Origin of the sequence: Sphingobium sp. BS19 (genome assembly GCF_027925545.1) — a bacterium.
Lineage (GTDB): Bacteria > Pseudomonadota > Alphaproteobacteria > Sphingomonadales > Sphingomonadaceae > Sphingobium.
The window spans coordinates 1-57,061 of the sequence record NZ_BSEF01000004.1; the positions used below are offsets into that span (position 1 = coordinate 1).

At 62.3% G+C, this 57,061-nt stretch carries 54 protein-coding genes and 2 tRNA genes; 26 read left to right on the forward strand and 30 right to left on the reverse strand.

Annotated features, from left to right (window positions below):
* The 3 genes from QMG56_RS04815 to QMG56_RS04825 form a co-directional block, all read left to right on the forward strand.
* Positions 1 to 201 (forward strand): hypothetical protein (locus tag QMG56_RS04815; RefSeq protein ID WP_281821471.1); only part of this gene is annotated, 201 nt, incomplete at its 5' end.
* The gene (locus tag QMG56_RS04820; RefSeq protein WP_281821472.1) at positions 198 to 956 is read left to right on the forward strand and encodes a DNA-binding domain-containing protein; all 759 of its coding nucleotides are present in this window, start codon (positions 198 to 200) and stop codon (positions 954 to 956) included. The genes QMG56_RS04815 and QMG56_RS04820, both read left to right, overlap by 4 nt.
* 2 nt (positions 957 to 958) lie before the next feature.
* Complete coding sequence (locus QMG56_RS04825) at positions 959 to 1,645, forward strand: thioredoxin family protein (protein ID WP_281821473.1); 687 nt, start codon at positions 959 to 961, stop codon at positions 1,643 to 1,645.
* 230 nt (positions 1,646 to 1,875) lie between these two features.
* On the opposite strand, the gene QMG56_RS04830 is transcribed toward QMG56_RS04825, so the two are convergent.
* From QMG56_RS04830 to QMG56_RS04840, 3 genes are all read right to left on the reverse strand, one after another.
* Positions 1,876 to 2,340, reverse strand: coding sequence for a nuclear transport factor 2 family protein (locus QMG56_RS04830; RefSeq protein WP_281821474.1), 465 nt, complete (start codon positions 2,338 to 2,340; stop codon positions 1,876 to 1,878).
* Between the two features lie 87 nt (positions 2,341 to 2,427).
* Entirely contained in the window at positions 2,428 to 2,976 is a 549-nt protein-coding gene (locus QMG56_RS04835; RefSeq protein WP_281821475.1) for a carboxymuconolactone decarboxylase family protein, read from the reverse strand.
* 204 nt (positions 2,977 to 3,180) lie between these two features.
* Complete coding sequence (locus tag QMG56_RS04840) at positions 3,181 to 3,678, reverse strand: pyridoxamine 5'-phosphate oxidase family protein (protein ID WP_281821476.1); 498 nt, start codon at positions 3,676 to 3,678, stop codon at positions 3,181 to 3,183.
* 261 nt (positions 3,679 to 3,939) lie between these two features.
* Between QMG56_RS04840 and QMG56_RS04845 the strand changes: the two genes are divergently transcribed.
* From QMG56_RS04845 to QMG56_RS04855, 3 genes are all read left to right on the forward strand, one after another.
* Entirely contained in the window at positions 3,940 to 4,818 is an 879-nt protein-coding gene (locus QMG56_RS04845; protein WP_281821477.1) for a LysR family transcriptional regulator, read from the forward strand.
* 3 nt (positions 4,819 to 4,821) lie between these two features.
* The gene (locus QMG56_RS04850) at positions 4,822 to 5,133 is read left to right on the forward strand and encodes a hypothetical protein (RefSeq protein ID WP_281821478.1); all 312 of its coding nucleotides are present in this window, start codon (positions 4,822 to 4,824) and stop codon (positions 5,131 to 5,133) included.
* 155 nt (positions 5,134 to 5,288) lie between these two features.
* Positions 5,289 to 5,975 (forward strand): alternative oxidase, encoded by a 687-nt coding sequence (locus QMG56_RS04855; protein WP_281821479.1) that lies wholly within the window; start codon positions 5,289 to 5,291, stop codon positions 5,973 to 5,975.
* 343 nt (positions 5,976 to 6,318) lie between these two features.
* Here the strand turns inward: QMG56_RS04855 and QMG56_RS04860 are convergent, their stop codons facing one another.
* The 9 genes from QMG56_RS04860 to QMG56_RS04900 form a co-directional block, all read right to left on the reverse strand.
* Positions 6,319 to 7,059: an acetoacetate decarboxylase gene (locus tag QMG56_RS04860; RefSeq protein ID WP_281821480.1), complete on the reverse strand. Its 741-nt coding sequence runs from the start codon at positions 7,057 to 7,059 to the stop codon at positions 6,319 to 6,321.
* Complete coding sequence (locus tag QMG56_RS04865) at positions 7,056 to 8,012, reverse strand: DUF3734 domain-containing protein (RefSeq protein ID WP_281821481.1); 957 nt, start codon at positions 8,010 to 8,012, stop codon at positions 7,056 to 7,058. The genes QMG56_RS04860 and QMG56_RS04865 overlap by 4 nt, the downstream gene beginning before the upstream one ends.
* The gene (locus QMG56_RS04870; protein WP_281821482.1) at positions 8,013 to 8,237 is read right to left on the reverse strand and encodes a patatin-like phospholipase family protein; all 225 of its coding nucleotides are present in this window, start codon (positions 8,235 to 8,237) and stop codon (positions 8,013 to 8,015) included. It lies immediately after the preceding gene.
* A 15-nt stretch (positions 8,238 to 8,252) separates the two neighbouring features.
* A complete protein-coding gene (locus QMG56_RS04875) occupies positions 8,253 to 9,035 on the reverse strand; it encodes a 3-hydroxybutyrate dehydrogenase (protein ID WP_230187983.1) in 783 nt (260 codons plus the stop codon).
* A gap of 249 nt (positions 9,036 to 9,284) precedes the next feature.
* Positions 9,285 to 9,848, reverse strand: coding sequence for an OmpA family protein (locus QMG56_RS04880; protein WP_281821483.1), 564 nt, complete (start codon positions 9,846 to 9,848; stop codon positions 9,285 to 9,287).
* Between the two features lie 21 nt (positions 9,849 to 9,869).
* Positions 9,870 to 11,240, reverse strand: coding sequence for an efflux transporter outer membrane subunit (locus QMG56_RS04885; RefSeq protein WP_281821484.1), 1,371 nt, complete (start codon positions 11,238 to 11,240; stop codon positions 9,870 to 9,872).
* Positions 11,237 to 12,331 carry an HlyD family secretion protein gene (locus QMG56_RS04890; protein WP_281821485.1) on the reverse strand — a complete coding sequence of 365 codons (1,095 nt, stop codon included), beginning with the start codon at positions 12,329 to 12,331 and terminating at the stop codon, positions 11,237 to 11,239. Before QMG56_RS04890 ends, QMG56_RS04885 begins: the two co-directional genes overlap by 4 nt.
* Entirely contained in the window at positions 12,318 to 13,829 is a 1,512-nt protein-coding gene (locus QMG56_RS04895) for an MFS transporter (protein WP_281821486.1), read from the reverse strand. The genes QMG56_RS04890 and QMG56_RS04895 overlap by 14 nt, the downstream gene beginning before the upstream one ends.
* Before the next feature lie 376 nt (positions 13,830 to 14,205).
* The gene (locus tag QMG56_RS04900; RefSeq protein WP_281821487.1) at positions 14,206 to 15,015 is read right to left on the reverse strand and encodes a hypothetical protein; all 810 of its coding nucleotides are present in this window, start codon (positions 15,013 to 15,015) and stop codon (positions 14,206 to 14,208) included.
* Between the two features lie 183 nt (positions 15,016 to 15,198).
* Between QMG56_RS04900 and QMG56_RS04905 the strand changes: the two genes are divergently transcribed.
* Positions 15,199 to 17,961, forward strand: a complete 2,763-nt coding sequence (locus tag QMG56_RS04905; RefSeq protein ID WP_281821488.1) for a winged helix-turn-helix domain-containing protein — start codon at positions 15,199 to 15,201, stop codon at positions 17,959 to 17,961.
* A 191-nt stretch (positions 17,962 to 18,152) separates the two neighbouring features.
* Here QMG56_RS04905 and QMG56_RS04910 read toward each other — a convergent pair.
* Positions 18,153 to 18,239, reverse strand: a tRNA-Leu gene (locus QMG56_RS04910).
* Between the two features lie 137 nt (positions 18,240 to 18,376).
* A complete protein-coding gene (locus tag QMG56_RS04915; RefSeq protein ID WP_281821490.1) occupies positions 18,377 to 19,195 on the reverse strand; it encodes an MJ0042-type zinc finger domain-containing protein in 819 nt (272 codons plus the stop codon).
* 172 nt (positions 19,196 to 19,367) lie between these two features.
* Between QMG56_RS04915 and ftsE the strand changes: the two genes are divergently transcribed.
* From ftsE to QMG56_RS04935, 4 genes are read left to right on the forward strand one after another with little or no spacing between them, the layout of a single operon-like run.
* Complete coding sequence (gene ftsE, locus QMG56_RS04920; protein WP_281821672.1) at positions 19,368 to 20,078, forward strand: cell division ATP-binding protein FtsE; 711 nt, start codon at positions 19,368 to 19,370, stop codon at positions 20,076 to 20,078.
* Positions 20,075 to 21,010, forward strand: a complete 936-nt coding sequence (locus tag QMG56_RS04925; RefSeq protein ID WP_281821491.1) for an ABC transporter permease — start codon at positions 20,075 to 20,077, stop codon at positions 21,008 to 21,010. The genes ftsE and QMG56_RS04925 overlap by 4 nt, the downstream gene beginning before the upstream one ends.
* Entirely contained in the window at positions 21,007 to 21,537 is a 531-nt protein-coding gene (locus QMG56_RS04930; RefSeq protein WP_230187974.1) for a YdcF family protein, read from the forward strand. The genes QMG56_RS04925 and QMG56_RS04930 overlap by 4 nt, the downstream gene beginning before the upstream one ends.
* Positions 21,538 to 21,552: 15 nt before the next feature.
* Positions 21,553 to 22,239, forward strand: a complete 687-nt coding sequence (locus QMG56_RS04935) for a 1-acyl-sn-glycerol-3-phosphate acyltransferase (RefSeq protein ID WP_230187973.1) — start codon at positions 21,553 to 21,555, stop codon at positions 22,237 to 22,239.
* Between the two features lie 3 nt (positions 22,240 to 22,242).
* On the opposite strand, the gene QMG56_RS04940 is transcribed toward QMG56_RS04935, so the two are convergent.
* Positions 22,243 to 22,881 carry an ankyrin repeat domain-containing protein gene (locus tag QMG56_RS04940; protein WP_375713643.1) on the reverse strand — a complete coding sequence of 213 codons (639 nt, stop codon included), beginning with the start codon at positions 22,879 to 22,881 and terminating at the stop codon, positions 22,243 to 22,245.
* Positions 22,882 to 22,924: 43 nt separating this feature from the next.
* Between QMG56_RS04940 and QMG56_RS04945 the strand changes: the two genes are divergently transcribed.
* Genes QMG56_RS04945 through QMG56_RS04955 form a run of 3 tightly spaced genes read left to right on the forward strand, consistent with a single transcriptional unit; the run spans position 22,925 to position 24,652 of the window.
* Positions 22,925 to 23,539 (forward strand): SCO family protein, encoded by a 615-nt coding sequence (locus QMG56_RS04945; RefSeq protein ID WP_281821493.1) that lies wholly within the window; start codon positions 22,925 to 22,927, stop codon positions 23,537 to 23,539.
* Positions 23,536 to 23,961, forward strand: a complete 426-nt coding sequence (locus QMG56_RS04950) for a YcgN family cysteine cluster protein (RefSeq protein ID WP_230188026.1) — start codon at positions 23,536 to 23,538, stop codon at positions 23,959 to 23,961. The genes QMG56_RS04945 and QMG56_RS04950 overlap by 4 nt, the downstream gene beginning before the upstream one ends.
* The gene (locus QMG56_RS04955) at positions 23,942 to 24,652 is read left to right on the forward strand and encodes a M48 family metallopeptidase (RefSeq protein ID WP_281821494.1); all 711 of its coding nucleotides are present in this window, start codon (positions 23,942 to 23,944) and stop codon (positions 24,650 to 24,652) included. The genes QMG56_RS04950 and QMG56_RS04955 overlap by 20 nt, the downstream gene beginning before the upstream one ends.
* Before the next feature lie 33 nt (positions 24,653 to 24,685).
* On the opposite strand, the gene QMG56_RS04960 is transcribed toward QMG56_RS04955, so the two are convergent.
* From QMG56_RS04960 to QMG56_RS05005, 10 genes are all read right to left on the reverse strand, one after another.
* On the reverse strand, positions 24,686 to 25,846 hold the full coding sequence (locus QMG56_RS04960; RefSeq protein ID WP_281821495.1) for a hypothetical protein: 1,161 nt from the start codon (positions 25,844 to 25,846) through the stop codon (positions 24,686 to 24,688).
* Positions 25,847 to 26,074: 228 nt separating this feature from the next.
* A complete protein-coding gene (locus tag QMG56_RS04965) occupies positions 26,075 to 28,159 on the reverse strand; it encodes a transglycosylase domain-containing protein (RefSeq protein ID WP_281821496.1) in 2,085 nt (694 codons plus the stop codon).
* A gap of 70 nt (positions 28,160 to 28,229) precedes the next feature.
* A complete protein-coding gene (gene msrB / locus QMG56_RS04970) occupies positions 28,230 to 28,637 on the reverse strand; it encodes a peptide-methionine (R)-S-oxide reductase MsrB (protein ID WP_281821497.1) in 408 nt (135 codons plus the stop codon).
* A 36-nt stretch (positions 28,638 to 28,673) separates the two neighbouring features.
* Positions 28,674 to 29,750, reverse strand: a complete 1,077-nt coding sequence (locus tag QMG56_RS04975) for an NAD(P)/FAD-dependent oxidoreductase (RefSeq protein ID WP_281821498.1) — start codon at positions 29,748 to 29,750, stop codon at positions 28,674 to 28,676.
* Positions 29,747 to 30,397 carry a methyltransferase domain-containing protein gene (locus tag QMG56_RS04980; RefSeq protein ID WP_281821674.1) on the reverse strand — a complete coding sequence of 217 codons (651 nt, stop codon included), beginning with the start codon at positions 30,395 to 30,397 and terminating at the stop codon, positions 29,747 to 29,749. Before QMG56_RS04980 ends, QMG56_RS04975 begins: the two co-directional genes overlap by 4 nt.
* Before the next feature lie 38 nt (positions 30,398 to 30,435).
* A complete protein-coding gene (locus QMG56_RS04985) occupies positions 30,436 to 31,488 on the reverse strand; it encodes a type III polyketide synthase (RefSeq protein ID WP_281821675.1) in 1,053 nt (350 codons plus the stop codon).
* A gap of 85 nt (positions 31,489 to 31,573) precedes the next feature.
* The gene (gene holA, locus QMG56_RS04990; protein WP_281821499.1) at positions 31,574 to 32,605 is read right to left on the reverse strand and encodes a DNA polymerase III subunit delta; all 1,032 of its coding nucleotides are present in this window, start codon (positions 32,603 to 32,605) and stop codon (positions 31,574 to 31,576) included.
* Entirely contained in the window at positions 32,592 to 33,116 is a 525-nt protein-coding gene (gene lptE / locus QMG56_RS04995; protein WP_230187966.1) for an LPS assembly lipoprotein LptE, read from the reverse strand. Before lptE ends, holA begins: the two co-directional genes overlap by 14 nt.
* A gap of 96 nt (positions 33,117 to 33,212) precedes the next feature.
* Complete coding sequence (leuS, locus tag QMG56_RS05000; RefSeq protein WP_281821500.1) at positions 33,213 to 35,792, reverse strand: leucine--tRNA ligase; 2,580 nt, start codon at positions 35,790 to 35,792, stop codon at positions 33,213 to 33,215.
* 48 nt (positions 35,793 to 35,840) lie between these two features.
* Positions 35,841 to 36,293 (reverse strand): DUF3576 domain-containing protein, encoded by a 453-nt coding sequence (locus tag QMG56_RS05005; protein ID WP_230187964.1) that lies wholly within the window; start codon positions 36,291 to 36,293, stop codon positions 35,841 to 35,843.
* A 256-nt stretch (positions 36,294 to 36,549) separates the two neighbouring features.
* On the opposite strand from QMG56_RS05005, the gene QMG56_RS05010 reads away from it, so the two are divergent.
* The 6 genes from QMG56_RS05010 (at position 36,550) to QMG56_RS05035 (ending at position 43,625) form a co-directional block, all read left to right on the forward strand.
* On the forward strand, positions 36,550 to 37,278 hold the full coding sequence (locus tag QMG56_RS05010; RefSeq protein ID WP_230187963.1) for a hypothetical protein: 729 nt from the start codon (positions 36,550 to 36,552) through the stop codon (positions 37,276 to 37,278).
* A gap of 113 nt (positions 37,279 to 37,391) precedes the next feature.
* Positions 37,392 to 37,553 (forward strand): hypothetical protein, encoded by a 162-nt coding sequence (locus QMG56_RS05015; RefSeq protein WP_230187962.1) that lies wholly within the window; start codon positions 37,392 to 37,394, stop codon positions 37,551 to 37,553.
* A gap of 160 nt (positions 37,554 to 37,713) precedes the next feature.
* Positions 37,714 to 40,008: a glycosyltransferase family 4 protein gene (locus tag QMG56_RS05020; protein WP_281821501.1), complete on the forward strand. Its 2,295-nt coding sequence runs from the start codon at positions 37,714 to 37,716 to the stop codon at positions 40,006 to 40,008.
* A 16-nt stretch (positions 40,009 to 40,024) separates the two neighbouring features.
* The gene (locus QMG56_RS05025) at positions 40,025 to 41,308 is read left to right on the forward strand and encodes a glycoside hydrolase family 130 protein (RefSeq protein ID WP_375713644.1); all 1,284 of its coding nucleotides are present in this window, start codon (positions 40,025 to 40,027) and stop codon (positions 41,306 to 41,308) included.
* A 35-nt stretch (positions 41,309 to 41,343) separates the two neighbouring features.
* Positions 41,344 to 42,111 carry an ATP-binding cassette domain-containing protein gene (locus QMG56_RS05030; RefSeq protein ID WP_281821504.1) on the forward strand — a complete coding sequence of 256 codons (768 nt, stop codon included), beginning with the start codon at positions 41,344 to 41,346 and terminating at the stop codon, positions 42,109 to 42,111.
* Positions 42,108 to 43,625, forward strand: a complete 1,518-nt coding sequence (locus QMG56_RS05035) for an ABC transporter permease/substrate-binding protein (protein WP_281821506.1) — start codon at positions 42,108 to 42,110, stop codon at positions 43,623 to 43,625. The genes QMG56_RS05030 and QMG56_RS05035 overlap by 4 nt, the downstream gene beginning before the upstream one ends.
* Before the next feature lie 4 nt (positions 43,626 to 43,629).
* Here QMG56_RS05035 and QMG56_RS05040 read toward each other — a convergent pair whose 3' ends face one another.
* Positions 43,630 to 44,385, reverse strand: coding sequence for a hypothetical protein (locus QMG56_RS05040; RefSeq protein ID WP_281821507.1), 756 nt, complete (start codon positions 44,383 to 44,385; stop codon positions 43,630 to 43,632).
* Positions 44,386 to 44,544: 159 nt separating this feature from the next.
* On the opposite strand from QMG56_RS05040, the gene QMG56_RS05045 reads away from it, so the two are divergent.
* Positions 44,545 to 46,161 (forward strand): alpha-amylase family glycosyl hydrolase, encoded by a 1,617-nt coding sequence (locus QMG56_RS05045; RefSeq protein WP_281821509.1) that lies wholly within the window; start codon positions 44,545 to 44,547, stop codon positions 46,159 to 46,161.
* A gap of 1 nt (position 46,162) precedes the next feature.
* Complete coding sequence (locus QMG56_RS05050; protein ID WP_281821510.1) at positions 46,163 to 47,173, forward strand: glycosyltransferase family 4 protein; 1,011 nt, start codon at positions 46,163 to 46,165, stop codon at positions 47,171 to 47,173.
* A 62-nt stretch (positions 47,174 to 47,235) separates the two neighbouring features.
* Here QMG56_RS05050 and QMG56_RS05055 read toward each other — a convergent pair.
* A tRNA-Val gene (locus QMG56_RS05055) sits at positions 47,236 to 47,311 on the reverse strand.
* Positions 47,312 to 47,457: 146 nt separating this feature from the next.
* Positions 47,458 to 48,363 (reverse strand): winged helix DNA-binding protein, encoded by a 906-nt coding sequence (locus QMG56_RS05060; RefSeq protein ID WP_281821511.1) that lies wholly within the window; start codon positions 48,361 to 48,363, stop codon positions 47,458 to 47,460.
* A gap of 500 nt (positions 48,364 to 48,863) precedes the next feature.
* Between QMG56_RS05060 and QMG56_RS05065 the strand changes: the two genes are divergently transcribed.
* On the forward strand, positions 48,864 to 50,645 hold the full coding sequence (locus QMG56_RS05065; protein ID WP_375713645.1) for a DUF885 family protein: 1,782 nt from the start codon (positions 48,864 to 48,866) through the stop codon (positions 50,643 to 50,645).
* Positions 50,646 to 50,744: 99 nt separating this feature from the next.
* Positions 50,745 to 51,686: a retroviral-like aspartic protease family protein gene (locus tag QMG56_RS05070; protein ID WP_281821512.1), complete on the forward strand. Its 942-nt coding sequence runs from the start codon at positions 50,745 to 50,747 to the stop codon at positions 51,684 to 51,686.
* Here the strand turns inward: QMG56_RS05070 and QMG56_RS05075 are convergent.
* On the reverse strand, positions 51,654 to 52,505 hold the full coding sequence (locus QMG56_RS05075) for a rhodanese-related sulfurtransferase (RefSeq protein WP_281821513.1): 852 nt from the start codon (positions 52,503 to 52,505) through the stop codon (positions 51,654 to 51,656). The genes QMG56_RS05070 and QMG56_RS05075 overlap by 33 nt on opposite strands.
* Positions 52,506 to 52,568: 63 nt before the next feature.
* Between QMG56_RS05075 and pdeM the strand changes: the two genes are divergently transcribed.
* Both pdeM and QMG56_RS05085 read left to right on the forward strand, forming a co-directional pair.
* Positions 52,569 to 53,270 (forward strand): ligase-associated DNA damage response endonuclease PdeM, encoded by a 702-nt coding sequence (gene pdeM, locus QMG56_RS05080; protein WP_281821514.1) that lies wholly within the window; start codon positions 52,569 to 52,571, stop codon positions 53,268 to 53,270.
* A 180-nt stretch (positions 53,271 to 53,450) separates the two neighbouring features.
* Positions 53,451 to 56,297 carry a TonB-dependent receptor gene (locus QMG56_RS05085; RefSeq protein ID WP_281821515.1) on the forward strand — a complete coding sequence of 949 codons (2,847 nt, stop codon included), beginning with the start codon at positions 53,451 to 53,453 and terminating at the stop codon, positions 56,295 to 56,297.
* A 57-nt stretch (positions 56,298 to 56,354) separates the two neighbouring features.
* Here QMG56_RS05085 and QMG56_RS05090 read toward each other — a convergent pair whose 3' ends face one another.
* Positions 56,355 to 57,041, reverse strand: coding sequence for a YggS family pyridoxal phosphate-dependent enzyme (locus QMG56_RS05090; protein WP_230187949.1), 687 nt, complete (start codon positions 57,039 to 57,041; stop codon positions 56,355 to 56,357).
* Positions 57,042 to 57,061 lie beyond the last annotated feature (20 nt).

The window sequence follows — 57,061 nt, forward strand, 5'->3', positions numbered from 1 at the left end:
TCACCACCTGCTCCGCAGGAGCCTTCACCGATTTTTTCAAGGAGGATTTGGGCTTCATCTTCGTTCCTTCGTCACTACGACGAAGCCCAAATCCTCCTTAATTCACAACCTCAAATCTGTGCCATTGGCGCTGACGCCGGACAAGCGGAGCTGGATATCGCGCGCGAAATCGCTGGCAGCGATGAAAGGCAGGCAGCATGAGCCTCGCTGCCTTGCAACGGGATTTCCGTGACTGGCTTACCGACGTTCCGGTTGCGATGGATGATTGGGTCGATGGTCATGCGCGCGCTGGCCTCGACATCTATCACAACGCCTACCGCGTCCAGCTCGTCGAGTGCTTGAAGGATACGTTCGCAAAGACGTTTCTCTGGCTCGGGGAAGATGCCTTCATCGACGCCGCGCGCGTCCATATCGAGCGGACGCCGCCATCGGGCTGGACGCTGGGCGCTTATGGCGTGAGGTTCGACGAGACACTTGCAGAGCTTTATCCCGACGATGCCGAAGTTGCCGAACTCGCTTGGCTCGACTGGGCGCTAAGCCGGGCCTTCGAAGGCCCGGATGCAGCGACAATCGCGGCCGACACATTGGCCCAGATCGACTGGGATCGCGCAATCCTGCATTTGATTCCGTCGGTTCGCATCGGGCGGGCGTGTACCAATGCGGGAGCGATCTGGTCGGCCTTGGAGGCGCAGGATGCGCCGCCTGCTGCCGTCTTGCTGCCAAATGCTGGCGCCATGCTCGTCTGGCGCCAGGATTTCACACCCTGTTTTCGCACGATCGAAGCGATCGAACAGCGCGCCCTCAAAATAGTCGGTTCGGGAAGTTCCTTCACCGCTCTGTGCACGATCCTGATCGAACAATTGGGTGAGGAAGCTGGAATTGCACACGCGGGGTCGATGCTCGCCGAATGGATCGACCACGGCCTCATCCTTGCCATCAACGAATCGAAGGAATGACGATGCGCCATCTTCTGCCAGCAGTTTTGCTCGCCAGCTCCGCTGCTGCTCCCGCCGCCCCCGCGCCGGACAGCCCAGCCTTCGTCGTCGAGCTCTTTCAGAGTCAGGGCTGTTCGTCCTGTCCCCCTGCAGACATGGTGTTGAACGAACTGGCCGGGCGACCCGACGTCATTGCCCTGAATTTTGCAGTGACCTATTGGGATTATCTCGGCTGGAAGGACAGTTTTGCACAGCCCGCTTTCACGCAGCGCCAGTGGGATTATGCCAAAGCCGGCGGTCGAAACAATGTCGCCACTCCCCAGATGATCGTGAACGGGCGCGTTGCTCTCCTCGGCAGCCGTCGCGGCGAAGTGGATCTGGCGATCAATCGCTCGCGAAGTCTGAAACCAGAACCCGTTATCCGCGTCTCGGGCAGCAGGATCGACATCGGCGCCGGCAAGCCTGATACGGTGGCGACCTTGTGGCTCGTCCGCTACGATCCTCGGGCGATTGCCGTCCCTATCAAGGCTGGCGAGAATGGCGGGCGGACAATCGTGCACAAGAATGTAGTGCGGGAGCTGACAGCGCTGGGGTCCTGGAACGGCAGTGGTGCCCACTATATCGTGCCCAAGGGTAACGCGGGGCTGGAGAGAGCCTTGATCCTTCAGGCTGGACGGGGCGGACCGGTGATCGCCGCCCGCCGGATATGACCGCCTCGGGGGCATTCTATGGATAAGGCGTGCTTAAAGCGCATCGCCACACCACTTATGCAATAGCGCAGGCCAGTGGCGGACAATGACCGTAGCGCCCATCGTAACAGCGTGGGTTATCTGAGGGGATTGCCCGCAGTGATGATCTCGTCATATTGAGTGCACAATAGCTTAGGCTTCGCAACCGCACGCTCGTTCGATCAAGTCCCGATGCCAGCAGGGCCTCATCGTCAAAACGCGAAATCGCTCAAACCCGGATGGTCATCGGGCCGACGACCTAGTGGCCAGTGAAACTTGCGATCCGTGACCGCAATCGGGTGTTCATTGATGCTCGCGATCCGCCGCCGCATAAGCCCATCGGCGCCGAAGTCCCAGTTCTCATTACCGTAGGCCCGAAACCACTGGCCGCTGTCATCATGGAATTCATAAGCGAAGCGAACCGCGATGCGATTTCCGGTATGCGCCCAGATTTCCTTGATAAGTCTGTAGTCGAGTTCTCTGGCCCATTTCCGGGTCAGTAGCGCTTCGATCTCGGAACGACCGCTAACAAACTCGCAACGATTGCGCCACGTACAATCGACCGTATAGGCCAGTGCCACCTTTGCTGGATCGCGGCTGTTCCATGCATCCTCGGCAACGCGCACTTTTTGCATGGCAGTTTCGTCGGTAAATGGCGGGAAGGGTGGTCGGCTCATGTGGAATTCCCAGTCTGTTTCGGGTTGGTTGTGCACTGGTCAGCCGCCATCGGTCGAACCGACGGCGGCTACCCTCGCAACGCGGCGTCAGGCCGCGATTGCGTCCACGACAGGGAAATCGATTTCCGTACCCAGCACCTCGTTGATGTAGTTCGTCAGCGTGTTGAGCGCGACATGCGCGATGATCTCAACGATTTCGGCGTCGCTGTAGCCCGCTTCCCGCACCGCGGCGACCTCTGCCTCGCCAACGGCGCCGCGGGCCATGGCGATATTTGCTGCGAAGTGTACCGCGACGCCCGCTTTTGCATCGGTCGACGTTCCATTGCGGTTGGCAGTGATCTCAACCTCGTCGAGCTTCGCGAGATTCTTGCCCAGATAGCTGTGCGCGGCAAGGCAATACCCACAGCCATTGACCTGGGCTATCGCAAGCGCGATCCTTTCGCGCGTTGCAGCAGGCAGCTTGCCTTGGGCCAGCGCGCTATTCAGGCCGAGATAGCCTTCGAGTGCCGCTGGGCTCGTGCCGACGATGCGAAACAGATTGGGAACTACGCCGAACTGCTTCTTGACGGCTTCAAGCAGCGGACGCGACTCCTCTGGTGAGGTTTCGATCGAGGTGGGGGTGGGGATGCGTGACATGAAGAGTCTCCTGATTATCGCAGGCTATCGGCACCAAGCCCGCCCGCACATTGCTTATCATCGCATCTTTGGATCATAGGAATATTGAAATTTGAGAACAGATTATTCCAAAAAATGGAATAACGGTGCCTCGATTTTGGTCCGCCTTCCTTTTATCTCCGGCGCGTCGATTGCGAGCCTTTGTGGACGGCGTCACAACATGCGCTAGCTTTGATAACGCGCTAATTCCGCTTCCAGTTCGGCAATACGCGCATCTCGGTCCGCCAGGGCGGCGCGCACATCTTCAGCGGCCAGCATTTGCGGGATGTGCTGTGGACAATTCGCGTCCCAGGCGGTCAGGGTGAAAAGTATCACTTGTTCGGCGCGGGCGCGGTAGCCTTTGGGCAGGACCGTCGCAGTCAGAGCCGGATCGTCGTCAATGACCTGCACGGTGCCCCAGATCTTGATCCGACGGCGGTGCGCATAGTCCATCAGAAAGATGAATGCCTTGGAATTTTCACTGAAATTCCCGGTCGAAATATACTGCCTGTTGCCGTGAAAATCGGCAAAGCCCAAGGTGCGTTCGTCCAAAACCTGCAAAAATCCAGGCGGCCCTCCGCGATGCTGGATGTAAGGCTGCCCGTCGGCGCTGGCACTGGCCAGATAGAAGCTGGTCCGCATAGCGATGAAGGCTGCAAGCCTTTCATCGACGATGTTGCCCATCTCAAGCCTTTCGCACGCATCGCGGGAGCCTTTTTTCTCCTGAACGCGCTGTACGGCCGGGGTAAACGCGACATCGATCGGACGGGTGGGATCAGGCATGGCGCAAGCCTTCTATAGGGTCTCGCAATCGCCCACGGTGCCTCTCGAACCCTGAGCGAGCGTTGCCTTAATGTGTTGCCTGCTTTCATGCCCGGAACAATCGTTATAATGAGCAATAGATTATTCCGAAATTGGGAATGCGCGATGGCACGATTGCAGGCAATGCAGGTTTTTGCGAAAGTTGCTGAAACGGGGAGCTTTGCCGAAGCTGCGCGCCAGCTTCACATGAGTCCGCCGGCCGTTACCCGGGCCGTTGCGTCTCTGGAGGACCTCATCGGCACGCGGCTGTTGATCCGTACGACACGTTCGGTCAAACTCACGGAAGCCGGCGGTCGCTATTTTGAGGATTGCCGTAGAATTCTTGCCGAAATCAGCGAAGCGGAGGCCGCCGCTGCCGGCAGCTACGCCACCCCGACGGGTATGCTGAGTATCACGGCCTCTGTTGTGTTCGGCGAGATCTACATCCTTCCGATTCTCATGGAGTTTCTTGATCTTTACCCCGCCGTCACCGCGCGCGCTTTGTTTCTCGACCGGGTCACCAACATCGTGGACGAAGGCATAGATATCGCAATCCGTATCGGCCACCTCCCCGATTCCAGCTTCGCAGCCGTTCGTGTCGGCACGGTACGGCGTGTTGTCTGTGGCTCTCCCGCCTATTTCGAAGCGCATGGAATGCCGAGAAGCCCGGCAGATCTGGCGAACCATCGGATCATTGCGGCGACGAGCGCCTTCTCTGCGCTCGATTGGCGGTTCGACAAGGACGAAAAGACTGCCGTTACGGTCAGCCCTCGACTGTATTGCAGCACCTATGAAGGCGTTGTCGCCGCAGCGATGCAGGGCTGGGGTTTGGCCCGACCGCTATCTTACCAGATCGGCCCGGCGTTGCTCGCCGGCGACCTGTTGACGGTTCTGTCCGACCATGAACCTGAACCGCTGCCGATTCATATCATCCACCCTGAAGGTCGGCGTGCATCGGCGAAGGTTCGGGCTTTCGTGGACTTCGCTGCCGATCGACTTCGCGCGAACACATTGATCAACTGAGCGGTGGCCGCTCGCGGCTACTTCTCCCGCGACGAGATACTGGCCAGCGCACATGTCGGCATGGCCCGCGACGGTCAAGAACGGCCTGCGCCTATGGGCCAAAACCGCGATAGAGAAGCGGTCGTTCACCGGCGTGCGGCCATGTCAGGCATCGGCATCCCCGCTTTGCCCAACATCTCGCATGCCATCCTATGGAGCCGGTTTAGCGTACGTTCGGCGATGCTCGCGGCTTACGGTAAGCCTCGCGCGCGCATCACCTGCGCTCACACCGCCGAAGCGTTCGACGCAGGTACATCCGCCGCGTTCAGCGATTAGATTGGAGGTGCCGGGGGCGGCCAATGCGACATCAAGATTGTCGCGCGACCCGACACCCCGCGCTCACCCCGCCAGTGGAACCTATCCCGGCGGTTTCCGGTCACTCGCTTGTCCGCGTGCCGCCCCAGACTTTAAAGGCCATCAGGAGTGAAATCATGAGCCATGCCCCCGAAATTGATCTTTCCATCCATCACCCGCCCCATGGCGCTTCCGATCGCTTCGCGCTGGGCGTGACGAGGCTGCTGCGGTTCTTCGCCGACACTTTCTTTGCCAAACGCTATGGCCATCGCGCCATCGTGCTGGAAACGGTGGCGGCGGTGCCTGGCATGGTCGGTGCCACACTCACCCATCTACGCTGCCTGCGGCAGATGAAGTCCGATCGGGGATGGATTCGCATCCTCATGGAAGAGGCCGAGAACGAGCGCATGCACCTCATGACTTTCCTGGAGGTGTGCAAGCCGACGCTGTTCGAGCGGCTCATCGTGCTGATCGTGCAGTGGTTCTTCTATCTTGGCTTCTTTGCCCTCTACCTGATCAGCCCGAAGACTGCGCACCGGCTGGTCGGCTATTTCGAGGAAGAGGCGGTGATCAGCTACACCCACTATCTCGCCGAAATCGATGCGGGGCGCAGCGCCAACGTGCCCGCACCGGAGATCGCCCGCCGCTATTGGGGCCTGCCCGACAGCGCGACTCTGCGCGACGTGGTGCTGGTGGTGCGCGCCGACGAAGCGCATCACCGGGACGTGAATCACGCCTTCGCTGCCGATCTGGAGGGCAAGACGCCCGGTGCAGTCTCGCCCTATCCGTGGCACGCTGCGGAGCTGGACGACCCCGCCCGGTAGAAGCCAGGGCTTCCGGTCGCCCCAGCGCCGCAGGGGGAGGCAGGCGGCAGAAGAACCGTCAGGGGGCTGGCTATTTTGGCACCGTGTGTCTGCAGCCCCCGGCCCAACGGGTGGCCGCGCGTATATCGTGCGAAGCCGCAGGGTGCCGTAAGGCCATATCGACGATACGCGGTCTGCCCTGATATCGGGCCCTCTCGTTCCCGAGCAATGGCAGGCGAACGCTAATGCGCGGGCAACGCTCGGCTCGCGCATAGAAAGCCCTTAGGCTGTTGCTCGAAAGCGCGTTTCGGGACGATGGGCTCAGTCGGGCTGTCGTTCCCTTGACCAAGGCCCGGGCGGACACCTACGCGTCGAGATAGTCGTATACGACCTTGCCGAGTCCGAGCGTGAGGTCGGCAACGAAATGGGTCGTCGACACGAGTTCGCGTATCGGCAGATCAGCCACCGGGGCCAGCGCATGGGGGACCAGCGACAAGGCCCCGGGGCCCGTCCAGACCCCCTTTAAATGAACGTCCTCCAAATGATACTCGACGAGCTCGCAGATGCGCGCTGTTCCGTCCACGTGCGGAATGATCTTCAGCAGGAAGTTGGGCGCGGCGAGCGAGCGCAACGTCGCTTCCGCGTCCCCCTCCTTGTACTTGTAGCCCATGGTCCCTGTCGCGACGCGGACCGGGCCGTAGTCCAGCGTGCCGACCAGCGTGTCGGTTTCGGTCTGGAGGCTGGGGCCGGCGAGCTTCTTGGGAAAACCCCATATCTCCCGCCCGCCCGCGATCGGCGGGTGGTCGTTCAGGAACATATTGAGCGTGTAGTTCCCGGCCTCTCCCCGGAAACGCACGGGGATGACCTGGCCGGCTTCCGTGTAATTGCCGAAGCCGGTCGAGTCCGGCATGCGGATGAACTCGAATTTCACCAGGTCTGCCATGACTTCGAGCGGTTCGGGAACAATGGCGCGCAGTTTATCGGGATCGGTGCGGTAGGTGAGGATCAGAAACTCGCGGTCGCAGAACCGATACGGCCCCGGCGGATAGGCGGGTTGCGTCAGCGGCATCGCGAACGCGTGCTTGCGAACGTCGGAAATGTTCATGATAGCCTCCCATCGGCGGCAATGTCGAAGGTGAAGACGCCGTCGGCGCTGGTCGGCCGCTGAAGCACTTCGGGATGGCGCAGGGTGCGTATCGTGTCCGACAGTCCCGCAGCCCAATGGTCTTCCATGCTGCGCGCCGAAAATTGGAAGTCCTTCGAGTCGCCCTCGGTGCGATGCGCCTGATAGATGAGCTGGATGATGTTGTAGACCTTGCGGTCGGATTCCGGCGCCAGCAGCGCATATTCGGGCGTGTCGCGCAGATGATCGGGCAGTTTCGAAATGAGTTCGGTCAAGGCGCTGCGGAGCTGTTGCTCCTTTCTGAACTGATCGGATCTTGCGCGCGTGCGGCTGGAATACTGGATTTCCTTCTGGCGGGTCATCACCTCGGGCATGGTGCGGGGGATGGCGCCGCGCGCGCTCCACAAATCGACCTGGAAGGCGAGCGTATCCTCACGCTCTGCGCCATCGACGACCCATTGGAGCGGCGTGTTCGAGACCACGCCGCCATCCCAATAATATTCGCCTTCGATCTCGACCGGGGCAAAGGCAGGCGGGAGCGCGCCGCTGGCCATGATGTGCTCGGGCCGGATCGTGTGCGTCCGGTTGTCGAAATAGATCAGATTGCCCGTCGCCACGTTCACCGCGCCCACGCTGAAGCGCATTTCGCCCGAATTGATCCTCCCGAAATCGACCAGCCGTTCGAGCGTCGTCTTGAGCGACGACGTATCGTAGAAGCTGATCGCGTCGGGTGTGCCCGTGGGCGCGAAATAGGCGGGGACCCGCCGCGGCGCAAAAAAGCCTTCGGCACCGCGCAATACAGCGTCGGCGGCATGCCACTGGTTTGCCCAGTGGCGGACAAGGTCTCCGCCGAATTGGCTGGGCGTGCCGACCCACTCCGACCAGGGATCGGCGGTCACGGTCTTCCAGAAGGCACGCAACTTCTCGACGCGCACCTATGGCGCGTTCCCAGCGATCAGCGCCGCGTTGATCGCGCCGATCGAAATGCCCGCGACCCAGTTCGGGTGCAGCGACGCTTCGGCCAACGCTTCGTACACGCCGGCTTGATAGGCGCCGAGGGCACCGCCCCCTTGCAAAACAAGCGCGACGCAATCGAAGGGAGCTGGTTGCTGCACGCGCCCGGTCCGCCCAAATCGTTCAGATTTCAATGCGACATTCATTGGACTGCCCCTTGGCTATTGCATCGCCCAGCCGTGGCTGACCACGATCGACTGACCGGTGAGTGCGTTGGACGGAAACGCCGCGAGAAAAGCTGCACATCGCGCGACGTCATCGAGCGTCGTGAACTGCCCGTCGACGGTCTCCTTGAGCATGATATCGCGGATGACCTGGTCTTCGGTGATGCCGAGTTCTTTCGCTTGCTGCGGGATTTGCTTCTCGACCAGCGGCGTCCGCACAAAGCCCGGGCAGACGACATTGGCGCGGACGCCATGGTCGGCACCTTCCTTCGCGACGACCTTCGCGAGGCCGAGCAGCCCGTGTTTGGCCGCAACGTAGGGCGCCTTAAGCTTGGACGCTTCTTTGGAGTGCGCCGAGCCGATGTATATGATCGAGCCGCCCCGCTGCTGTGCATACATCCGCTGCAGGCAAGCGCGGGTGGTGAGGAACGCGCCGTCCAGATGGATCGCAAGCATCTTCTTCCAGTCTGCGAAAGCGAACTGGTCGACGGGCGAGACGATCTGGATACCTGCGTTGGAGACGAGGATGTCGATTCCGCCGAACCGGTCGCATACCGCGCGCACGCCGGCATCGACCGCGATCTCGTCCGCTACGTCCATCTCCACGGCGAAGCTTGCGCCGCCGCTGGCATCGAGTGCGTCGGCAGTTGCACGTGCAGCGTCAATGTTGAGATCGGCTACGGCTACTCTTGCACCCTGACGGATGAACTCGCGTGCGATCTCCTTGCCGATCCCGCTGGCGGCACCCGTGACGATCGCGGTTTTGTTTCTCAACTCCATTCGAGCCTCCATTGTGTCTGGCACCAGATTCTCTGACCGAGGCGGGAACCCAAGGGGTCCGAGCGCTTCGGGCTACGCCGAGCCATTCGTCGCGCTGCATGTCTAAAGACTCTTTCATCGCGGTCCGGAGGTGAGTGATCGTTAGTGCGGTTGATCCCACGGATCATTGGCCGACGGCGACCGTTGAAGACCGGGCTGACGCATCCGCTTCGCTGGCGGACTCGCGCGGTTGACCATGCGGCGATGGCGCTATTTCGCGCGGCTTAGGATGAGACTTACACGCTGGTTGCGCTGGCGATTGACCGGGTTGTCATTCGATACGATCGGGTCCGACGCGGCACGTGCTTCGGTGCTCAGCCTGTTCGACGAAATGCGACCATCGCGAAGCATGTCCAGCATAACGTCTGCCCGCGCCTGGGAAAGTGCGTGATCGGCCGCTTCGTCACCCGACGGGTCGGTATGGCCGACGATGACGACTTTGACGTCGGGGTTGGCACGGAGCATCGCGATGAGATGCGGGATGCGCCCGCGTGACTCGGTTGTAAGTTCAGCGGTTCGTCCGACAAATTCCTGACCGCCAAGTTCGAAGGCCTTCTGCCCCGGTTCGCGTCGGGCAAGCCAGTCTACAAGGTCGCGTCCCACGGTGCCACGGGGAGCAACCATTGTCGAACCATCGGTCAGCGCAACGATGACGGACGGATCGCCACGCACTTCTGTGGGTTCTGGCGAAGATTCCTCGCTGCACCGCTTCAAAGCCAGTGAACCGGAGACGACCAGCGCTATGAAAACGAAAAGCAAGACTATTTGCGCCACGGATCACTCCTCCCGCTGTTCTCAAGGCTGCCAACCGCCCCCAAGTGCCTGAAAGAGAGCGGTCGATGCGAGCAGGCGGTCGCCGCGCGCCTGCACGAGTGACAGCTGGGAAGACAAGAGGCTGCGCTCAGCGTCGAGCTGTTCGAGATAGGGAGAATAGCCCTCGCGATAACGCCGCGACGCAAGCTGTTGGACCCGGAGGAGCGCCGCCTGCTGGCGCGTCAGCACTGCCTCCTGCTCTCCGTACCGTTCAACCGACGCCATCCCGTCTTCAACTTCGCGGAATGCGGTCAGGGCAGCCTTCCGATACGCGAAGGCTGCCTGGTCGCGGCGCGCGGTCGCGCCATCGGCCTGGGCGCGTATCCTCCCGCCGTTGAAGATCGGCGTCAGGATGCTGCCGCCCAGCGAGAAGATCGAAAGCGGATCGTCCGGGAGCAGCGAGGAAGCGACGAAGCCGCCGGATGCCGCCAGCTTGATGTCGGGCAGGAACGCGGCCCGTGCTGCGTCCAGCGCGCGGTCTGCGGCGACGATCTGCTGCTCGGCCGCGGCAATATCGGGACGCTGTCGAAGTACCCGCGCCGGCAGCTGTGTCGGGATCGTGGGGATGGTCAGCGCCGTGATCGCCGATCCGCGCGCGATGGGGCCCGGCGCGCCATTGAGCAGGATGCTGAGGCCGTTCTCCAGCTTAGCGATCGCAAGGTCGACCGTCGGGAGGACTTGGGCGGCGGCCTGATACTCCGCTTCTGCCTGCGCCAGGTCGAGCTGCGAGCCATATCCCGCTTCGGCGCGGCGCCGGATGAGCTTCAGCGTGCCCGCGCGCGCATCGAGGGTGCGGCGCAGGATCGCCCGTCGTTCGTCGAACGTGCGGAGCTGGACATAGCCGCTGACTACTCCTGCAGCGACGGCGAGCCGGACGGTTGCGCGGCTATCGTCGCTGGCCAGAAGCTGCGCTTTCGCGGCGGCGGCGCTGCTGCGCAGGCGGCCGAAGAGATCGAGGTCGAACGACGCCTGCACTTCGCCCTGCCCCGCCCATTGCTCGACATCGATCCCGAACGCGTCGACGCTGCGGGTGCGGCCCCCCGTGCCGACGGCTTGGACCTGCGGCATCCGGGCGCCGCGCGCGGCGGCAAACTGCGCGCGCGCTTCTTCGACGCGCGCGGCGGCAATTGCGATATCCGCATTGTGCGCGAGCGCCGCTTCGACGAGGCCGTCCAGCGTGGCATCCCCAAAGCTACGCCACCATTGCGCGTCTAAGGCGACGTCCGATCCGGCTCCGGCATCGCGCCACTGGGGCGGCGGCGCCACCTCGGCTGCGGGCGGTATCGCCGGTCGGGGGCCGGCGCAGGCCGACAGCAGGAGGGCAAGGCTGCCAGCAGCGAGCCGCCCCGTCATGGCCGGGCGCTCGTGTCGATCCGGACCTCCACCGACATGCCCGGACGCAGGTTCTTCGCTTCCGCCGCGCCGGGATCGACTGCGATCCGCACGCCGATCCGCTGCGGAATCTTCACGAAATTGCCCGTCGCATTGTCCGGCTTGAGGACCGCGAACTCCGATCCGGCCGCTGGCGACAGGCGCTCGACACGGCCCGCCAGCCGAGCACCGTTCAGGGCATCGACCGTTACGCTGGCCGACTGACCGGGGCGAATCCGCCCCGTCTGGGTTTCCTTGAAGTTGGCGAGGATCCAGCGATCCGGCGGCACGATCGCGAGCAACTGCGATCCGTTGGTGACGTAGGAGCCCACCCGGATGCCGACTTCGCCGAGAACGCCGCCTTCCGGCGCGCGGATCACGGTGTGCTCGAGATCGATTTCTGCGGCGTGCACCTGCGCGCGCGCGGCTTCGACCTGCGCTTCCAGGCCGCCACGGCCGACTTCGACCGTTCGTATATCCTGGCGGCCGATCTCGGTTCCGGCCAGCGCCTGGCGCAGTTGCGCCTGTGCCTGGGCGAGCGCGGCGAGCGTTTGGTCCCGTTCGCGCAGCGAGATCGAGCCGTCACGGGCAAGATCCGTGGCGCGCGCCATGTCGGCCCGCGCCCTGGCGAGCTGCGCGCGTGCGCCTTCGACGCCCGCTACCTGACCCTGCAGACCGGCGGATCGGGATGCCCGGGCCTGGGTGGAATTGGCGAGCGCGGCCTCGGCTGCCGAGAGATTGGCGCGCGCCTGCTCGACGCGGGCGCGGTAGACGCGGTCGTCGATCCGCACCAATATCTGGCCGGGCTTTACGACGTCATAGTCGTGGACGAGCACCTGCAGGACATAGCCGCTCACCTGCGGGGCGATGACCGTAACCCGACCGCGCACATAGGCATTGTCGGTCGCCTCGTATCGCCCCGCAAATGGCGGCAGATCCCACGCAGCAAGAACGAGAAGAATGCCGGCAAGCGCCAGCGCCACCGTGGCGACGATCCGTATCGGGCGCTTGGCGGCGGGGCGCCACTGCGGCGCCGCGTTCTCCGGCGGTGGGGCGTCTTCAGTTGCGGTCATTGGTCTTCTCTCGGGTGCGCGCGACGAGGATGTTCGCGAAAATGAAGGTTGCTGTGGTCAGTGCGAGAATGGCCACGAAGCGGAAGGTATCGTTGAAGGCGATCACCGCGGCTTCGCGCGCCATTGCCTGCCCCAGCAGGCCCGCGCCCTGTGCGGCGCGCTGGGCGGGATCGACGAGCACGGACGCCAGCAATGCACCGCCTCCACCGATCCGCGCGGCGACCTGCGGATCGCTCGCCAGCATGTCGGCCGCAAGCGCGGTGCTTGCGTTGCGCGCCCAGATCGTCTGTATCGAGCCAAGCAGCGCCGATCCCATCAGGCCGCCGACATTCTGCGTGATGCTGAACGTGACGACGAAACTGACGAGGTGATCGCCGCCCCGCTGGATCATGCGGAGGAAGCCATAAAGCAGCGCCGGCCCTACGAACAACGTGGTTCCGAAGCCGATCAAGGCTTGGCTCAGGATCAATTGCGCAGGGCGAGTCAGCGTGGTTGCGTCGCTGTCCAGCCATGCGCCGACGGCGATGATCAGGGCGGCGACGAGAACTTGCCAAGGCAAGCGGCGCTCGGACAGCGTCAGCGCGGCGGCAACAATGCCGAGCAGCATCGCCATCGCGACCACGACGAAGAGGGTGCCTAGCTGGTCGTTATTGAGTCCGCCGAGCGTTAGCAGGCCGACAGCGCCGTAAGTTTGCTCGGCAAGCGCCAGGCGCATGACCAGCGCCACGGCGGCGAACCGCAAAATCCCCCATGTGCCGATCCACTCAAAATGCACCAGCGGATCGCGTCGGCCCGTCTCGTTCAGAAAGGCGGCGGCGAGCAAAGCGATGGAGGCCGCAAGCGCCACGCCGAGCCAAGGCGTGTCGGACCACCAGAGCGCACGGCCCTGACCGATGACTTGGCAGAGCAGCAACAATCCGGCGGTCGCCAAAGGGATCGTCAGGAAATCGCGCGGCACGAAAGCGGGGCTCTTCTCGCTGGGCGGCAATGGCAGGGCGAGAATGAGCGCGAGCGAAACCAGCGCCAGCGCGACTTCGATCGCGTGCAGACCCCAGAGTCCGTTGTCGACCAGCACCTCGACGGGAATGAGACGGGCCAGCGGCGTACCGAGCTGAGAAAGGCCCATGCCGATCACGGCTCCGAGCGGCTTCGCCTTGGGTGGAAAGGCCTGCATCAGATAGTAGACGCCGAGGGTGATCAGCGCGGCTGCCGCCATTCCGCTGGCCGCGCGCACGAACACGGCGGCCCAGAAGCTGGCGAACCCGAAATGGACCAGCCCCGCGAGCGCATAGAGAATGAGGAAAAAGCCGGTCACTTGCGGGATGCCGAATTGCGCGCGTGCCTTCACGAGCGAAAGATTGGCGCTCGCGTTGATCGCGACATAAATGGCAGGCAGGGCAGCCGCCTCGGCCGCGTATAGGCCGAGAGGGCCGGCGACGCTTCCCGTGTTGACTGTCGTCAGTGCGTTGCCGAAAGTCGAGGTCGCGCTGATAAACATGCCTATGGCAAAATAGCCGAGGCGACGGCGAGCGGGATGCGAGGGCGAAAACGGCGACCCTGCGAAGAGCGGTCTCTCCTCGGGCCTAAAAGCATGCGCCTCGCTCATGAGGCTTTGGACGGAATCGCTTCGGCGACAACGTCCGCGCGCGCCGCCGACGCAACGGTCATGCGGACGTGCCGATGGCCTGTGAGAAGATATGGATGCACGTGTCGGACCTTCTGGCTGCGCCGAGATTTCGCCGCGCTGCACGCTCATAGACCCTTATACCCCAAGCCGGACGCGAGTGACTGTTAGCGCGGCTGGAGCCTCAGGGGCCGTCGTCGACTAACCTGTCGATGTCGAGGCCGGCTTCAGGCAACTTCCAGCATGCCCGTTAGCGCAACGCATCCCGCGGAAGTCGTTCGAGGATCGCCTCCGCCATGCGTTCCTGAACGTCCAGATCGCCCTCGCCAACGATGTCGATGCGATCCGACCACAGGATCTGCCCCCAGCGGCTGGAGAGCTCCACGCATACGCGGTACACCGCCTGGACCCGTCGGATCGTGCCATGCAGCACCAGATCCGAAGCGGCATGCGCGGCAACTTCGTCGAGCGAATAGCGGCCCTCGCGAAACTGGAACATGATTGCCCGCGGTGCGACGCGGAGGTGCGCGTCCCGTTCCGCTGCGTAGATGATCTCATCCGTCACGCCCGCCGCAAAGGCCTTTTGGTAGATGCAGATCGCGGTGAACGGCAGCACCGCCAGCATGGGCGGCTCCAGTTCTACGCCTGCAGCATTGGCGGCGATGCACCGTGCATCCTGCCGCAAACGAAAGCTCGGCGCGTAGCCGCCCGTTGGGATTGAAACGATCACCTCGTCGTCACGACCCGGCCCGGCATAATAAGCCGCAAGCTTGCGCCGCAGTCGGCGCGCCTCGACTCGCACCGCAGAATCGATGCGCGGGTCATAATCGACAACGCCGCCATAGAGTTCGATGCCGATCACCAGCTCCTTCAGCGTGGCCGCGCGGCCGGCAAGCGATTCCTCCACGACAAAGCGCAGAAAGCCGTACAGCTTTTCTGAGCCTATGAACGCATGGGCGCGAAGGCGTTCGAGCTGCGCGCGCACGTCCTCTGGTGTTGGCCGATGAATGGTTTCCCCTGCGCCGGCGTCGACCGGTGCAACAAACTCTGCGAGGCGCATGCACTATCTCCCGGAACGGTAATCGACATCGAGCAAACCTCGGTCTCCGTCTCTGGCTGCCCACATAAAGTAACTGCCCAACAACTCCGACTAAACAGGTGCCAAACGCTGCTAATTCGCGCATATAACGGGCGCTAACGTGTCTGGGGGGACGTAAGTGGATCGGGTAGGCGACATACGATCATGAGCGACCGGCGTATCCTGTTCGGATCGTTCGAGCTTCGCCCGGAACGGGGGCAATTGCTGAACGGCGGCGTACGCGTCGGCTTGGGGTCGCGCGCGCTCGCGATTCTGGCGCTGCTTGCCGAGCGAGCCGGGAAGGTCGTTTCTGTGCAGGAAATCACCGATCGGGTCTGGCCAAATATCTTCGTCCAGGACAATAATCTGCGCGTGCACATCACCGCCATCCGCCGCGCGCTGCGAGCCGGGGCGGATGACGATGTCAAGATCGACAACGTCCCCGGCCGTGGCTATCGGCTGAACGCCGACGTGACCATCGAGACGGCAGGCGAGGATGCGGCCGAGGCGCCGATGTCCGGGCACATCCGTCCGCTTCCGCTTCCATTGCAGATTCACCATCTTATCGGTCGCGAGGCCTGCGTGGCGGAGGTGGTGGAAAGCCTCGCACGGCATCGGCTCGTCACGATTGTCGGTCCGGGCGGTATCGGCAAGACGAGCGTCGCGCTGGCGGCGCTGACACAACTACGTGCCAGTACCGCCGTCTGCTTTGTCGATCTGACTAACTGCACGTCACTTGCGCATGTGGCCACCGCCACGGCGGCGGCGCTCCAAAGTCCGATGGGCCAGGACACTATGCCCGCCGGGTTGGTGGAACACCTGCGCGCAGCCGAACTCGTCCTCCTGATGGACAACTGCGAGCATCTCATTGACACCGCAGCCAGGGCCGCAGAGGCGCTGCTCCAATCCTGCCCACGGGTGACGCTGCTCGCGACCAGCCGCGAACCGCTACGAGTGGCGGGGGAAGTGCAGGTGCATCTACAGCCGCTGCCGGTGCCGACCGCGTCGGATACAGTGGAGACGATCGCCAGCACCCCTTCGGTCGCGCTGTTCGTAGAGCGTGCGGCGGCAGCGACTGGCGGATTCCGGCTGACCCAGGACAATACCCGGCAGGTGGCGGCTGTGTGCCGCTCGCTGGACGGGCTGCCGCTCGCGCTCGAACTGGCGGCGGCGGCGATGCCCATGGTTGGGCTTGAGGGGCTGTCCAGCGGACTGGCAGGGCGCCTGTCGCCGCTCGCCTTTGGTCGCCGCACACTCGCGCGTCACGAAACGCTCGAAGCGATGCTGGACTGGAGCTTCGAACTGCTCGCGCCCGACGAGCGGCTGGTATTCGGCTGTCTCAGCCTGTTTCGCTCCACATTCGATCTTGCCGCCGCCGTGCAGGTCGCGGCGGCGAATATGGCGGAGGATGGGCGCACCGAACAGGCGGTTCTGCAACTGGCTGCCAAGTCGCTGCTCTTCATCGAGCCGTCCCAACAGGGAGTCGCCTATCGCCTGCTGGAGACGACCAAGGCCTATGCCCGGTGCAAGCTTGAGGACTCCGGCCAAGCGGAAATCGCGGCGCGTCGACATGCCGAATGGGTCGGTACGCTGCTGGATCGCGCCCAGGCCGATTGGCTGCGGATGGATCGCGCGACCTGGTGGGAGCGATACGGCAACGCAATCGACGACGTGCGCGCGGCGCTGGTGTGGTCCCTCGGCGACGCTGGCGACAAGCACCTGGGCATCCGCCTCATCCTTGCCTCTGCGCCGGTGTGGCTCGGCATGTCGCAATTCGCCGAATATCATCGCTGGCTGGAGCAAGCGCTTGCCACGCTGGACGGGCTTGGCCAGCGGGGCGGGGCCGAGGAGATCAAGCTCCAGATCGGCCTGTGCGTACTGCTGTTCAACGCCGACCGGCCCGGCGAACGGTTCGTCCGCGCGGCGACGCAGGTGCTGCGCATCGCCAAGAAGATCGGCGATCCCACGGCCAGGGCGACGGCGCTGTGGATGCTTTCCGGTCAACGCGGAATCATGGGCGATCATCCGGCGTCGCTCGCCCTCGCGCGGCAGATGCTGGCGCCGGAGAGCACGGACGTCGATCGCGACCTGCGGAATTTCGCACGACGGGTGACCGCGATAATGACCTTCCGCGTGGGGCGGATGGCAGAATCCGCGGCGATCGGGGAGGAACTGGTCACCCGATGCAGCGACCGCACTGCCTATGGCGCGGTGCTCCGGTACGATCATTCGACGATGGTGCGGGGCAACCACAGCCTGACGCTGGCGGTGCAGGGCCGACTGGAAAGTGCCAGGGCGATGATCATGGAAACGGTGATCGAGAGCCGGCGGCTGCGCAATCCGAGTTCGCTCTGCTATTTGTTGAGCAGCGCGGCCTGTCCGGTCGCGCTGTGGCTGGGCGACGACGAACTGGCCCGGCACTATGCCGATCTGCTCGGCTGCGTGGCGGATGAAAACCGCTTCACCTACATGGCCGAACTCGCCGCATGGTTTTCGCGGATCGCCGACCTGCGCATGGGGAAGCCGCCACAGCCGTTTCCGCTCGACCGAATCCGCCCCCCCTTGCCGCACGACAAGGACGTCTTCATTACCAGCTACGGGGCGCTCTGCGATGCGGAGGCGACCGCACGGGCAGAAGCCTGCGACACCCACTGGGCGACTGCCGAAATCCTGCGGGCCAGTGGCGAGAACAGTCTACGAGCCGGCGAGGTGGCGGCGGGGCGGGCGCTGTTCGAGCGGGTGTTGGCCATCGCCGAGGCGCAGGGCGCCGGGCTCTGGGCGCTGCGGGCTGCGACATCGCTGGCCCGCCTGATGCCCCAGGATGAGGCTGTGCGCATCCTGATGCCCGTACTTGCGCGTATCGAAGGCGATGAACAATATCCGGATGTATGCGCAGCGCGCGTCTTGTTGCCGGAGTTGGCCAGCTAACGCCCGGTCGCGTCCTCTGTAAGACAGGGGGCCGCTATGCAGTCTGCCCGCTCATAAAAGGGGAAGAGGCTGGCCTTTGTTCCCCTGAGCCATGCGCACGCGCATCGGATGTGAGGTTTGCAACGGCCTGCAGCGCCGGATGGGTTTGGCAATGTGCCAAACCCTTCAATAATCCAATGAAAACAAAGGATTGGTGCGGTCGAGAAGACTCGAACTTCCACGGGCTTTCGCCCACAACGACCTCAACGTTGCGCGTCTACCAATTCCGCCACGACCGCACTGTTCATGATAGAGCCGGACGGACCGGCAACTGGCAGGCGGTGGCCATTAGCAAAGGCGCACTGGCCATGCAAGCGGCGAAAGTGCTTTGTCGCGGTACGGGGAAAATAGCGGTTGATCGCACAGCGCGCGCGTATCAGCGGCCCTTGTCGACAAAGCCCAGAGAGAGGTTTTCGGCATTCTTGGGAATGTCGAGGCGGCTTTCGCTGATCGATGCTTCTTCACCGGGTTTCAGCCGCATCTTGTCCGCCTTCGTGGTCCAACTGAACACGAGCCGATTCTGCTTGTCGCGCAGTTCGACCAGCACCGGAGGAACCGGCTGGCTGGTTTCGCCGCTGTTGACGATGCGGGCGCTGAACGCGAAATATTCCTCACCCGTCGGCAATTTGCGGCGTTCTGCCGGCTTGGCGAGATAGAAGAGCAAATCCGGCTCCTCACTGTCCGCTACCAGGCCCAGATTGACTGCCCAGCCCGGCACGCCGAACATATAGACTGCCGCGCCTGCCGCACTGACGACCACGCAGAAAAGCGCAGCCGCGATCAGCCACAGCTTCGCGGGGTTGCGACGCGGACGGAAGGGCGGCTCTGCGGCGAAGCTGTCGAACACATCGGGCGCTGGCTCCGTCACCGGGGCGACATAGCTTTCCTGCAGAGCAGGTGCAGCAGCGGGCGGCGCATCGACGGTTTCGGTAACCGGAATCTCTTCGATCCCGACATCCTGCGACGGCGGTGCTGGAACTTCCTCCGCAACGGGTGCGACGGGAGGGGGGGGCGGCGGCACGGCGGCAGGCGCAGCAACCGGCGTTTCGGGCGCTGCGGGACGCAGGGGCAGCGCTGTCCCTTCCTGAAACCAGCTATGCTTGCACGAAGCACAGCGGACTTGGCGTCCGTTGGGCCCAATGGCGCTGTCGGGCACGATGTAGCGCGTTGCGCAATTGGGACAATTAAGGATCATTACGCTTCATAAACACCGCAGGGACTCTAGAGCAAGCGGGGAACGCACGGGCGGTAACCCCATCATATCGCATATGGACGTTTACCACATTGTCGGCCGCACTTTACGGCCCTTGCCCACTGTGCGATGGCTGACCGTCCATCAGGGGCGAGGGGTCGGCAGCGGGATCAGCATGTCCAGCATCGTGCAGTTTGAAAATGTCGGTCTGCGCTATGGGCTGGGCAGCGAGACGCTGAGCGACGTCAGCTTTTCCTTGCATGCGGGTGGTTTCTATTTCCTCACCGGCGCGTCGGGCGCGGGCAAGACGTCGCTGCTCAAGCTGCTCTATCTGGCACAGCGCCCCAGCCGCGGTGTGATCCGCCTCTTCAACGAAGATGTCGTCACTTTGCCGCGCAAGCGTTTGCCGGGTTTCCGCCGTCGGATCGGCGTTGTGTTTCAGGATTTCCGCCTCGTCCCGCATCTGTCGACCTATGACAATATCGCGCTGCCGCTGCGCGTTGCCGGGATGGAGGAAAACGAAGTCGCCGCGCCCGTCGCCGAAATGCTCGCCTGGGTGGGTCTCGCCGACCGCGCCGATGCACGTCCCGCGACATTGTCGGGCGGGGAGCAGCAGCGCGTTGCGATTGCCCGTGCGGTCATCGGTCGCCCCGAAATATTGATCGCCGACGAACCGACCGGCAACGTCGACCCGGAAATGGCGCAGCGGCTGCTCACCTTGTTCGAGGCATTGAACAAGCTGGGCACCACGCTGGTTGTCGCTACCCACGATATCCCGCTCATCGGCAAGGTCGCGGGCGCCCATATGATGCGGCTGGATCGCGGGCGGCTGTCCGACCCCACCGGATCGCTGCGCTATCCCCCCAACCGGCAGGCCGCGCAATGACGTGGCGGTTCGGTAAAGGGCGCTTCAGGAAGGGGCAGCGCAGTGGCAACGCTGCCTCCACCGCAGCGCGCAATCGCCTGCTGCCTGAAGGGCGCGTTGCCGGGCCGATGCCGTGGGTCATTGCCATCATGATGTTCCTTACGGTGCTGACGGCAGCGGCGGGGCTGGGTCTGTTTCAGGCATCGCGCGCCCTGGGGCAGGATCTGTCGGGCCGCGTCACCATCCAGTTGATCGAAGCCGATGCGGCCACCCGTCGCGAAGGCGTGGCGCGTCTGGTGCAAAGCCTGCGCCGCTTGCCCGGCGTGACCGATGTGCAGCCCGTGCCGGAAGAAACTCTGGCCGAACAGCTTCGCCCCTGGCTCGGCGCGGATATGACGGCCATCGACGTGCCGATCCCCGCGCTGATCGACGTGCAACTGTCGCAGGCGGACGGCGATACGCTTGCCACCCTGCGACGCGCCGTCGCGACCGCAGCGCCCAAGGCGCGCGTCGAACCGCATGCCGCTTTCCTCGCGCCGCTCTCCGGCCTGATGACGTCGATGGCATGGCTTGCGACCGCGCTCGTGCTGCTGATGGCGCTTGCGACTGGCGCAGTGGTGGTGTTGGCGGCGCGTGGCGCGCATGACAGCCATCGCGGGACCATCGACGTGCTGCATCTGATGGGCGCAACCGATGTGCAGATCGCCCGCCTGTTCCAGCGACGGATTGCGCTCGACGCGCTGTTCGGCGGTCTGCTGGGTTTCACCTCCGCCGCTGCGATCATCCTCATCATCGGGCAAAGGCTCGGCGCGACCGGATCGGACATGCTGCAAAGCATTTCGCTGCCTGCGCCAGCATGGTTGCTGCTTGCCGCGTTGCCGCTCGCAGGGGTGGCGCTGGCCATGCTCACGGCGCGGATGACCGTCATCTCCGCATTGACGCGGCAATTATGATCGTCCGCATCGCTTCCTTCGGCCTCATCGCCTGGATATTGGGGTTCGCCTGGTTCGGTGCCTTCCTGCCGCAGCCGCTGGACGGACGCACCACCGATGCCATCGTCGTGCTGACGGGCGGTGGCGGGCGGATCGACCGGGGACTGGCCTTGCTGAAGGGCAATGCGGCCAAGCGGATGCTGATTTCCGGCGTCGACCGCTCCGTGCGCCCCGTCGAACTGGCGGAACGGTACAAGACGCCGATGCGCCTGTTCGATTGCTGCGTCACGCTGGGCCGCGAAGCCATCGACACCCGCTCTAACGCGCTGGAAACCGCGCGCTGGCTAAAGCGTCGCGATTTTCGCACCGTGCGGCTGATCACGACCGACTGGCACATGCGCCGCGCCGCACTCGAACTGCGGCAGGTGCTGCCCCGCGACGTGATTCTGGTATATGATGCCGTACCCAGCCGCCCCAGCCTGACGATGCTGTTCAAGGAATATAACAAATATCTCCTGCGCCGCGTCGTGGCGCTGATCGGGATTTAAGGACCGTTTACCCCCATGATCGTGCTTCGTTCGCTGGCCTTTTCGGTCGTTTTTTATGGCCTCTCGCTCTTCTGGGTGCTGTGGACCATCGCTGCCGTGCCCTTCGGCGCGCGCGCGGTACAGTTCGCCGCCACGAAATGGAGCCAGTTTCATCGTGGCTGCGCACGCATCATCCTGGGGCAGAAGGTCGAGGTGGTCGGCACCCTGTCCTCCGAACCGATGCTCTATGTCTTCAAGCATGAATCGATGTTCGAGGCGATCGACATGCTCTGCCTGTTCGACGCCCCTCTGGTCGCCGCGAAAAAGGAGCTGACCGACATGCCGCTCTGGGGCTGGGCCGCGCGGCTCTATGGCCTGATCCCGGTGGAGCGCACGGCAGGTCCAGCAGCAATGCGCGCGCTGCGCAAGGCGGCGCTGGATGGACTGGCGACGGGTCGCCCGCTGTGCCTGTTTCCCGAAGGCACCCGCGTCCCCCATGGCGAATCGCCCGATCTGCGCGCAGGCTTTGCCGGACTCTATATGCTGCTCAAGGTGCCCGTGGTCCCCGTTGCCGTGAACAGCGGCATCGTTGCCCCGCGCAAAAGCTGGCTCAAACGCCCCGGCACCATCACCTATCTGGTGGGCGAGACAATCCCCGCAGGCCTTCCCCGCGCCGAAGCCGAAGCCCGCGCCCACGCCGCCATCAATGCGCTTAACCGCTAAGCCCTAAAGCGTCGGACCCTGCACCGCGCTGTTTGCGGGCTTGGCCGGTTTCGCTGCAGCCAGCGCATCGCTCAACCCTGCGGCGCGTCCTTCGCGCTCGGCATAATCGCGGGCGGTCATACCGGCGATGCTGTCCTTCTTGTCCGGGTTAGCGCCCTGCGTCACCAGAAAGCGCACCATGGCCAGGTCGCGGAGCTGCACCGCCCGAATCAACGGCGTTTCGCCATTATCGTTGGGCTTGTCGATGCTGGCCCCGTTCGCCAGCAGCACGCGTGCGCCATCGATCCAGCGCAATTGCGTTGCCGCCATTAATGGCGTGTCGCCCATTGCATTGGTCAGGTCAGGCTTGCCGCCCTTCGCCAGCAAAAACTGAAGCCAGGTCTCATCGCGCCGTGCGACCACGATGTGCAACGCTGTCTCGCCATTCTTGATATCGCGCGTGTTGACCACAGTGCCGCCCGGCTTTTCCAGAAGTTCGGTTGCCTTGGCACCATCGCGGTCGCGCACGGCTTTGAGAAAGTTGTAGCTGTTGGAAAACTGTGCTTGCGCCACGCCCGGCATCAATAAAGCGGCTGCGGGCAGGCCCAGCATCATGCTGCGCCCTGCAACCGAAAGTGCCGTGCGAAGGAACGTCCGTTTCATGTCTCTGCCCTGTTCTTAATTGCTAAATGCAACCTAGCAGGGCATGGCTGGCTACGCCATGAACAAAGCAACTCTCCTGATCGCCTGCCTCGCTTTTGCAGGGCTTTCCGCTTGCTCCGCCGGGGGCAGCAACGCCCAGCAGGGGCCGCTTGCCGGCGCGCGTATCGGCGCGCCCTTCACCCTTACGAATCAGGATGGCAAGGCCGTGACGTGGGATAGCTTCAAGGGCAAATATCGCCTCGTCTATTTCGGCTACACCTATTGCCCCGATGTCTGCCCGGTCGACCTGCAGAAAATCACGCAGGCGTTCACTGCCTTTGAAAAACAGGACCCCAAGCGCGCCGCAAGGATTCAGCCGATCTTCATCACGCTCGATCCGCAGCGGGACACCGTGCCCGTCATCAAGAATTACGTCGCGGCTTTCCACCCCCGCCTCATCGGCCTTACCGGCACGCCCGATCAGATTGCGAAGGTCGCCAAGGATTTTGCCGTCGTCTACACCAGGGAAGGCACCGGCAAGGACTATCTCGTCAGTCACAGCCGCACCCCTTATCTCTTCGGCCCGACCGGCGATCCCATCGCGCTGATCCCGGTGGGCGAAGGCGCGGACAGCACGCCGGACGCCATCGTCAAAACGCTCGACCAATGGGTGAAATAGCCTTCTGGGAAAAGCCGCTTGCCGCCCTCGACCGGGCCGAATGGGAAGCGCTCTGCGATGGCTGCGGCAAATGCTGTCTGCACAAGGTGGAGGATGAGGACACGGGGAACATCTACCCCACCAACGTCGCTTGTCGTCTGCTCGACCGGGACAGCGGCCAGTGCAGCAATTATCGCGGTCGCCGCGCCTTCGTCCCCGATTGCGTGCGGCTGACAGAGAAGCTGGTCGACGAAATCTCCTGGCTCCCCCGCACGTGCGCCTATCGCCTGCGCGGCGACGGGCAGCCGCTGCCCGACTGGCACTATCTTATCAGCGGCGACCGGGAAGCGGTGCATCGTGCAGGCGAATCGGTGCGCGGTTGGACCGTGGCAGAGGTGGAGGCAGGCGATCTGGAAAACCATATTGTCGATCGGGACATCTGATCCCGCGATCACCGTGGACGGTATGCGCGTCGCGGTCCGCATCCGCCGCTCCGCCCGCGCGCGCAATTACCGCCTGACGCTCGACGCGACCCGTGGCGAGCTGCGCCTCTCGGTCCCCGCGCGCGCCAGCATCCGCAAGGCGCTGGGCTGGGCGCAGGGCCATGAAGCCTGGGTCCGCGACCAGATGGCCCGCGCGCCGCAGACGGTGCCGCTGGCCGATGGCGTCACCTTCCTGCTGGAAGGGCGCGACACCCTGATCGTCTGGGATGCCAAGGCCCCCCGTCGCGTGGTGCGACAGGACGACCGCCTGATCGTCGGCGGCCCACCCGATGCCGTCGGCGCGCGCGTATTGCGCTGGCTCCGCGCAGAGGCAAAGCGCGTGCTGGAAGACGAAACCCGCGCACTGGCACAGGCGCACGGCCTGCACGTCGCCACCGTCGGCATCGGCGACCCCAAATCCCGCTGGGGCAGTTGCGCCTCCTCCGGCGCGATCCGCTACAACTGGCGCCTGATCCTCACCCCCCCCGAAGTCCGCCGCGCCACCATAGCCCACGAAGTCGCCCACCTCCTCCACATGGACCACAGCGCAGCCTTCCACGCCGCCCACACGCGGCTGCTGGGCGAAGACCCAAGGCCGGCGCGGGCATGGCTGAAAGCGCATGGCGCGGGGTTGCATGGGGTGGGGGTTTAGGGGGGAGGGGGGCTCCTTAGCGAAGCTCTAGCTCTAGATAGGGTACGTAGCGTCTGCAAATTCTGAGAGTAGAAGATGGATGCGGAGAAGCACAATAATCTGATGATGTAAGCGGGAGCATTTCGTCAGATATTCAGCGTAAGGCATTTCGCGCAAACCGCCAGATCCTCCCTTCCCCACGTTGTAACACACCATGCCGGTTGCTTGATCGTAATGTAGTTCGCGGTGATGAGATGCGTTTCGGAGTTGATTGTCGCGTTCGAAGCAGGTGTCTGCAAACACGTTATTCTCTGTCGGAGCATCGAACCGCTTGCCTTTATCCGAAGCTCTATATTGAGCTAGCGAGATTGAGGATAGCTGATCGAATCTTCGCCCCGCGAGAACGTTGTTGATCATCGTTAAGATATCAATCATCGATCCAAACATCTCGAACGCATTTCCATAGTACATCTGAATAGATGCGAAATTCGACGTTTTAGCAGACAAATGAGTTGTATCGATCCCGCTTCCAACCGAGAAATGAACCTGAGAAAACTCTGACCAAGACGAAAAATATTCGCGAATTATAGAATGATACTGCTCGCCTCTCTCGCTAGCTGAACTTTGGAGGTCAGTGATGATATCGTTCAATTTACCTTCATGAAGAGGCTTTTTGATAACGTCCATTGCCGCACGAAATCTTGGCTCGTAGTCAATTCCAGTTGAAAAGAGAGCAAACCGCCATATCCAATCAGGAATGTCTTTAAGTGGGTCATTCGCATAAAATTCGGCACTCGCCCCTTCTATTAGGCGATCCGACAATTTCTGTTTGCCTCTTCGATGCAAAGACCATGCTTTTTTTAGTAGCTTCCACTCGGCATCGAAATCGGGGCGACGATATGGACGCTCGTTCGAGCGCAATTTAGTATCTTCGGCGGATATGACGCTGCCAGCCTTCACCCCCCTCTCGGCCATCGCAACCATGAGAGGCAAGTGTGGGAAAGCTAAATCCTCATGGCGCTGCTCTTGAGGGATCACAAAATTGGCATGAATATTAAGAACCTTACAGTCTCTATCTTCTTTGATCGCCTCGGCATTCTCAACTTCCTCTACCCACGTTGAGATACTCTCGTAATCAACATGAAGAGTTACAGCCATTTCTTCGCCGCAGTCCAAGCAAGAAAAACGATATATGTGGGCAATTTCATGGCCCATACCCAATCGCAGTGTGTGTCCTTGGCCACATGTGCGGCAGCGGTGGCAGGACCGAATAATCATGGATCAGCTTTCAAAAGGTCGATATCTTAGATAAACTAAGGTTAGATCAAATCTTGTTAGACGATCGTATTGTTTATTTACACCGTCGAACTCATATCATCTTTGTAATTACGAGCATCACGCTGAGATAATGACGTCTTAAATAATTCAGATATTAACTCTTAACTAATTCGGCGGCGGCACATTCCTCGGTCTCTCCCGCGCCGGACGTTCCCGGCCCAGCACATTGTCGATCCAGTTCTGGTCCATCTTCTGCGGCGCGACTACGTCCTGCGTGCTATCATCCACTGGCGGTTCGGGATCGACGGGCGCTTCGGTGCGGCCGCGTTCCACGGGCATGCCGTTTTCGTCGACATACATGCCGTTGTCCGGCTCCCCGAAATAGGATTCCTCGTCCGGCTCCAACTGCCATTCGGGCAAGGTCACTTCGGTCTCGAACTGTTCGACCGGGCGCTTGGCGACTGCGACTTTCATATATTGGGCAAAGGCTTGCGCAGGCGCCCGCCCGCCCTGCAATCCGCCGACCGCGCGGGCATTGTCGCGGCCCATCCACACGCCGGTGGTGATGCCGCTGGAAAAGCCCATGAACCAGCCGTCCTTGTTGCTGTTCGTGGTGCCGGTCTTGCCCGCGACCGGGCGGCCGATCTGCGCGGCCTTGCCGGTGCCGGTGTTGACGGCAGTCTGTAACAGGTCGGTAATCCCCGCGGCGACCCACGGCGCGACCAGTACGCGGCTGGTGTCGTCTTCATGCTCATAGAGCATACGCCCGTCCGCGGTCGTCACCTTGGTAATGCCATAGGGAGTCACCGCCACGCCCTTGCGCGCGACAGAGGCAAAGGCCCGCGTCATGTCGATCAGGCGCACGTCGGACGTGCCCAGTACCATGGAGGGATGCGTGTTCACCGGCGTCGATATGCCAAAACGGCGCGCCATGTCGGCAATCGTCGCAAAGCCCACTTCCATGCCCAGCTTCGCCGCGACGGTGTTGATCGAATAGGCAAAGGCGGTGCGGATATCCATGTCGCCCGAATAACGGCCGGAGCTGTTGCGCGGCTGCCATCCGTCGATATCCACCGGCTCGTCCTTGACCGCTGTGTCGGGGGTATAGCCTGCCTCCAGCGCCGCCATATAGACGAACAGCTTGAACGCGGAACCCGGCTGGCGCACCGCTTGCGTCGCGCGATTATAGTTGGAGGTGACATAATCATTGCCCCCCACCATGGCGCGCACCGCGCCGTCGCGGTCCACCGACACCAGAGCGCCTTGCGTCCCCGCCGGGGTGTTGTCCTTGATCGCGGCGGTCGCGGCGTGCTGCATATTGAGGTCGATGGTCGTCCACACTTCCAGCGGCTCGGCAGGCTCGTCGATCAGCGTATCGAGCTGCGGCAGCGCCCAGTCGGTGAAGTAACGCACACTGTTCTGTGGCGCTTCCGGCGCGAGCTTCACGCCCGCCAGATTCGCGTCGGCGCGCTGCACGGCGGTAATTGCGCCATTTTCGCGCATCACGTCCAGCACCACGCCCGCGCGCCCGATGGCGGCTTCGGCGTCGGCGGTGGGGGAATAGCTCGACGGCGCTTTCACCAGCCCCGCGATGATTGCCGCTTCGGGCAGCGACAGCTCGGTGCCGGGATGGCCGAAGAATTTGCGGCTGGCGGCATCCACGCCATAAGCTCCGCCGCCGAAATACACCTTGTTGAGATACAGCTCCAATATCTGCCGCTTGGAGAATTTGCGCTCCAGCGCCATCGCCAGGATCATCTCGCGGACCTTGCGGCCCCAGGTGTAGCTGTTGTTGAGGAAGATGTTGCGCGTCACCTGCTGCGTGATCGTGGACGCACCCTGCAACCGCCGCTTCGTGCCGCGATTCTCCACCGCAAACCACGCCGCGCGCGCCAGCCCGATGGGGTCGACGCCCGGATGGCTATAAAACCGCTTGTCCTCGACCGAGACCATCGCATCGGTCATCACCGCCGGTATCTGATCGAACGACAGCCAGCGCCCGAAACTCGGCCCCAGCGACACGATCACGCTGCCATCGGCGGCATGGACGCGGATCATCTGGCCATTGGGCGAGGATTTGAGCGCTTCGTAGTTGGGCAGCGACTGCATCGCCACGATGACCGCGATCACCAGCGCGATCAGCCCCGCGACCGACGCGAGCGCACCGACCTTCAGCCCACGAATGAGCCATCGCTTCACGTTTGCGGATGTCCCGCCGGAGGATGCTTTGCTCTTGCCCGCTCGTGCCATGTTCTTCGCCGGATACGCATTAACTGCGTGTCCTACAAGCGGTTGGCACGTTTATGAGGGCTGAACGCCGTTATTCTGACGTTTCATCGCGCGGTTTGAAATCCAGCGACGCACTGTTCATGCAATAGCGCATGCCGGTGACGCCGGGACCATCGGGAAATACATGCCCCAGATGCCCGTCGCACTTGGCGCAGCGTATTTCGACACGGCGCATGCCGTGGCTGGTGTCGACGATTTCCTCGACCGCGTCGGCATCGACCGGCGCGGTAAAGCTGGGCCAGCCCGACCCGCTGTCATATTTTTCGCCTGCATCGAACAATTCGGTGCCGCACCCGGCGCAATAATAGACGCCATCGACCTTGTTGGCGTTGAGCGGCCCGGTAAACGCCCGCTCGGTGCCGCCTTCGCGCAGCACATGATAGCGTTCGGGGGACAGGCGCTGGCGCCATTCGGCGTCGGTGAGATGCAGTTTTTCCATGGGTGGAATATGGGAGACATACGTGACCGGATCAAGTCACACCCGCGTCAGCCGCGCGACGATCTGCGCCGCACCCGGCAAGGCCAGCAACGCGCGGGCGAGGGCAGGGCGACTGCCCAGCCCTTTGACCAGACCCGCCAGCGCCACGGGCCGCGCGACATGGCGAGCAAAGGCGCGCTGATGCGCATGCGCACCCTTGGCTCCGTCCGAGAGCCAGTGGGCAACGGCACTCTGCGCACTCGCCAGCGCAATGCCGACGCCTTCCCCCGCGACCGAGGGAATCACCGCCGCCTGATCGCCCAGCCGGAACAGGCCTGTCCGTGTATCGGTCGCGCGCCAGCCATAGGGGACGTTGCCGATGGCATCGATCTGCGGATCGGCGGGCATATCGGCCAGGCGATCCGCCAGCGCAGGCATCTCGTCCGCCAGCCGAGCAAACAGGCGCGCAGGCGTCCCGCCCGCATCGGCCAGCCGACTCTTTCGCACGGCCATGCACGCATTGACGCTGCCATCCTCCTGCATGACGAGGCCGATATACCCCCGGTCGAACAGATGCAGCTCGATCCGCCCGCCGACCATCCGCGTCAAAGCAGGCGAAGGCGCAAGACGCAGGCGCAACCCCAGTTCCGGGTCACCCCCCGTCCCACCACGAGGGCGCGATACCCCGCGCAGGTCGGACTTGCCGGTCGCGAGGAACAGGCTGTCCCACGGCACGACACCCCCATCCGCCAATGTCAGATCGGCATCCCCCAGCGCACGCACTGTCTGCCCACGGCGCACATCGACCCCGCGTCCCTGCGCCGCATCCAGCAGCACGCTATCGAGCCGCTGCCGTGACAGGCCCAGCGCCGGGGCGGGCAGGGGCGCACCCTGCTCCTTGCCGCCAACATACAGCGCGACGTCGCTCACGCGATGACCGCCCAGACTATCCGGATCGATCCCCAGCCCCGCAATCCGCTCCACCGTCCGCCAGCTTAGAAACCCGCCGCAGATTGTATCTCCCGGCGTGTCGAGCCGTTCGAGCAATGTTGCCCTCACCCCCGCTCGGGCCAGCGCAATCCCCGCCGCCGCCCCCGCCGGACCGCCGCCGACGATCACCGGCGGCTGGCTCACTTGTGTCGCTCGACGCACAGCCGAAAGGGAAAGACCCGCTTGACCTGCGCCACGCCGCCCAGCCCCGCCGTCGCCAGCATCGCGTCCCATTCGGCGGGCCGGAAACTCCGCGCGATCGACAACTGCCCATCCTCGCGCACGATCCGATGCACGCCCAGCAATCGCGCCAGCAGGGGATAGCCATGATAGGCAAAGCCATGCCGGTGCAGGTCGTTCACGAACCACCCCCGCCGCGCAACCCGCTCCATGAATGTCAGGAAATCGACACGCTGCGCGTCGCTCATATGATGCGTGACGAGGCTGGAGACGATGAAATCCCACGGCTCGTCCGCCAGCGCCGCATAGTCGCCCGTGCGATACGCGATTCGCGCACCCGCCGGATGCCGCACCTGCGCCACTGCTTCGCTACGCGGGTTGAGGTCGATGCCCACCAGTTCGCACGCGACACCGCGCTTGCGCACCCAATGCCAGATCGTGCGCAACATCCCGCCATCGCCATAGCCGACATCCAGCAATCGAAACGGCTTGCGCCCCGCCCGGTCGAGAAACGCCAGCGTAGGCCGCGCCGCAATCGTGGCGACATTCACGCGCGCCAATCCCGCCAGCACTTGGGCATAGACGGCAGGCGACAGCGTCTCGGCGTCCATCTGCTCCTCTTCCTGGGCGCGGACGGACAGGTCGCGTGTCACGGCTGTACGCCGGTAAAGGGGAACCCCTCGGCAGCAAGACCCGGCCCGAACGCCAGCGCCAGCCCCTGCGTCGGCGGCGGCCCTTCAAGTATCCGGGCCAGCACGAACATCAACGTCGCCGAAGACATGTTACCATTGGCATCCAGCACCGCACGGCTGTTGTTCAGCGCATCGTCGGACAGGTGTAGCGCGTGGGTAACCGCATCCAATATGGAGCGCCCCCCCGCATGCACCGCCCAGCTATCGACCGTTTCGGGCGCAACCGGCAGCATCGCCGGGTCGGCCAGTGCCGCACCGATGGCGCCGGGGACTTCACCCGACAGATGCATGGCAAATCCATGATCGCCCAGATCCCAGCGGATCAGATCGCCGCTCGCCGGCAGGTTGGTGGAAAAAGGCTGCCCGATGGCAAGGCCGCTCGGATCAGACGTGACCAGCGCCGCCGCAGCGCCATCCCCGAATTGCAGCATGGCAAGCAGCGGCTCCAGTTCGCTGTCCGCCTGCAAATGCAATGTGCTCAGTTCCACGCACACCACCAGCACCCGCGCATCGGCCTGCGACCGCACGATATGCCGCGCAGACCGCAACGCCGCCACCGCTGCATAGCACCCCATATAGCCCACCAGCAGCCGCTCGACCGAAGGCGAAAGATCAAGGCGCTGCGCCAATATCTGATCGACACCGGGCGCGGTGAAGCCCGTGCAACTTGCCAGCACCAGATGCGTGATGCCGTCCAGCGACACCTTCGCCGCCAGCGCATCCACCGCCTGCGCCGCCAGATCGGGCGCGGCGCGGCTGTAAATCCCCATGCGCTGCGCCGTCGTCGGCCAGCTATCGGCGTAGAATCCTTCCGGATCGACTGGCGACCCCGTTACTTGCGGCAGCACCGACCAGCGATGCGCGATGCCGCTGCGCTGCGCCATGCGGTCGAACAGCTTGGCCTGCCGCGGATCGCGCAATTGCGCCCGCGCCCAGCCGATAAAGGCCTGATGAATGTCCTGATCGGGAACGGCGGTGCCGATGGCATTGATATGAGCAGTCACGGAAATGGGCGACACCTTGGGGTGATTTATCGGCGACACTACGCCACAATGTTCGGCGCTCCAACGGATCAGTTGAGGCGGGGGTTCCGCTTCAGCCTGCGCGTTCTCGGGCCGCCTGCCGCGCGATGGTCAGCAATTCGTGCGTGACCATGATGTCGCCAGCGTTGCGGCTGGACCGGCTGGCGCGTTCGGCCGCGCCCAGCCGCTGGATGACGCGCGCTATACCATTGGCATCCCACAGCTTTACCTGCCGTGTGATCGTGGCCTTGTCCTTCCAGAACACCGATTTGCCCGCGCTTTCGACCGCCGCGTCCAGCCGCCCCGATGCGTCGAATTCCGAACGGATCACCGCCAGCAGGATCGCCCGGTTCTGCAACGGACGCAAAATGCTGCCCATATTCGTGCCGATCACGCGCAAGCTCGCCAGTTCGCTATGCATGGCCTTGAGGTCACCGCCCAGCACGGCATTCACCAGCGGCCCGATGTCCTCCTCGACCGATTCGGCGGAAAGCGCGTTCAACGCTTCGGCGGTCGCTTCGACGGGATGGTCGGGCGCAGCATCCAGAAACAGCGCCAGCTTCTCGATCTCGCCGGCCATCAGCCCACGGTCGCCCCCTGTCAGGTCGCTTATCCGCCGCGCCAGTTCCTGCGGCAACCGCAAGCCCAGATCGCGGGCGATGCCGATGGCTATCTGATCGGCATCGCGCCCTTCCGGCACATAGCTGATGCACGCCATCACCGCCTTGTTATCGAGCGCCAGCTTGACCAGCTTCGACGTGTTCTTGAGCGCACCGGCAATCGCGACCACTGGATTGCCGGTATGCGGGGCCTGCAACAGCGCTTCGATGGCGGGCAGCGCTTCGTCGCCCAGCGGCGTCACGCGGACCCATTGCTTGTCGCCGAACATGGATATGGACGCAGCTTCATCGGCCAGCCTTGCCGGATCGGCTTTCAGCGTCGCACCGTCCAGATCGATACGCTCTGCCCCCGGACCCATGGCGCGTTCCAGCCGCTTGGCCAGCGCGATGCTCCCCGACTCGTCGGGACCGTAGAGAAAGAAGAGGCGGATATCGGCGGGCGGCGCATCCAGCGCCCGCTCGATCTGCCCCTTATTGGCCTTCACGGGCCGAAGCGGCTTGGATCGCCTTCTGGTTTTCCACCGCGAACAGGGCCAGCCGCGAAATGATCTGATCGGCGATGGTCTGCGACAGGCGTTCCAGCGCGGTGTCTTCCGCCGCGATGGTGGCATATTCGCTGGATGTCACATCGATGCCTGCATCCGATCCGGCGGAGGCATCGACCATCTGCGTACCCGTCGCTTCATCGACCAGTTGATAGCGCGCGCGCAACGTCCGCCGTTCGCGAGTGATCGCATCATCGGCGCGCACGCCAAAGCCTTCGATGCTGTCGTCCAGCTTCACCACCAGGCGATAATGCGGACCGCTCCCGCCGTGGATCAGGCGATCCTGCAACGCATTGCGCACCAGCCATCCTGCCTTGCCTTCGATCGGCGCGACTTCGACATTGGCCAGCGCCTGCGCCACCGGACCGGTGCTGCCCCCGCTATAGAGCGGGCGCAGCCCGCAGGCGGAGAGCAGGGCCGTTGCGGCGAGAAGGAGAACTATGCGCTTCATCACAAACTCTCTAGCCGTTCGCCCTGAGCTTGTCGAAGGGCAGTTCTTTGTTTGGTCGAAAGTGCGGGGCTTCGACAGGCTCAGCCCGAACGGAAATCAGATAACCAGATTGACCAAACGATCGGGCACCACAATTACTTTCTTCGGCGTCGCCCCGTCCAGCGTGCGGATCACATTGGGCGCAGCCATCGCCAGCCGCTCCAACTCGTCCTTGGGCGTACCCTTGGCAACCGTGATCGTGTCGCGCAGCTTGCCCATCACCTGACAAGCGATGGTCACTTCATCCTCGACCAGCAGGGCGGGATCGACGGCAGGCCATGCGGCGTCCGCAATCAGGCCTTCGCCGTTCATGTCCGCCCACGCTTCCTCCGCCAGATGCGGCGTCATCGGCGCGACCAGCAGCGCCAGCGTGCGGATGGCGGTCGAACGCGATGCCGACGGCGCAGCCTTTTCGACCGCATTGGTCAGTTCATAGATCTTGGCGACGGCCTTGTTGAACGACAGCGCCTCGATATCGCGCGCCACGCCATCGATGGTCTGGTGTAGCTTACGATCCAGTACCTTGTCCTGCCCTTCGGCAGCGGCATCGATCTGCCCGAACAGCCGCCACAGGCGATTGACGAAGCGCCACGATCCTTCGATCCCGCTGTCCGTCCACGGCAAATCGCGCTCCGGCGGGCTGTCGGACAGCATGAACCAGCGCACCGCATCCGCGCCATATTGCTCGATGATGTCGTCGGGATCGACGACATTCTTCTTCGACTTCGACATCTTCTCGACGCGGCCCACGGTTACGGGCTTCCCGGTCGAAATTTCTACTAGCTGGCCACCACGGTTCTCAACTTCCGCAGGAGACAGCCATTTTGTTTCCACTACGAACGTATCACCGCCCTTACCAAGCGTGGTTTCAGGGGCGTCCCAATTAATGTTGTCTGTTTTATACGCCTTGTACGTCTCATGCGTCACCATCCCCTGCGTGAACAGGCCAGTGAACGGCTCGGCAATATCCAGCGCGCCGATATGCTTGAGCGCCCGCGTCCAGAAACGCGCGTAGAGCAGATGCAGGATCGCATGTTCCACCCCACCGATATACTGACCGACCGGCAGCCAGCGTTCGGCCTCCGCCTTGTCGAACGGCTTGTCCTTGGGCTGGCTGGCAAAGCGAATGAAGTACCAGCTTGAATCGACGAAGGTATCGAGCGTGTCGGTCTCGCGCCGCGCGGGCTTGCCGCATTTAGGACAGTCGACATGCTTCCACGTCGGATGCCGGTCCAGCGGATTGCCGGGAATGTCGAAGGTGATGTCTTCGGGGAGGACGATCGGCAACTGATCCTTGGGCACGCCAACCGGCCCGCAATCTTCGCAATGGATGATCGGGATCGGCGTTCCCCAGTAACGCTGGCGCGAAACGCCCCAGTCGCGCAGCCGCCAGACGGTCGTGCCTTTGCCCCAGCCGCCCTCTTCGGCGCGGGCGATGACAGCGGCCTTGGCGTCCTCGATCCCCATGCCGTCCAGGAAGCGGCTGTTCACCAATGCACCCGGACCCGTATAGGCTTCGTCGTGAATAGGTTCGTTCGCGTCACCGACGACACGCGGCACCGGCAGCATATATTTCCGCGCGAAATCCAGATCGCGCTGGTCATGCGCAGGCACGCCCATCACTGCGCCCGTGCCATAATCCATCAGCACGAAATTCGCGACGAACAGCGGCAACGTGATCGCCGGGTCGAGCGGGTGCACCACCGAAAGCCCGGTGTCGAAGCCCAGCTTCTCCTGCGTTTCAATGTCTGCCGCTGCCGTGCCGGACTTGCGGCACTGATCGGCAAAGGCGGCAAGATTCGCGTCGTCCTTCGCCAGTGCCAGCGCGATCGGATGATCGGCGGCAATCGCCGCAAAGCTCGCACCGAAAATCGTGTCGGGCCGGGTGGAGAACACCTCCAGCCGCTCGATCCCCGCCACGGCCTTGTCGAGCGCGAAGCTGAATTGCAGGCCGACCGACTTGCCGATCCAGTTTTCCTGCATCAACCGCACCTTGTCGGGCCACTGGTCCAGCGTCCCCAGACCGTCGAGCAGCTCATCGGCAAAGTCGGTGATCTTGAGGAACCACTGGCTCAGCTTGCGCTTCTCGACCGGCGCGCCGGATCGCCAGCCCTTGCCGTCGATGACTTGCTCGTTCGCCAGCACGGTCATGTCGACCGGATCCCAGTTTACGGCGCTTTCCTTGCGATAGACCAGACCGGCTGCATACAGGTCGAGGAACAGCGCCTGCTCATGCCCGTAATAATCGGGTTCGCATGTCGCCAGTTCACGGCTCCAGTCCAGCGCAAAACCCAGTTTCTTCAACTGCGCGCGCATCGCCGCGATATTGGATCGCGTCCAGTCCCCCGGATGCACCTTCTTTTCCATCGCGGCGTTTTCGGCAGGCATGCCGAAGGCGTCCCAGCCCATCGGGTGCAGCACTTCGTGCCCCGTCATCCGCCGGAAACGCGCCAGCACGTCGCCCATCGAATAATTGCGCACATGGCCGATATGGATACGGCCGGAAGGATAGGGGAACATCTCCAGCACATAGCTGCGTGGCTTTGTGGACGTGTCGTCCGCGCGGAAACTCTGCCGTTCGTCCCAGACGGCCTGCCAGCGGGCATCCGCCTCAAGCGGGTTGAAGCGTCTTTGCATTGTCAGCTCCTGCGGCGGGCGACCTTTGGCGCGCCCGTCGGATGGGGGTTATTGGCTGGTGATCGCCATGCGGCGAAGATCGCGGGCCTTGGTGAGGATGATTTCCTCCAGCTTCTGGACCGTGGCGGCCTGCAACGGCGCATCGACCCACTGGCCACCCTGATTGACCTGACGGCTACCCGCAACGCGCAGGGCATCGGCGCGCAGATCCTGGTCCAGAATCGTCACGGTCAGCTTCATGCGTTCGCTCGGCGAATTGGGGTTCGCGTACCAGTCGGTCACGATGACGCCGCCGTTCGAATCGGTCTGCACCAGCGGCATGAACGACAGTGTTTCCAGGCTCGCACGCCACAAATAGCTGTTGACGCCAATGGTGGTGATCTTGGCGGCGGCCAGATCGGCCTTCGGGCGATCCTTCGATCCACCGCCACAGGCGGCCAGCGGCAGCGCCGCCATCAATACAATAGCCGTTGCACGCAAGCGGGCCGAAAGAGGGCGCATAAGCCTTGTCCTGTATAAATTCTGGAGCATTCGCGGCATCTATAGGGAAGATAGGGCGTGGAGCAAGCCTCCGTTTGTGTGTCGACCGCCAAAGGAATAGGGTGGTTCGATTGCTGCGGTGGCTCTAAGAAACGGGAATCTGTGTGAACTGTGCAACAGCAGGGTATAAAACGACTCCCGACCCTAGCCATTTCCGTTTCTGAAGTGTTATGTCGGTATTCAAGAATTTCTCGGGGCGGAAGAGTCGTTTAGGGTCATGGTGAGCAAGGGTGGATATCTGGGTTGGATGGGCGCAGCGGTCGCTGGCGTCACCATTGCCCTGTCCCCTGCGATGGGCGCGGCATCCGATCTGATCGCTGCGCGCAACCTTAACCCTGTGTCCCTGGGCAGCCTGGGTAGCATCGGTTCCTTTACCCCCGCCACCAAAGACCCGCGCTTGTCAGCCGCTTATGCCAGCGCCGTGATGAACGGCAGCGGCAAGAGCTTCCGTTTCACGCCGTCCAGCGGTTCGATGAGCGGTCGCCGTTCCATCACCGTATTGGTGCGCGCTGACGACGATCTGCCGGTACGGACCGACCGTACCTTGCCGTCGGTTGGCATTACGCCGGTTGCGTTCAATCTGAACGTGTCGCGCGGCTGGCGCAAATTTGCGTTGCCCGACTCGGTCGGTCGCAAGGCGCTCGATCCCATTCCGATGGAAACGCCGTCTGCAGCGCGCAACTTCTCGCTCGATCAGGGCAAGAAGAAGCAGCGGTTCAGCACCAATGTGTTGATCGACGACAAGAACGAAGTCGGCACGACGGCGGTAACGCTGGGCGCGGAAAAGAACTACTCTGTCGATGTCGGCAGCTCCTATTCCCTGTCGCGCAACGTGAATGTGACCGCGGGCGTTCGCTATAACGGGCGCGCAAATCGCTTGGCGCCGGTCACGGACGACCGTCAGGATGCGCAGGCCTTGTATCTCGGCACGATCTTCAAATTCTGATCTGTCCGACCTAATTCTACCATCGAAAATTTAATAGCCGCCTTGATACAGGTCAAAGCTGGCCTTGTTTTTGCGTGATATATTCCTCGGCGAATCCTGATAGGAGACACGTCGTGGCCAGTGATGCCGATCTTCAATATTATCAACGTCGCGCGATCGAAGAGCAGAAGCGCGCGGAAACCGCCGCCGATATCTGCGTCGCGCTCGTCCATCGTTCGCTTCAACGCGCCTATGAACGGAAAATGGCGGGCCAGAACATAATGTCTGCGATATAATTCGCACGATATTCGGTCTTAAAATGCCTTTAGTAGGCGCAGAACATTAAATAATTTCTTTGTTGCGATGCAACATGAAACTTTGCTTCCATACGGTCGTTGTGACATTGTGCAGATGCGGCTTTCGACAGCTCTGCACCCCCTTTTTTGAGGACGGCCGATGAACGAGATGTCATTCGACGCGCGTTTCGCGCGCGCGACGCCGACGCATGTGGCGCTTATTGGTAATGCGATGCCGCGCCGTTGTGGAATGGCCACCTTCACGAATCATTGTCGCGATGCCTTGTTCGGGCAGTTTCCGGATATCAAGATAGACCATTACGCCATGGATGACGGCCGGGCAGAGGTCGAATATCCCGATGACATCTACCTCATCGATGACAAGGATTCCCGGTCCTACGCCCGCGCCGCCCTGCATATCGAGGAAAGCGGCGCGGAGGCGATCTGGCTCCAGCATGAATTTGGTATTTTCGGCGGATCGGCAGGAGAGCTGATCCTGCATCTATTGGCGCGCACGCGGTTGCCGCTCGTCACGACTTTTCACACGATCCTTAAAAATCCGAACGCTCATGAGCGGCGCGTGATGGATCAGTTGCTGGCGCGCTCGCGTGACATCATCGTGATGTCGGAACTGGGCCGGAGCCTCTTGCAGCGCGTTTATGGCGTTGCCGATCATCGCATCAGTATGATCCCGCATGGCGTGCCGGATCGCCCGCGCGTCGATGCAGACAGCATGAAGCCACAATTTGGCTGGGCCGGTCGTCAGGTCATTCTGACCTTCGGCCTGCTCGCGCCTGACAAAGGCATTCAGCATATGATCGAGGCGATGCCCGCCATCGTCGCGCAATGCCCCGGGGCACTGTATGTGGTCGTCGGCGCGACTCACCCCAACCTCATTCGGGAACAGGGTGAAAAGCTGCGCGAAGACCTTATTGCGCTAACGCACAGCCTCGGCGTGGCGGACCATGTGCAATGGGTGGATGCTTATCAGGAGCAAGAAGAGCTTCTCGATCAGTTGCAGGCTGCCGACGTCTATGTGACGCCTTACACTAACCCTGCGCAGGTCACATCTGGTACGTTGAGCTATGCAGTAAGCATGGGCAAAGCAGTGGTTTCGACCCCCTATGTCCATGCCACCGAGATACTCGATGCGGATCATGGTATCCTCGTGCCGTTCCGCGACAGCGCCGCGATGGCGGAGGCAATCATTGGCCTGCTTACCGACGACGCGGCTCGCGAAGCTTATGGTCAGCGGGCCTATGCCCGGGGACGCAACATGCTGTGGCGCGAACTGGCCCGTCGCGTCGGCGATCTGCTGGTCGGGTCGGACGCCACGGCACCCGCCAAGCTGCCAATGCGCCGCAAGCAGGTAATATTGGAGCCCGATCTGTCGGCGGTCCTGCGCATGAGCGACAGTACCGGCATTTTCCAGCACGGCATCCTCTCGGTCCCCGACCGTCGCCACGGCTATTGCATCGACGATAATGCCCGCGCGCTGTTGTTGATGACCCAAGTGCCTGCGATGGACGAGGAACTGCGCGACCGCTGGATCAGCACCTACGCAGCCTTCGTGCAGCATGCCTGGAATCCCGATAAGGGCCGTTTCCGCAACTTTATGGCCTTCGACCGGAGCTGGTGCGAAGACGAAGGCTCGGAAGACAGCAGTGGACGGGCCATGTGGGCGCTGGGCGTCACCGCCCGCGATGCCCCGCTCCCCAAGCATCGCGAATGGGCGCGGCATCTGTTCAACACTGCGATTGTCCCCATGCGCAGCGTCACGTCGCCGCGCGCGCAGGCCTTCGTGATGCTCGGTGCCAGTGCCATGCTGGAAGTCGAAGCCGATCATGTCGAAGCGAAGGGCGCGCTGGAAGATTTCGGCAACCATCTGCTCCTGCTGATTGCCGAAGCGCGTCGCCCTGCCTGGGTATGGTTCGAAACAGTCCTTGCGTATGACAATCCCCGCTTGCCCGAGGCCTTGCTCCGTGCAGGTGCCATGTTGGACAACGCGGCTTTCATTCAGTGCGGTCTCGACACGCTGGATTGGATCACGAAGCAGCAAACGGCACCGGCGGGTCACTTCCGTGCTGTCGGTTCGGAAAGCTTCGGCACGCCCTATGCGCCGCCCTTGCCCTTCGATCAGCAACCGCTGGAGGCGCAGGCGATGATCGACGCGGCAGACGCTGCGTTCGCTATCGATCCCGATAGCCGCTGGCTGGAATATGCGCAGATGGCCTATCGCTGGTATCTGGGCGACAACGACCTGTCCTTACCCTTGGCTACACGCAGCGACGGCGGTTGCTATGACGGCTTGACCCCCACGGGCGTCAACCGGAACCAGGGCGCGGAATCGCTGCTTGCGCTGCAATTGTCCTCCTGCGCGATGAACAGGATTTCCCAACGACAGGCAAACATGGCAATAGGGGCGGCCTTTGGGGATGAGATCATCCCCGCCTGACAATGGATAATCTCTTTTGCTCGAATGTCATACTTTGCCGCTGCGTCTTTATGCGGACGCCACCCGTGTTGTTGTGCGGCCGTTTCATCTGGGTTGGCAAAGCACCAAGGGGGGGCCTAGCCGGTCCCAGCGCATAGCGACCGAAGTTATCGGGTTCAGCGAAGAGGTCGTTACCGAGCAACTGGCGCACGTTCTGCGCGATTTCGAAGCGCGGCATTGGCAGACGCGCCGGGTGTTTCGGACCCGCTACGAAGAAATTCGCGCGCAGCTCGATCTGGACGACAGCGCTCTGTCCGAAGAACGGCGCTTGCTGATCGGGGCTTATTTCTGCCACGAATATAGCTACGCCGCTGCCGCATTGATGAACCCCAGCGTGGTGTTGCATTATGATCAGAGCGGCATGGCCAAGGGAAGCTGCCGCATCATATTATCGCTGCGCGCCGTGGGTGAAGGTCACATCAGTTCCGTGGCGTTCCGCGAAGGCGTCATTACCACCGATGGCGAATTGCAACTCGCGCACCAACCGCCTTTCGCCACCGCCGCCGACGCTTATGGTGCCGAGGATGTGAAGCAGGAGGGGGTGGTGTCCGTATTCCGCCATCCCGACAGTACGGTATCCGGCACGGTGCTGTTCCCGATCACCGCCGCGCAGGCCAACGGTCTGGAGGATCTTCGCCTGGTGCAGTTCCATCATGATGACGGCATGGTCGAATGGCTGGGCACCTATACCGCGTATAACGGTCATGTGATCCAGTCCGAAATGCTGCGCACCCGCGACTTCCGGCGCTTCGACATGGTCCCGCTCACGGGCAGTGCCGCGCGCAACAAGGGCATGGCGCTTTTTCCGCGCAAGGTCGGCGGGAAATATATGATGATCGGACGACAGGATGGGGAGAATCTCTATCTCATCAAGTCCGACACGCTGACCCATTGGGACGAAGGCGAAAAGATTCTGACGCCCCTCTATCCCTGGGAACTGGTGCAGATCGGCAATTGCGGCGCGCCTATCGAACTGGACGAAGGCTGGCTGCTGTTGACGCATGGCGTCGGCGCGATGCGCGAATATGCCATCGGCGCCGTGCTGCTGGACAAGGAAGACCCCTCCATCGTCCTGCGCCGGACGCGCGCACCGATATTGGGTGCAGGGGAAGGCGAACGCGAAGGCTATGTGCCCAACGTCGTCTACACCTGCGGCGCGATGAAGCATGGCGGCAATATCTTCATGCCCTATGGCGTAGCGGACAGCTCGGTCGCGTTCGCGTTCGTACCGGTGCCGGAACTTCTGGCGTTGATGGATTAGGGGCAGGATCGTGCCGATCCTTCTGCGATAGCCACATGCCGCGGGAATCCGGTCCATCGATCCACCTCACCGATGTGACATTGCGCTTCGGCGATGTTCTGGCGCTGGACGATGTGCGCGTCACCATCGACGGCGGCAGCTTCGTTGCCTTGGTCGGCGCATCGGGTTCGGGCAAGTCCACCTTGCTGCGGTCGATCAACCGACTGGTCCAACCAGACAGCGGCGTCGTTCAGTTGGACGGCCGATCCGTGTTGGAGGGTTCCGCCGTCGAACTGCGCCGAAAAATAGGCTATGTATTTCAAAATATTGGACTTTTCCCGCATATGACGGTCGCCCAGAACATCGGCATCGGCTTACGGATCGCCGGTGAATCGTTTTTCGCGTGTCGACTTATTGAACTGCTGACCCTCGTCGACTTGCCCGAAGACATCGGATCGCGGATGCCCGATCAGCTTTCGGGCGGACAGCGGCAGCGCGTCGGCGTGGCCCGCGCTCTGGCGACCGAACCGCATGTCCTGTTGATGGACGAACCCTTCGGCGCCCTCGATCCAGTGACCCGCGACGCTCTGGGCAAGCAGGTGCGCTCCCTGCATGACCGGCTGCGCCTCACCACCGTCATGGTGACGCATGACATGGCCGAAGCGCTACTGCTCGCCGACCGCATCATGGTGATGGAGGCGGGCCGGATCGTCGCCGATGGCACCCCCGCCGACCTGCTGGCCGGGAAGGGCGGAGCCGCCGCCGATGCGCTATTGGCTGTGCCGCGCGACCATGCCCGCCGGCTGGCGGCCCTCGGCGCATGACCGATCTGCTCGCGCCTCTGGCCGCGCATGTGCAACTCGCCGCCGCCGCCTTGCTGCTCGGCCTGCTGATCGCCTTGCCGTTGACCCTCTGGGCTGCGCGCAACGCCCGCGTCGCGCAAATCGCTCTGGGTGCTGCCAGTCTGGTGCAGACCATCCCCGCACTGGCGCTGCTGGCCTTGTTCTACCCAATCCTCTTGTGGCTGTCGGGATGGGTCGGCGGCGGTATCCCGGCGCTCGGCTTTCTGCCCGCCCTGCTGGCCCTCGCCCTCTACGCTGTCCTCCCGATCCTGCGGAACGGCGTGACAGGGCTGGCGAACCTCGATCCCGCCGTGCTGGAAGCTGCCGATGGCGTCGGCATGTCGGCAGGGCAGAAGCTGCGGTTGGTCGAACTGCCGCTCGTCGCCCCGGTGCTGATGGCGGGGATCAGGACAGCGGCCGTCTGGACCATCGGCGCGGCGACGCTGTCCACTACGGTTGGCCAACCCAGCCTAGGCGATCCGATCTTCGCAGGGTTGCAGACGCAGAACTGGGCGCTGGTGCTGAAAGGCTGCGCCGCCGCCGCCGGACTGGCGCTCGCCACCGATATGCTACTCGCCTGGGCCGAACGCGGCATCCGCCAGCGCAAGCCTCGCCAAAGCTGGCTGGCCCTCGCAATTGTGTTTTCAGGTGTCGGCTTATCCTGCCTGCCCCTCCTGCACGCCGCCCCCCGACAAGTCGTGACCATCGGTGCCAAGAACTTCTCCGAGCAGTATATCCTTGCGCGCTTGATCGGATCGCGGCTGGAGGCAGCGGGCTACACCGTGCGCTATCGCGAAGGGCTTGGCTCCGCCGTCATCTACCGGTCGCTGGCGAGCGGCGATATCGACGTCTATGTCGATTATGCCGGAACGCTCTGGGCCAATGAAATGAAGCGAACCGACATCCTCCCACCCGCCAAAATGATCCCGGCCATCGACACATGGATGCAACGGACCAGTGGCGCGCATGTCCTCGGATCGTTGGGTTTCGAAAATGCCTATGTCTTCGCCATGCGCAGCGCCGATGCGCGCCAGCGCCGGATCGCAACGCTGGCCGACTTGGCCCAAGCCTCCCCGCAGCTTCGCCTCGGCTCCGACCTGGAATTTCTGGAGCGGCCCGAATGGCAATCGGTCAAGGCGGCTTACCCGATGGCGTTTGCCCAATCGCGCGCCTTCAGCCCGACCTTCATGTATCGCGCCCTGCAAAGCGGAACCGTCGATGTCATATCGGCCTTTTCCTCCGATGGTCGCATCGCCGCCGACAAGCTGACCGTGCTCAGCGATCCCAAAGGGGCCATCGCCCGCTATGACGCGCTGCTCCTGTTATCTCCGCGCCGCGCCAAGGATGACACCTTCGCCAAGGCTGTCCGCCCGCTCATCGACAGTATCCCGGTCGAGATGATGCAGAACGCCAACTATGCCGTGGACCGCGACTCGGACAAGTTGACCCCGCAACAGGCCGCGCAGAAACTCAACGCCGCGATACGAGCAAAGTGAAGGCTCAGGGCGCGGCACCGCTTTCGGTATAGTCGATCCGGATACGCACCCACGCCCCGACTTGCGATTTGCCCCCGATACGCGGCGGACGAACGAGAAACTGCCACGCCGCCTGCCGCACCGCCCGCGCAAAGCCGGAACCGAGCGGCGATTCCCCCAGCGACTGGCAGTTTTCGACATGGAAATTCTCCACCGTCTTGCACGCCACCAGCCCCCAACCCGTGCGCGGCGCGTTGGACGGCAGATAGGTTGCGAGTTCGGCATTGGTGGGCCGTCTGTACCAGTCGGCTTCGAACAGCGGTTCGCCGCCGGGACCTTCACCGGGACCATAAGTCGAGCTGCTGCTCTTGCCGCTGCCCGCTCCGGCGGAAGCCCCGCCGCCCTGTGTCGATGGCTTGTTGCCGATGTCTGCCGCTGCGTAATCCTGTCGGCTCATCTTGATGAAGGGCAGGTCCGGCGTCGGCGGCGTCTTTTCTACCACCGCAGCGGGGGGGCGGACGGTGGCGGGCACCGGCGGCGCGTCCTCACTGCTCTTATTCTTCGACTTTACCGGATTGGGTGCGGTCTTCGGCCCCGCCTCCGGCTCCGGCATCAACGTGAACGTGACCGGCATCCGATCCTCCAGCTTTTTCCGGATCGACGCTGGCCCCAGATTGAGCAGCAGGAACAGCAGCAGGAGATGCACCAGCAGCGTCAGCGCGAGGGCCGTGATCCGGCGTCGCGTTGCGGGGGTGGTATAAGAAGTCGATGCGGGGGGCATTGCGCGACTGCCTAGCCGCCGCAAAGGCGCGCGGCAATCCAGTGGCAACGGATTAAGTGTATCAAATCGTATCTAGCTGTACGCTTTGACTTCCCGTTGCAACGACCGCGCCTGCCGATCGTTGAGCGAGCAACTATCTGTCACAGATCGGACCCGCTCATGTCATCACCCGCCTTATCAGGTGCGGTCGCGCACCATCCATGGTGGGAAAGCGGCGTAATCTATCAGGTCTATCCGCGCTCGTTTCAGGACAGCGACGGGGATGGCATCGGCGACCTTGCGGGTGTTTTGGCGCGCCTCGATTACATCGCGGCGTTGGGCGTGGACGCCATCTGGCTATCGCCCGTCTTTCCCTCACCCATGGCGGATTTCGGATATGACGTGGCCGACTATTGCGGCATCGACCCGATGTTCGGTGACCTTGCCGCGTTCGACAGCCTGCTGGCCGCAGCCCATGCACGCGGGTTGAAACTCATTCTCGACTTTGTGCCGAACCATAGCTCCGACCAGCACCCCTGGTTCCTTGCCAGCCGCTCATCGCGGGACGATCCCAAGCGCGACTGGTACATCTGGCGCGATCCTGCGCCGGGCGGTGGACCACCGAACAACTGGATCAGCGATTTTGGCGGATCGGCTTGGGAATGGGATGCGCGAACCGGCCAATATTATCTCCACGCCTTCCTGAAGGAGCAACCCGACCTCAACTGGCGCAACCCGGCGCTGCGCGATGCGATGATGGATGTGCTCCGGTTCTGGATGGATCGCGGCGTCGATGGCTTCCGCATCGACGTGCTCTGGCACATCGTCAAGGCTGAGGGACTGCCCGACAATCCCCCCAACCCCCACTGGACGCCCGCCCAGACTGAGCGCGACAAGCTGATCCAGCGTTATTCCACGGACCAGCCCGAAGCCCACGCCATTGCCGCCGATATGCGCGCGCTTGCCGACGGCTATGGCGAGCGTGTCCTGATCGGCGAGATTTTCCTCCCCAACGACCGCCATGCCCGCTGGTATGGAGCGCCGGATCGTCCGCAGGTGCATCTGCCTTTCAACTTTCAGTTGATCGAGAATGACTGGAACGCCGCGACGCTGAACCGCATCATTGCCGATTATGAGGCGTCGTTGCCGCCCTTCGGCTGGCCCAACTGGGTCATCGGCAGCCACGACGCGCCCCGTATCTCCGCGCGCATCGGCGAGGCGCAGGCGCGCGTTGCGGCCATGCTGCTCCTCACATTGCGCGGCACGCCGACGCTTTATCAGGGCGATGAAATCGGCATCGGTCCCGTCGATATCCCCCCGGACCGCATCCGCGATCCCCAGCATTGGCGACAGCCGACGCTCGATATCGGGCGCGATAGGTCGCGCACGCCGATGCCGTGGGACGCGTCCGCCAACGCAGGCTTCACGACCGGCAAGCCCTGGTTGCCACTCAACGCCGACTGGCCGGTGCGCAATGTGGACGCGCAATTGGCCGATTCAGATTCAATGCTGGCGCTCTACCGCGCCTTGACCGCATTGCGCCGGGTCACGCGAGCGCTGGCAATCGGCGGCTTTGCGATGGCGGTTGGTGATAGCGACGTGCTGGCCTATGAGCGCTGGCATGACGATGACCGCCTGTTGATCGCTCTCAACCTTTGTGCCGAACCCCGACAACTGCTGTTGCCCGTCGGCGTCCGCATCGCGGAGGTGCTGGCTTCCACATTACCCTCCCACCCGATGGACGGGACGCTCCACGGGGATGAAGGACTGGTCCTGCGCCTCGAACGGGATGACTGACATGAAGATCGCAATGCTTGCGCCCATCGCCTGGCGAACACCCCCGCGGCATTATGGGCCCTGGGAACTGGTGACGAGCCTTCTGACCGAGGCACTCGTTGCCCGCGACGTGGATGTCACCTTGTTCGCAACCCAAGACAGCATCACTTCCGCAAAGCTGGATGGCGTGGTCCCCGCGCCCTATTCCGAGGATCCGGCGATCGATGCCAAGGTATGGGAATTTCGCCATCTCGCGCACCTGTTCGAGCAGGCCGGTAAGTTCGACCTCATCCACAATCAGGCCGATTTCCCCGCCCATGCTTTTTCCGGACTTGTCGATACGCCTATCGTCACGACCATTCATGGCTTTTCTTCTGACCGCATTCTGCCGATGTATGCGCCTTTCCAGCATCGCGTTCACTATGTCGCGATAAGCGATGCGGACCGTCACCCGGACTTGCGATACGCCGCCACGATCCACCACGGCATCCCGATCGACGATTTCACCTTCAATCCTGACGGGGGCAGCGGCCTGCTGTTTTTCGGGCGCATTCATCCTGACAAGGGCGCCCGGGAAGCCATAACCGTCGCCCAATCGGCAAAGCGATCACTCGACCTCTATGGCATCGTTCAGGACGATGGCTATTATGAACGGGAGATCGTCCCTGCAATCGATGGCGATGCTATCCGCTATCATGGCGCCGTCGGAGGGGAGGCGCGCAGAATGGCGCTCGGTTCGGCACAGGCGCTGCTCCACCTGATCAATTTCGACGAGCCTTTCGGACTATCCGTCATCGAAGCGATGGCATCAGGCACACCCGTCATCGCCACGAACCGGGGTTCCATGCCCGAATTGATCGAGCATGGTGTCAACGGCTTCCTCGTCGATGACATCCACAGTGCGCTCCGGGCAATCGATCGTCTGGATGAGATCGACCGTGCTCAGGTCCGCAAAACCGTGGCCGACCGCTTTTCGATCGAGCGCATGGCGGACGCCTATATCGACCTTTACCAACGCATAGTGGGTGCCTGACCACAAGCGCGCGGCAGGCTCATCTTTGCAGTTGATGAGAGATTAGGCAGGATATGGGGAGGTGGTGGGCGATGACGGGCTCGAACCGCCGACATTCTCGGTGTAAACGAGACGCTCTACCAACTGAGCTAATCGCCCCCTTTTCAGGGTGGATCGGACATCTAGGTCGTTTTGGTCAAAGGTCAAGCCACATTGACCGCTATCCGGGAACATTCCTGATAACATATGATCGACTGATTTCGTAATCCTCCTTCGAAAACAGCCTCGGCGCGCTCTTTGGGTGTTTAGTCCAACCCCTCGCGCGTCAGGCTGCGTGTAGTGGAATACCAACGATGTATCGCGCTTGCAGATTGGTCTGATAAAGCAATGAACACCCGCCGGCCGTCATGCGGATCCGGGCGACGTTCGACGATGCCGCGATCGGTCAGGTGGCGTATCCATCGCAGCGCGGTCGTTGGCGGAACGGCGGAGGCAATGCACAGGCTGGATACGGACACGCGCTCTCCCGACAGGCGCGCTGCCATCAGGTCCAGCATCATATCCCACGCCGGATCGGCAAACAGCTCCTCCCCGAAAAACTCATCGCGCAAACGCCGCGATCGTAACAGTGCGCGGACGGTTGCAGCGGTCAGGGTATCGTCCTGATCGCGCAGCGGCATGTTCCGCCCTGCCGATTGCAAGGGCCATTCTCGACCGGAGTGCATGGTCGCTACCGGTTTGCCGGAACGATGATGGGGTAGCGCGTCTTGTGCGCTGTCGCGCATGTCGTCGTTTTCAGCGCCTCCGCCATTGTAGCGGAGCTTGTCGAGCCTGCGCGCCAGTTGCTCCACTTCTTCGCTCAGCTTCTGGAGTTGCGCGTGATCGCGTTCCTTCCCGCTATCCTGCAAGCTGGGCGAAACACCCGTGCGATGTACCGCCTGGCCTAGCGCGGACTCCCAATCCGTTTCGACCGGATCGAACATCCACTGCACGGCCGCCTCTATCGGTGTGCAGAATCCGAGGTCTGCAAAGGCGGCATCGAGCGTATGGGCGTTTGTCGCGATCACGAGTGCGGCACGGTTGTCACGAACCAGCGCCACCACCGAAGGAAGCAAACCGGGTAAGGCGCCATCGGGATGCGCGCAATCGATGGCCACTACATCCACATCGACGATGCGCGGCAACCGCATGATCGCTTCCTTTTCGGTCATGCATCCAATGCACCGCGCGCCAGCGGCTTCCGCCATGGCGCGTAGCCGGGGCTGTACTGCATTGCGCCCGATGATCAGAAGGGATGGTCGCTTATCTTGCATCCAATCCGGGGCAAAGCTGGAAACGGTTGCTGCCCGATGATGTATTGCCGATGTTTCGGATGCATTTCGTTGCAATGCCATCATCTGCCGCCCCATAAACCACCTCCATGCTCACCTGCTTTATAACTCTAAGGGAAGAATCCGTTTTAGTTCCGCACGCATTCCTCGGTTTTGGAGGTAATTCAAAAAGTTGCGCACAGAGTGCCTCCCTACGCCGCAAAAGCGGCGAACTGCCATGAGCGACCACAACCGTAATGGATCATTCTCTATGAATGTTCTTTATATGTTCTGGCGCTAAGTGTCTAGTCTGGAGCTGGATGGCCCTGATTTTCTGCCTTGCATCTGAATTCGATATCCCGGCACTATCGCGACGGTCGACAGTGCGGAGGGGCAAGGCGGTGCATATTCTTTCCAAGTCCATATTGGCAGTTTCCCTGTTGTGCGCCGCACCGTCCGCATTGGCGCAACAGGGGGAGGTGCGACCCGAAGCGGCTTCGCAGCGCTTGCAGTCGGTCATCGACGATCACTGGAAATGGTGGCTTTCTGCTCATCCGTTCGATGCGACGGCTTTGGGAGTGCGGGACTATGACGCGCAGGTGCCGGATATCTCTTTGGCCGCGAGAGACCGTGATGCCGCAGCGGAACAGGTGTTGCTCGACAGGTTGAACGCTATTCCAGATGCCGACCTGGCACCGTCAGAGCGTACCAACAAAGGCGTGTTGCGATTCATGCTGGCGGAGGATGTGGAAGACAATCGGCACGGCGCACGCAAGATGCTGTTCACGACCTATTATGGCTGGCATCAAAGCGTTGCCGGGCTGGGCGACAATCTGCCCTTTGCCACGCGCGCGGACTATGAAAGCTATCTGGCTCGTCTGGCGCAATATCCGCAGTTCAACGATCAGGCCCTGACGATCACGCGGCAGGCAGTGCAAAAGGGCTATGTTCAGCCCTGCTCGGTACTGGGCGGCTTTGAAAAGACGATCAGCGGCGCGGTTGCCGGACCGCCGGAGGATACGCGCTTTTACGGGCCGTTCCGCCGTACCCGCCCACGCGACATGAGCGCTGCGGAGTGGACCGCCATGCAGGCCCGCGCAACGGCGCTAATCCGCGATGTACTGACGCCCGAATATGAGAAATTCCGTGCATATTTTGTGTCCGGCTATCTTCCCAAATGCCGCAAGGCCGATGGTGCAGCGGCTCTTCCGGGCGGAGCGGCCTGGTACGCTGCGCGTGTGAAGGCGCATACGACCACCGATCTGACGCCTGAGCAAATTCACCAGATCGGCCTGAAGGAAGTGGCGCGTATCCGTGCGCGCATGAACGAAACGGCAAAGGCTGCAGGCTTCCCGACCCGTGAAGCCTTCATCGCGAGCCTGCGCACCGATCCGAAATATTATGCCAAAACGCCGCAGGAATTGCTCAATGCAGCCGCATGGCAGGCGAAGGTCATCGACGGCCTGATACCGCGCTATTTCGGGCGGCTGCCACGTTTGCCTTATGGGGTCCGCGCTATCCCTGCCGAAATCGCGGAGACCACGACGACCGCGTATTACAACCCTGGTTCGCCGCAGAGCGGGATTGCCGGCACCTATTATGTCAATACGTCGAAACTTGATCAGCGGCCGTTGTGGGAATTGCCCGCGCTGACGGCGCATGAGTCCGTGCCGGGTCACCATAATCAGATCGCGCTTCAGCAGGAACTGGATCTTGCACCGTTCCGCAAAAGCGCGGCGGGGTTCACAGCCTTCGTGGAGGGCTGGGGGCTGTATACCGAATATCTGGGTGAGGAGATGGGGCTGTACGATACGCCCGAAAAGATGATGGGGCGCTTGTCGTACGAAATGTGGCGAGCTTGCCGTCTGGTGGTGGATACTGGCCTGCATGCCAAGGGCTGGGACAAGGCGAAAGCGGTGGCGTTCATGACCGACAACACCGCGCTCAGCGCAGCGAATATCGACGCGGAGGTCAACCGTTACATCAGTTGGCCGGGGCAGGCACTTGGCTATAAGATCGGCGAGATCCGCATCCGCGGATTGCGGGAAAAGGCGGAAAAGGCGCTGGGACCAAAGTTCGTGCTATCGCGCTTTCACGATGCCGTGCTGGCGCAGGGGGCAGTGCCACTGGATGTGCTGAACGCGCAGATTGACGAGTGGATTGCGACTGAAAAGGCCAAATAGCGCCTGCGTGCTTGCGTTGAGAGCGACCCTGACCTGTGTTATGCTGCTCACACAATAAAATGAGGTGGGAGAGCAGCGATGTCGGGATTGCGGCACACTATGATGGGGCTGCTCGTTGCGGTCGCTCCTGCTGCCGCTTTGGCGCAGGTCGCTGGCACCGCCTCACTCGATCCTGCAGAGCCGCCTGCAGTCGTGCAGACGACCAACGACCCCGACAATCGCGTCAGCATCCCCATCCGCATAGACGATAAAGGGCCCTATGCGTTCATAGTCGATACCGGATCGCAGCGCACTGTCGTGTCCCGCGAGCTTGCCGATCGGCTCGCTCTTGTCGCCGACGTGCAGGTCAGGGTGTTGAGCATGACCGGCACGACCAATGTCGACACGGTAACCGTGCCGCGTCTGTCTTTCGGTACGACATATGTAAACGACATTCAGGCGCCGGTCTTTTCCGGCGAACATCTGGGTGCCGAGGGACTATTGGGGCTGGACGGGCTGCAGTCCAAACGCCTGGTCCTCAATTTCCGTACCGGCCGCATGGAAATTGGACCGACGCGGCACCGCAAGGCTAAGGACGAACCCGACGCCATTGTGGTGACTGCGCGCAGCAAGCTGGGGCAGTTGATATTGCTCGATTCCCATGCGGAAGGGCAGCGTGTGAACGTCATTCTGGACACCGGCACGGAATATAGCGTGGGGAATGCTGCCTTGCTCAAGCGCCCGACTCGCAAGCAGAAGGGCCGCTTTTCGGGTACCGCGACGATGATGAGCGTGTCGGGACATACGATCACCGGGCAATGGGGCGTGATGCGTAAATTGAAGATGGGCAATCTGACCATGACCGATGTACCGATCATGTTTGCCGATGCTGCCCCTTTTGCTGAATTGGGATTGTCGGAGAAACCCGCGCTCCTCCTCGGTATCAATGCCCTCCGCGCATTTCAGCGCGTTGCCATCGACTTCGGCGCCAAGCGCGTGGACTTTCTGCTGCCCGATCAGGGCGCGCTTTCAGGGCAGCAACTCGCCGCGCTTGACCCCTGATCGATTGCCGCAATCATGCGCTGCGTCCTGTGGAAAGGCAGCGCCGCAAGATTGGCACAGGCTATGCGTGCCAGGCTGCAACCCGTGCCCCACCGATACGCGGTCGTCGAATACGAAGCATTCGCCATGCCAGAGGCTCTGCTCCTCCGGCACTTCCTCCAGATACCGCAATATCCCGCCATTAAGGTGATATACGTCTCCTAGGCCTTGCACCCGGGCATAGGCCGTCGACTTTTCGCACCGTATGCCGCCGGTGCAGAACATGGCGATTTTCGGGCTACGCCCCTGTGCTGCCAGCTCCGCCGAAAACGCATCGAACCATGCCGGAAACTCTCGGAACGATCGCGTTCCCGGATCGACCGCGCCTTCGAATGTCCCAATCGAAACTTCATAAACATTGCGCGTATCGATCACGACCGTGTCAGGATCGGCGATCAGCGCGTTCCAGTCTTGCGGATCGACGTAGATGCCGGCCTGCCGCGCGGGGTCGAGGTTACCTTGGCGCATGGTCACGATTTCCTGCTTCACGCGCACCTTCATGCGACCGAAGGGCATAACGTCCGTCTGCGCATATTTGACGTCGAGCGCCGCACAGTCGGGCAAGCTGCGAATATGGGTCAGAACCTGTGCAATCCCGTCCTTTGGGCCGGCAATCGTGCCGTTGATGCCTTCCTTCGCCAACAGCAGCGTGCCGCGGATGCCCCCCGCTTCGCACACGGCCAGCAGCGGCTCACGCAAGGCTGTTGGATCGGAAAAGTGCGCGAACCGGTATAAGGCTGCGACGGTAAGCGGTTCAGGGTTTTGCGATGGATCGAGCATATCGGCCCTATAATCCCGCATCCCGCCAGTTGAAAGCCCATGCCGCACAGCGCATAGAGGGGCATGGTTCCCCTTTCGTTCGCCGGTCACACGCTGCACGCTTTGCCTCAGGCTGCCCTGTACTGGCCTGCGCGCAAGGCGCTGCTGGTGGCCGATCTGCACTTTGAAAAGGCGAGCTGGTATGCCCGGTCGGGGCAGATGCTGCCGCCTTATGACAGCATGGCAACGCTTCATGCCGTCGAGCGACTTGTCGCCGATACCGGCGCGGAGGAGATTTGGTGTCTGGGCGACAGCTTCCACGACAGCCATGGACCCGCCCGTCTCCCTGCCGATGTTCGCGCGCGGCTGGTCGCGCTGACATCGATACTTCGATGGATTTGGGTGACGGGCAATCACGATGTTGCCATGACAGAGTCGGCGCACTTTGCGGCGCTGGGCGGGCAAGTCGTTACCGAAGCCATAGTGGACGGTATCGTGTTGCGGCATGAAGCCAGCAGCGAAGACCCGCGCCCGGAAATATCGGGACACTATCATCCCAAGCTGCGGATGTCGTTTCGTGGACGGAACGTGGCCCGTCCCTGTTTCGTCAAAGGCGCTGGCAAGATGATCCTGCCCGCCTTCGGTGCGCTGACCGGCGGGCTTGACGCCGGGCATGCACAGATTCGGAAATTGGTCGGCGATACCGGTGAAGCGCTGGTGCCTCTGAACGGCCAATTACTGCGCTTTCCGCTGCTCTCGCCGCAGCTTTGTCGTCGCACCGCTTAAGGCACGTAAAGGTGACGGTACGGAAAGCTCAGGCTGTTGCAATGCAGCATCGCTGACTGTTGCATAAGCGCCGCATTTTCCTGAAAACACAGGGCTGTATTGCTATGCGGCCCTATAAATCCTACGATTATCCTGACGATCGACGTGGTAACATAGCCACGCAGTTAGAGAGGGTGTCCCATGAACAAAAAGCCTTGGTTGCAAACTGCGAGCGCCGTAGCGCTCATCGCCATCGCTGCGGTCCCTGCTTATGCGCAGGAAGCTGTTGCGCAAAATTCGGATGCTGCGCCCCAGACTGAACCGACGGGTAATGAAAGCGACATCATCGTTACGGCTACGCGCCGCGCCAGCCCATTGTCTGACGTGCCGATCGCTGTGTCGGCCGTTACGGCGCAGTCACTGCAGAACAGCGGCGCCAGCGACATCCGTCAACTCAATCAGCTTGCGCCATCTTTGCTGGTGTCGTCGACCGGCTCCGAAGCCAATGGCTCGGCACGCATTCGTGGCATCGGCACCGTCGGCGATAATCCCGGTCTCGAAAGCTCGGTCGCTGTGTTCATCGACGGCGTGTATCGGTCGCGTACCGGCGCTGGCCTCAATGAACTTGGAGAGATCGAGCGGGTCGAAGTGCTGCGCGGACCGCAAGGCACGCTGTTTGGCCGCAATGCTTCTGCAGGTCTGCTCAACATCGTCAGCAAGAAGCCCGAATTCAAACTGGGCGGCAGTGGCGAGATCACATACGGTAATTACGATTACTGGCGTCTGGCCGGCCGCATCACCGGCCCGATCACCGATACGCTGGCAGTCAGCCTCGACGGTGTCCTGTCGAAGCGTGACGGCTTTTACGATCTGATCGACAGGACGGGCAACAAGGTTGGCGATACCAACGATCGCGACCGCTACTTCTTGCGCGGGCAGATGCTGTTCGAACCCACCGATGCCCTGTCGGTGCGTTTGATCGGCGACTATACCAACCGCGACGAAAGCTGCTGCGGCGCTGCCTATATCGAAACGCGCGAACGCCGTCCCGCTTCTGGTGGGGAGACATATAGCGTTGCGCCGTTCAACAGGATCGTGTCGATCCTGCAGGGGCAAGGCGCCGTATTCCCCGCCGATCCCTATGATCGTGAGCTGAGCATTACTTCCGGCCGCGAATATGTCAGCAAGCTGAAGGATTGGGGCGTTTCAGGCGAAATCAACTATGACTTCGGCGGCGCAACGCTGACCAGCATTACGGCCTATCGCGACTATAAGAGCAAGGATTATGGCGACTACGACTACGGCACTGCCGATCTGCTCTACCGCGATCCTGGTACGTTCCGTCAGTTCAAGACGTTTACGCAGGAATTGCGTCTGCAGGGATCGGCTTTCAGCGACAAGCTCGACTGGCTGGTCGGCGGCTATTTCGCCAATGAAAAGCTGACACTGCGGGATAATATACGCTTCGGTGCCGATTACGGGCGCTTTGCGGCCTGCCGCCTGATGGCGGGCTCAGGCTTGAACAGCAACTTCACGGCGGGACAGCTTGCGGCCTGCTCCAGCGGCGCAGCGACTACGCCGCTGATTGCCGCCACGCAGGGCAATCTGAACACCGGGCTTAACGCTGCATTCCTTAACGCGGGCCTTCCTGCAGGCACTGCGGCTGCACAGGCTGGCGCCATTTCGACGGGTTTGGGCAACGGCCTTAGGGCGTTGGCAGCTATCCCCAACGGTGCTGGCGATGTCGACAACCGCTACTATCAGAACAGCCGCAACTGGGCGCTCTTCACGCACAATATCGTGCATTTGACCGATCGGGTCGATCTGACCATCGGCGTGCGTTACACCCGTGAGCGCAAGAAGTTCTCGGCGGACCTCAATAACAACAATGCGACCTGTGCTGCGTTGCAATCCTCCAGCCTGCCTGCGGTGGCGATCAACCCGGCCCTTGGCAGTGCGCAGGCGCTTGCCGGTGGTATCCTGACGCTGGGGTGCCTGGGTAATAGCAGCACGACACTTAATGCTCTGGACCTCAACGACAGCTTCAGCGACGGTGAATTCTCGGGCACGGGCGTTCTTTCCTGGAAGCCCACCAACAACCTCCTGACCTATGCCAGCTATTCGAAGGGCTACAAGGCTGGCGGTTTTAACCTCGATCGCTTCCAGTTAGGAACGACCGGCGTAAACCCGGTTCCAGCCGTGTTCTCTCCCCGCTCCAATGCCGACGTGACGTCGCTTCGCTTCGACGCGGAGAAGGTCGATGCCTACGAACTGGGTATCAAGTTCAGCCAGCCCAAATGGAGCATCAACGTCGCGGCGTTCCGGCAGGAGTTCAAGAACTTCCAGTTGAACACGTTTAACGGCACCGGGTTCGTCGTGCAGAACATCAACGGCTGCGGCAGCGATCTGACGGCAGGATCGCCAGCAGCGGGCGGTGGCCGTTGCGATAGCGGCGATGTGAAGCCGGGCCTGATCAGCCAGGGTGTCGAACTGGAAATGACCGCTTCGCCAGCACGCAATCTGCGTTTGACGGGTGGCTTTACCTACGCGCGTGCAAAATATGCCAACCGCCTCGTCGGTAGCTCCAATGGTCAGGTGCCGCTCGACCCGGCATTGTTCCTGCTGCCCGGCAGCATCAACTCGAACGCTCCGGAACTCGTGACGACAGCGAGCGTCACCTGGACCCCGGACATCGGCACAAGCGGTCTTTCGGCCTTGTTCTATGTCGATGGCCGCATGACCAGCGACTACAATACCGGGTCCGATCTGTTCCCCGAAAAGGGCCAGGACGGTTTTGCGATCTTCAATGCGCGTGTCGGCTTAAGGGGCAAGAATCAGGCCTGGGCCGTGGAATTCTGGGGACAGAACATCTTCAACAAGGACTATACGCAGGTTGCCTTCAGCAGCCCGCTACAGTCAAGCAGCCCTTCGACATCCAGTGTCGGTCAGTTCGGGCGGGTATCGGGCGCTGTCATGGCGAACCAGTTGATCTCCGCGTATCTCGCCGAACCGCGCACCTACGGGGTTACCCTTCGCGGGAAGTTCTAATCGTCTGATCGGTGCAAATAAAGGCCCGCTCCATCGCATGATGGGGCGGGCCTTTTACTATGCGACAGGCCGTCCGCCGAAGAGCGCCGTGCCGACACGCACATGCGTTGCGCCCAGCATGATTGCGGTCTCATAATCGCTCGACATGCCCATGGAGAGGCCAGCCAGCCCTTCCTCCTGCGCGAGCTTCGCCAGCAATGCGAAATAGGGCGCTGCTTCGACATCCGCAGGCGGCACGCACATCAGGCCGAGCAGCGGTACATCCGCGGCGCGTGCCTGCGCGATCAGTCCAGGGACTTCCCCGATCGGGCATCCACCCTTCTGGGCCTCCGCGCCGATATTGACCTGCACGAAACAGGGCACCTGCTTGCCCGCTTTATCCATCGCCTTGGCAAGTGCGGTCAGCAGGGAAGGCCGATCCAACGAATGGATCGCATCGAACAGGGCAACCGCCTCGTCGGCCTTGTTCGATTGCAACTGGCCAACGAGATGCAGGGTGATATCGGGTGTATCGGTACGCAAGGCAGGCCATTTGCCCTGTGCCTCCTGCACGCGGTTTTCTCCAAACACACGCTGTCCCGCCGCGATCAGCGGCGTGATTTCCGCCGCGTTATGGGTCTTCGACACGGCGATGAGGGTGACATCCTGCGCCGTACGTCCGGTGAGGGCTGCGGCGCGAACGATGTCGTTGCGGACAGTCGCGAGCCGCGTTGCGGCATCGACAGAAGAAGTGGCAGAGGTCATGGCGCTTGCTATAAGCCTGC

Coding starts and splice junctions, on each gene's coding strand:
- QMG56_RS04820 (WP_281821472.1), top strand. CDS start 198: ATGAGCCTCGCTGCCTTGCAACGGGATTTCCGTGACTGGCTTACCGAC.
- QMG56_RS04825 (WP_281821473.1), top strand. CDS start 959: ATGCGCCATCTTCTGCCAGCAGTTTTGCTCGCCAGCTCCGCTGCTGCT.
- QMG56_RS04830 (WP_281821474.1), bottom strand. CDS start 2,340: ATGAGCCGACCACCCTTCCCGCCATTTACCGACGAAACTGCCATGCAA.
- QMG56_RS04835 (WP_281821475.1), bottom strand. CDS start 2,976: ATGTCACGCATCCCCACCCCCACCTCGATCGAAACCTCACCAGAGGAG.
- QMG56_RS04840 (WP_281821476.1), bottom strand. CDS start 3,678: ATGGGCAACATCGTCGATGAAAGGCTTGCAGCCTTCATCGCTATGCGG.
- QMG56_RS04845 (WP_281821477.1), top strand. CDS start 3,940: ATGCAGGTTTTTGCGAAAGTTGCTGAAACGGGGAGCTTTGCCGAAGCT.
- QMG56_RS04855 (WP_281821479.1), top strand. CDS start 5,289: ATGAGCCATGCCCCCGAAATTGATCTTTCCATCCATCACCCGCCCCAT.
- QMG56_RS04860 (WP_281821480.1), bottom strand. CDS start 7,059: ATGAACATTTCCGACGTTCGCAAGCACGCGTTCGCGATGCCGCTGACG.
- QMG56_RS04870 (WP_281821482.1), bottom strand. CDS start 8,237: ATGAATGTCGCATTGAAATCTGAACGATTTGGGCGGACCGGGCGCGTG.
- QMG56_RS04875 (WP_230187983.1), bottom strand. CDS start 9,035: ATGGAGTTGAGAAACAAAACCGCGATCGTCACGGGTGCCGCCAGCGGG.
- QMG56_RS04885 (WP_281821484.1), bottom strand. CDS start 11,240: ATGACGGGGCGGCTCGCTGCTGGCAGCCTTGCCCTCCTGCTGTCGGCC.
- QMG56_RS04890 (WP_281821485.1), bottom strand. CDS start 12,331: ATGACCGCAACTGAAGACGCCCCACCGCCGGAGAACGCGGCGCCGCAG.
- QMG56_RS04895 (WP_281821486.1), bottom strand. CDS start 13,829: ATGTTTATCAGCGCGACCTCGACTTTCGGCAACGCACTGACGACAGTC.
- QMG56_RS04900 (WP_281821487.1), bottom strand. CDS start 15,015: ATGCGCCTCGCAGAGTTTGTTGCACCGGTCGACGCCGGCGCAGGGGAA.
- QMG56_RS04905 (WP_281821488.1), top strand. CDS start 15,199: ATGAGCGACCGGCGTATCCTGTTCGGATCGTTCGAGCTTCGCCCGGAA.
- QMG56_RS04915 (WP_281821490.1), bottom strand. CDS start 19,195: ATGATCCTTAATTGTCCCAATTGCGCAACGCGCTACATCGTGCCCGAC.
- ftsE (WP_281821672.1), top strand. CDS start 19,368: ATGTCCAGCATCGTGCAGTTTGAAAATGTCGGTCTGCGCTATGGGCTG.
- QMG56_RS04925 (WP_281821491.1), top strand. CDS start 20,075: ATGACGTGGCGGTTCGGTAAAGGGCGCTTCAGGAAGGGGCAGCGCAGT.
- QMG56_RS04930 (WP_230187974.1), top strand. CDS start 21,007: ATGATCGTCCGCATCGCTTCCTTCGGCCTCATCGCCTGGATATTGGGG.
- QMG56_RS04935 (WP_230187973.1), top strand. CDS start 21,553: ATGATCGTGCTTCGTTCGCTGGCCTTTTCGGTCGTTTTTTATGGCCTC.
- QMG56_RS04940 (WP_375713643.1), bottom strand. CDS start 22,881: ATGAAACGGACGTTCCTTCGCACGGCACTTTCGGTTGCAGGGCGCAGC.
- QMG56_RS04945 (WP_281821493.1), top strand. CDS start 22,925: ATGGCTGGCTACGCCATGAACAAAGCAACTCTCCTGATCGCCTGCCTC.
- QMG56_RS04960 (WP_281821495.1), bottom strand. CDS start 25,846: ATGGGCCATGAAATTGCCCACATATATCGTTTTTCTTGCTTGGACTGC.
- QMG56_RS04965 (WP_281821496.1), bottom strand. CDS start 28,159: ATGGCACGAGCGGGCAAGAGCAAAGCATCCTCCGGCGGGACATCCGCA.
- msrB (WP_281821497.1), bottom strand. CDS start 28,637: ATGGAAAAACTGCATCTCACCGACGCCGAATGGCGCCAGCGCCTGTCC.
- QMG56_RS04980 (WP_281821674.1), bottom strand. CDS start 30,397: ATGGACGCCGAGACGCTGTCGCCTGCCGTCTATGCCCAAGTGCTGGCG.
- lptE (WP_230187966.1), bottom strand. CDS start 33,116: ATGAAGCGCATAGTTCTCCTTCTCGCCGCAACGGCCCTGCTCTCCGCC.
- leuS (WP_281821500.1), bottom strand. CDS start 35,792: ATGCAAAGACGCTTCAACCCGCTTGAGGCGGATGCCCGCTGGCAGGCC.
- QMG56_RS05005 (WP_230187964.1), bottom strand. CDS start 36,293: ATGCGCCCTCTTTCGGCCCGCTTGCGTGCAACGGCTATTGTATTGATG.
- QMG56_RS05010 (WP_230187963.1), top strand. CDS start 36,550: ATGGTGAGCAAGGGTGGATATCTGGGTTGGATGGGCGCAGCGGTCGCT.
- QMG56_RS05020 (WP_281821501.1), top strand. CDS start 37,714: ATGAACGAGATGTCATTCGACGCGCGTTTCGCGCGCGCGACGCCGACG.
- QMG56_RS05030 (WP_281821504.1), top strand. CDS start 41,344: ATGCCGCGGGAATCCGGTCCATCGATCCACCTCACCGATGTGACATTG.
- QMG56_RS05035 (WP_281821506.1), top strand. CDS start 42,108: ATGACCGATCTGCTCGCGCCTCTGGCCGCGCATGTGCAACTCGCCGCC.
- QMG56_RS05040 (WP_281821507.1), bottom strand. CDS start 44,385: ATGCCCCCCGCATCGACTTCTTATACCACCCCCGCAACGCGACGCCGG.
- QMG56_RS05045 (WP_281821509.1), top strand. CDS start 44,545: ATGTCATCACCCGCCTTATCAGGTGCGGTCGCGCACCATCCATGGTGG.
- QMG56_RS05050 (WP_281821510.1), top strand. CDS start 46,163: ATGAAGATCGCAATGCTTGCGCCCATCGCCTGGCGAACACCCCCGCGG.
- QMG56_RS05060 (WP_281821511.1), bottom strand. CDS start 48,363: ATGACCGAAAAGGAAGCGATCATGCGGTTGCCGCGCATCGTCGATGTG.
- QMG56_RS05070 (WP_281821512.1), top strand. CDS start 50,745: ATGATGGGGCTGCTCGTTGCGGTCGCTCCTGCTGCCGCTTTGGCGCAG.
- QMG56_RS05075 (WP_281821513.1), bottom strand. CDS start 52,505: ATGCTCGATCCATCGCAAAACCCTGAACCGCTTACCGTCGCAGCCTTA.
- pdeM (WP_281821514.1), top strand. CDS start 52,569: ATGGTTCCCCTTTCGTTCGCCGGTCACACGCTGCACGCTTTGCCTCAG.
- QMG56_RS05085 (WP_281821515.1), top strand. CDS start 53,451: ATGAACAAAAAGCCTTGGTTGCAAACTGCGAGCGCCGTAGCGCTCATC.
- QMG56_RS05090 (WP_230187949.1), bottom strand. CDS start 57,041: ATGACCTCTGCCACTTCTTCTGTCGATGCCGCAACGCGGCTCGCGACT.